The following is a 45,530-nucleotide window of genomic DNA, read 5'->3' on the forward strand; positions in this document are numbered from 1 at the left end:
CGCGGCCAGGACGGGGAACGCGAACAGGACCAGCACCGAGGTCAGCAGGATGTTCCAGGTGAAGATCGGCATCCGGAACATGGTCATGCCGGGCATGCGCATACAGATGATCGTGGTGACGAAGTTGACGGCGCCCAGAATGGTCCCGAAACCCGCGAACGCCAGCCCCATGATCCACATGTCGCCGCCGACGTAGGGCGTACGTTCGCCGCCGCTGAGCGGGGTGTACGCGGTCCAGCCGAAGTCGGCGGTTCCCTGGGTGGTGAACACGCTGCTCAGCACGATGATGCCGCCGAAGAGGAACAGCCAGAACGACAGCATGTTCAGCCGTGGGAAGGCCACGTCCGGGGCGCCGATCTGCAACGGCATGATCGCGTTGGCGAACCCCGCGAACGTCGGTGTCGCGAACAGCAGCAGCATGATCGTGCCGTGCAGGGTGAAGATCTGGTTGTACTGCTCGTTGGAGACGATCTGCAGACCGGGGCGGGCGAGCTCCGCCCGCAGAAGCAGCGCCAGGAGACCGCCGATGACGAAGAAGACGAACGACGAGATCAGGTACAGATGCCCGATCTTCTTGTGGTCGGTCGTCGTGATCCACGACACCACGACCTGCCCTGGTGTTCTGCCGGCTGCGGGCACGGGGGCGGTCGGTTCCTCGGTGACCATGGCCATACCCATCCCCTGATCGCAGCCGTGCAACTCGCCTGGTCCGCACGCACGGACCGCAGGTCGTGCACGCTCCCTCTCTGTCTACTGGCTTGACCCGCGGACCGGCCGCAGCACGGCTTGCGCATCCGGGTGAACAGGAAGTCAGTGCCCTGCCGGGTGCAGCCGCAGGCAGGGGCGGCGGCGCGGCAGGGCCCGCCGCTCGTCGGTGCCGCGGCCTGACGTCGCATGGTCGGTCGGCCCTCGCAGTAGGGAATGCCGGGCCGGTGCCGTGGTAGTCGCACGGTATGGGGACATCACGCAGAGGCTACGGGGTCGCCGCGACGGGGCAGTGGAAGGAGGACGAGGGTGAGGGACGGCGCAGACTTCCCGCCGGAGAGGTCCACGCGTGGGAGCCGGGGCGCAACGAGACCGTGTGCGGGCTCTCCCTTAGCCGATCCCAGCTGATCCGGTTCTCCCACGTGCCCTGGACGGACGTGATCCCCGAATCCGGAGGCGCGGCTGACCGCGTCCAGAGGCTGTGCCGCCGCTGCACTGCTGTCGCCGGACGCAGCGGCGCGGACACGCGGCCGCGATGGCAGCGGACCAACCCTCGACCCTGACCACGGGCCGGCCTCGCGACCGAGGAGGAGGCAGACGTGAGTGCCCACATCCACCACCCGGGAACCCAGCGGGACCATCGCCGTCAGGCGCTGCGCCAGGGGTTGCACGATCAGGTCGTGGGGCTGCTGATGCTGGTCACCGCGCTGGTCCTGTGCCTGATCCCGATGGTGCAGCAGGACGGCTCGAAGGACGGGCAGGTCAACGAGGCGGTCATCGGCACGATCGTCTTGCTCGCCGCAGCGTCACGGCTCTACCGGAGCTCCGGGATGCGGTCGGATCTGATCGTCGGGGCCGCCGGATCCTACCTGCTGGCATCCACCTTCTTCCTGAGCCTGCAGAAGACATCGATCTACCCGAGCAACCGAGTCCTCGACATCGTCCTCGGCAGCGCTCTGATCCTGCTGGCAGCCGTCGGAACGCTCCTGCAGCGGGCCGGCCACCGCCATCGGGCCGACAGTCAGGCAGGCGCCAGCGACCCCAGGGACACCTCTACCTAGAGAGGCGCCACTCCCACCGGCGGAGCCCGGCAATGACACCGCCGACGGGGCCACAGGCCGTACGTAGCCCACGATTCTCTCCCCCTGCCCACCCCCGTCCTGACGCTCCGATCCTCCAGATACTCGTACTCCTGAATGCCATTCAAGGCTGGTTTGTGGGTATATGCCCGTCACCAGCTCCTTCTACGGAGGTCATGATGACGTCCATCCACCGCGCACCCATCGAAGAGCACCCCGACCTGCTGGACCTGCACGCCCGGCACGACCGCGTGGCGGCCACGCCCCGGGCCCAGATGGTCGAGGCCCTGGCCCTGATCACGGGCCTCTACCTCGCCGCGTCTCCATGGATAGCCGGTTTCAGCGGTTTCACCACGCTGGCCGTCACCAACCTCATCGTGGGCATCGCCTACATGCTGTGCATGGGCGGCCTCGGCAACTCCTACGAGCGCACCCACTCCATGGCCTGGGCCGCCGCCGCCATCGGCATCTGGACCTGCATAGCCCCTTGGGTCGTCGCCGGTGACGTCGCGCACAGCCGCTCCATCGCCAGCAACCTCATCACCGGCGCCGTCGCCACCCTCCTCGCCCTCGCCGCCGCCTCCGCCGCCCGCGGCAGCGCAACCGGCCGGCACGGCCCCAGCACACGCCGCCCCATGCGCGGAACCCACTGAGCACCGCGACGCACGGCCGACACGCCAGAGGAAACCCAGCACTGACCGCCGCCGGTCCTGTACCCCAGGACCGGCGTGGCAGGGCCGTACGAGCCTCTGTGCCACGCGCTCGGCTGCGACCCCCACGCCCGGCACCGGCGGCGGCGCCCCGCCTGATCACTGGCCTGTGTCACCGGACCTTGAGCAAGCGCGTGGCACTGAGTGCTCGGCGACAGCCCCGGTCATGAGCCCGACAGCCGCGCCGCACGTTCGGTACCCTCGCCGAACTCACCAGCCTGCCGCTCCCAGGCGACAGCTGCCGCTGAACGTGGACGTTGCCTCTAGCACGCGTGTCCGTGTGCTGGGCATGGCGACAACTCACCTGCGGGGCTGGGAGGTTCCGGAAGTCCGCCAAGACCTGCTCCGGTGGGCCGACGAGAACGTGGTCCGCGGCCAGCGCGGCTCAGGAGCGGTACAGGTCCGCGGCTTCACCGACCCGTTCCTGATACAGACGACCGTCCGCGGAGCGGAGCAGTTCTTCGTCAACGACCAAATGACGTGGCTGGCCCGTACGACAGGCGAAGAGCTGCCAGTGTGCGCGTTCGACGCGGATGACTTTCCAGAGCCGCTCGGGTTCCTGTTGTGGTCGGAGGACCCCAGCACCCGCACGACAACGCTTGGCCCCTTCTCCAGGCCGCGCTGCTGGAGCAAACGCGGCGCAGCAGAATCTGCACACCCCCATGGTGTTCCACCAGCGGGTGGAGGAAACGGCCCGGAGGACGGGAACGCCCGGTGTACGCGTCGGTTCTGGGCTTTGATGCCGTTGGCCAACCGGTGGATCACCTTGCGCCGGTGGGTACCACTCCGGCGTGTAGACACGCTCGAGTCGTTTTGCGCCCGCCGATACTTTCAGCACTTGACCTTGACGCAACGGCAGCGTTTCTACTGGCGGCATGCGAATCGGAGAAATCGCCGCGCTCGTGGGGCTCACCACCCGGGCGATCCGGCACTACCACCATGTCGGGCTGCTTCCGGAAGCGGAGCGGCGCCCCAACGGCTACCGGGCCTACAGCGTCCGCGACGCCGTCCTGCTCGCCAGGGTGCGCAGGCTCACCGAACTCGGCCTCAGCCTCGATGAAGTGCGCGACGCCCTCGCCAACGATGCCGGGCGCGAGCTGACCGAGATATTGGAAGAACTCGATGCCGACCTGGCCCGCCAGGAAGCCGACATCAGGGAGCGCCGCCGCCGGCTCAGCGCCCTGCTCGCCGAGCCGCCCGGCGCGACCGGGCCCGTCTCACCCGCCCTCGCCGCACTGCTGGCACAGGCCCCCCGAACAGACTCGCCGAGCGCGGCCAAGGACCGCGAGTACCTCACGCTGATGGACGCCACCACCACCGGTAACCAAGAGATGCTGGGGCTGCTGGGGCCGCTGATCGCCGATCCCGCGGTCGTCGAACTGTATGAGCGCCTCGACGCTCTCGCCGGAGCCCCCACCGACGATCCGCGGATCGCACCCCTGGCAGCTGACCTGATGGCAGCCGTCCCCGCGGAGTTGTTCGCCGCGATCCCCGAGGACGGGGTGGTCGTGACCGGGTTCAAGGAGGCGCTGCTCGCCGAGTACACCCCAGCGCAGGCGGAAGTCGTGGGCCGGCTCATGGAGGCTTTCGTGGAAAGGGGCCGGGGATGAGCGGCCGGCCAAGGGGCGTACGGGCGGCGCGGGTCGCGGTAGCCGCCGTACTGCCTGGGGAACTGGCCCTGGCGGCCTGCCTGGTGGCCGGGGTCCGGCCGCCCGGGTGGGCGCTGGCGGGCGCCGAGGCGCTGGTGCTCTCGGTGCTGCTGCTGGAAGCCTGGGTGCTGCGCTCGCTGTATGTCGCCGCGCGCGCCCGTGGTGCGGACCGCAGGGCGGCGTGGCGGTCCGCCGTGCAGGAGGCGGTGCCGGTGACGGTCCGCCGCCTGGTCCTCCACGAGCTGCGCGCCCTCGCCTCCCTGGGGCGGTGGGTGCGGCGCGGCACGCACGGGGTGCGCCCCGGGGACTTCGCTGCCGCGTACACCGGGCCCCAGACCGCGATGATGTACGGGCTGCTCTTCGTGATGGTCATCGAGACGGTGGTCCTGGCCTTCCTCATCCCTTGGCCGGTGGTCCACCGGGTGATCCTGGTACTCGACCTGTACGGCGTCGTCCTCGTACTTGCCCTGCACGCCGCCTGTGTCACCCGGCCGCACGTCGTGCGTCCCGACGGCTCTCTGCGGATCCGCTACGGAGCCCTCTTCGATCTCGCCGTACCGCCGGACGCGGTCGCCTCGGTCCGCGTCGACCGGCGCTACCCCGAAGGCAGCCTGATCACCCTCTCCGAGGACGGGGTCCTCGACCTGATCGTGGGCAGCCAGACCTCGGTGACCCTGGAGCTCAACCGGCCGCTCCCCTTCACCCGCCCGCTCGGCGCAACGGAAAAGGCCCACACCATCCGCTTCCACGCCGACGACCCGCGCGCACTGGTCAGCGCCCTCCGTCAGCCCGCCTGAGCCTCCTCGGCATCCCGCCGCAACTGCGGCGGACGCTCACCTGGGATCGAGGGCGAGAGATAGCCGAGCACCAGGCCATCACCGCCGAGACGGGAGATGCCGATCTACCTCTGCAAGCCTCGGAGCCCGTGGCAGCGCGGCACCAACGAGAACACCAACCGGCTGCTTCGGCAATACCTGGCCACGGGCGCGGACCTCCGTACGTTCAGCCAGGCCGACCTGGATGCCATCGCCCATGAACTCAACCATCGGCCGCGCAAGACTCATGGCTACCGCACTCCGGCAGAGGTCTACGCTGGCCTCTTGAACCCGACAAGCGCGGTCGCGCGCGGCGTCCTGGAGCCTGTGAATCCGGATTGCGCGACGCCCTGCGCTCGCAACCCGGCGTCCCGTTCTGCCCGGTGCGTTCCGCACCGCCGACAGTGGTGCCCCCGCCGTCCTTGCCGTCAGCGCCCCTTTCCGAGAGGGCTGCCCACCCGGGGCACCAAGCCCTCGGGGGTAGCTCACCGCCCTCGCGACGGACCGGTGGAGGGGCCCACGGCGGGAACTCATCGTCGCGCGAATGGCTCCTTCTCCGCACCGCCCACGGCGCCCGGGCCGGACGGCTCCTCGGTTCCAGGACGCTTCGGCTCGTCTTCCGTGGTCCGGGCGGGCAGGGTCTGCTCGGCCCAGATCGTCTCGCCCGTGCGTGTGGTGACTGCCCCAGCGCTGGGTGAGCTGGGCGACGAGCAGCAGACCGCGGCCACCCTCATCGAGGCACCGCTTCTACTTCCGCGAGCGGATGGCCGTGACCGCCTTCAACTTCGGCAAGCCCCTCGACTGACGAGAGCCCCGCCGGACGGGCAGGACAGGCAGGCCACTTTCGCGGAATTGGCCTTCCTTTGGTGACGGTGGGCCTCGCTACGTTTCGTGGCATGCGCATCCAGATCGTAGACGCCTTCACCACCCGACCCTTCGCCGGAAACCCCGCCGGTGTCTGTCTGCTCCCGGCCGGCGAGTGGCCGGACGACACGCGGCTGCAGCAGATCGCCGCGGAACTGAACCACGCGGAGACGGCCTTCGCCCTGCCGCTGTCGGCCAGGGGCGAGGCCGATTGGGAGATCCGCTGGTTCACCCCGACCGTCGAGGTCGGCCTGTGCGGCCATGCCACTTTGGCCACGGCGCACTCGCTGGAACGGGACGGGCTGCTGCCGGCCAGCGGGTCGGTGCGGTTCCGCAGCCGCTTCCACGGCCTACTCATCGCGCATGCCGGGGAGGAGGGGGAGATCACCCTGGACTTCCCGGCCGCGCCGGCCATTGAGGTCCCCGTCCCCGGCGGCCTCGCCAAGGCGCTGGGGCTGCGGCCCGAGGCGACCTTCCGTACCGGCGCCCTGGGCCATCTCCTGACCGTGCTGCCCGACGAGGCAGCCGTACGGGGGCTGCGCCCCGACCTCGGGGCGATCGCGGCCCTGACCAGGCGTGAGGAATTGTGGGGGGTCATCGTCACCGCCGCTGCGGCCGCGCCGGGGTCCGGCTACGACTTCGTCTCCCGCTTCTTCGTGCCCGCCAACGGCATCCCCGAGGACCCGGTGACCGGCAGCGCCCACACGGCGCTCGCCCCCTACTGGTCGGCGCGGCTGGGCAGGTCCGGCGTCCTCACCGGATTCCAGGCGTCCGCCCGCACCGGCCTGGTCAGTACGGAGCTGCGGGCGGACCGTGTCCTGCTCACCGGGCACGCGGTCACCGTCCTGGAGGCGACCCTGCGCGTCTGACGGTCCGCCCGCGGCGACTGTGACCGCGGGACCCCTGCGGCGGCGTCTTCCCTGGCGCCCGCGTCCCCGTCGCCGTCCGCTTCGGCATCCGCGTCCGCGACCGTTCCCGCCTCCCCTTCTGGTACTCCGACGGCTGTCGGCTCCTCGGTGCCCTCATCGCCGCGCGAGTGGCTTTTCCCCACCACCGCCTACGGCGCCTCGGCTGGATCCTGTGTCGCTTACGGTGCCTGAGGCCCGTTCTCCGCGCGTCCGGTGGGCAGGGCCTGCTCGGCCCAGATCGTCTTGCCCGTGCGGGTGTGGCGGCTGCCCCAGCGCTGGGTGAGCTGGGCGACGAGCAGTAGACCGCGGCCTCCCTCGTCGAAGACGCGGGCCCGGCGCATGTGGGGGGCCGTGCTGCTGGAGTCCGAGACCTCGCAGATGAGCGCTGTGTCAAGGATCAGGCGCAGTTGGATGGGGGATCCGCCGTAACGGATGGCGTTGGTGACGAGTTCGCTGACGACGAGTTCGGTAACGAAGCCGAGGTCCTCCAGGTTCCAGGTGGCCAGTTGCTCGCAGGCCAGTGCACGGGCGCGGGCGACGGAGGAAGGGTCCGCGGGTACGTCCCAGCCGGCGACCCGGCTGGATTCGAGCGCACGGGTACGGACCACGAGGAGGGCGACGTCGTCGGCGGGCCGGTCGGGCACCAGACTTCGTAGGACTCCGTCACAGATCTCCTCCAGTGCACGGCCGGGGCCGCCGAGAGCCCGGCGGAGCATCGCGAGTCCGTCGTCGAGGTCGCGGTCGGGGGCGAGGACGAGGCCATCAGTGTAGAGGGCGAGGATGCTGCCCTCGGAGACGTCGAACTCCGCGGTTTCGAACGGCAGACCGCCCAGCCCCAAGGGGGGTCCTATCGGCAGGTCGAGGAAGGAGACCTTGCCGTCAGGGGTGACCATGGCCGGGACAGGGTGACCGGCGCGGGCCATGGTACAGCGGCGTGAGACGGGGTCGTAGACGGCGTAGAGGCAGGTGGCTCCGACCTCGCCCGGGCTCGGTGGTTCCTCTGCGGCATCCTGTGGCCGCTCGGAGTCCAGGCGCAGGACGATGTCGTCGAGCTGGGTGAGCAGTTCGTCGGGGGCGAGGTCGACGTCGGCGAGGGTGCGTACGGCGGTGCGGAGCCGACCCATGGTGGCGGACGCCTGCACCCCGTGGCCGACGACGTCGCCCACGACGAGGGCCACCCGGGCTCCGGATAGGGGGATGACATCGAACCAGTCGCCGCCGATGCCGGCGCGGGAGCTCGCTGGCAGGTAACGGGAGGCGACCTCTACGGCCGCCTGTCTGGGTGCGTGCTGCGGGAGCAGACTGCGCTGGAGGGCGAGTGCCGTGTCGCGTTCCCGTGTGTAGCGGCGGGCGTTGTCGACACACACCGCCGCGCGTGCTGCGAGTTCCTTGGCGAGCAGCAGATCGTCGTCGTCGAAGGGTTCCGGTGTCCGGTGGCGGCCGAGGATCGCCAGGCCGAGCGTGATGCCGCGGGCCCGCAGCGGCACCACCAACAGGGTATGGATGCCGTGGGTGTCGATGCTTCGGACACTGTCAGGGGAGTCCGCGGCCCACCATCGCCGCCCGGCTTCGTCGACGGCGTGGAACAGACCGCGGCCGTCCGTCAGCACGCGTCCCTGCGGCGAGTCCTTGCGGTAGCCGTGCGTGGCACCGACGGGGATCGTCACCTCGGGACAGCCCTCTAGCACGGACCGGCAGGCGGTGCGACGGAAGACGGGCGCGGCATCGGGCACGGCGCCCGTCTCGTCCCCGGCCAGCGCGGACTCCAGCAGGTCCACGAGAGCGAAGTCAGCGAAGTGCGCCGTGTACACCTCGGCCAGTTCCTCGGCGGTGCGGGCCACGTCGAGGGTGGTGCCGATCCTGACGCCGGACTCGTTGAGGACGCTCAGTCTGCGCCGGGCGAGGAACTGCTCTGTACTGTCCATGGCCGCCAGACACAAGCCTCGTATCCGGCCCGCATTGTCCTTCAGCGGGCTGAGGGACACCAGCCAGGCGTGTTCGCGGGGCTCGCCGGGGGCGTGTAGCCAAGCCTCGTACGGCATGGTCTCGCCCGTGCGCAGAACCCGCTGCACCGCGTCACCGAGGCCCTCGAAGCCGGGGAGGCGCCGCAGGCCGGCGACCGATTCGCCCACCCGACGGCCGAGCAGATCCCTGGAGGGCCTACCCATCACCCCCTCCATCGCGGAGTTGGTGGACACCGCGAGCCCGTCCTGGTCGAAGAGGGCCACCGGGACGGGGAACTGCTCCAGCGCCCACTTCTGCAGCTGCGCCGCCGGCTCTGGCACGGTGGCCGTGAGAAACCAGTGGACGGCACCGGCCCCGTCGAGCAGCGGGTGCGCGTCCAGCCGCACCTCGACGGGGTGGCCGTCCCGGTGCTGCACCACGACCGTACCGCTCCACTCGTCCGGCTCGGCCAGGCTGCGCAGGGCATCGACCGGCAGTGGTTCGGCCAGCAGATCCGCCACGGAGCAGCCGATCACGTCCCCGGGCTCGAAGCCGAGCAGGCGGCGGGCCGCGTCGCTCCACGCGGTGACCAGCCCTCCGGCGTCCGCCGCGGCTGCGGCGGGGCCCCGGTTCACCGATGCGGCCCTGCGCTCGTCCACGGGTTCGTCCTTCTCCACGGCACCAGTGTTAGTACTCATTGTGCGCCGGACCCGCCCGAGTACGCGCTGTCACTCCCGTGACCTGGACGGACGTCGAGGGCGCGCGGGCCCACGACAGCAGGTACTCCGCTCTACGGCAGGCGTTGCCGGCCGCCGACAGGGCCCGCTCCGGCGCGTGATCGTGTGTCGTGAGGGCTGGGAGACGGCTCCTGCCCTGCTGTGACTCCGCGGGCCTCGCCGGGGCCGCTCATCGATGGTCGAGGCCCCATGGGTTTGAGGTGGCGGAGGGGGCGGTCGTGGCACGTTGCGCCGCCCCGGTGTCCGCCTCACACCGCTCCCGGTCCGGCGGCGGAATCAGCCGGTAAGCAGCGAGCCGGTCGGTCCGGAACGTCACCTCCGGTGCCCCGTCGCCGCCTAGGCGGCCGATTTCTTCCGGCAGTTCATCGGCCGTCAGGGGGGTGCCGGCGTAGACGGCCATGAGGACGCCAGTGCAGGCGTCGCGTTCCGCAGCGGAGAGGCCCGGCGGGAACCCGAAGAGCCGCTTCTCGCTTCCGTCCGTGCCCAGTTGCACGCGAAGAGCCGGACTCAGTTCGTTGTCCGACGCCGTGGCGGTGAGCCGCCAGAACTGGACCTGTACGGTGACTGGTGCGCACAGCGGCCGGCCGTCGGCCGTGCCGCGCGGGCGGACCTCGACGACTGCCTCCTCGCCGGACGCATCCTCATCGAATGACACGGCGGAGCGCAGCCACTGCGCCTGTTGCTGCGCTGACCAGCCTCCGTCGTCCCGGCAGCCGCTGGCTTCCACGCCGTCGGCCCTTCCCGCACAGCCGGTCGCCAACAGTGCGGCAGCCGCGGCCAGCGACGTCAGCGAGGCGAGTGCGATGGGCGTTCTGGACATTGTTTCCCTCGATCGGAGTGGGCGCGGCCGGGCGCCTAGACGGGCGGGCGGGAAGCAGTCTCGCCCGCCAGCCGGGGTGGCGGGGGCGTCGGACGGGCATGTCGCCGTTCTGTGATCGCCGGACGTAGGCGGGTGTTCACGGGCCGTCGCGCAGTCCGTCTCGCCGAGAGGGGCGCCCTCTGGCCCAGCTCTGCAGGGTCAGCTGCTCAGCTTCCGACAGCACCAGTGGCAGCCTGTTATCGCCCATGCCATGAGGACACCGGACCCACATGATCTGAAACAGAACACGACTCATGGGGCGAGCCCTCACCTCAAAACCCGGTCACTAGGGCGCGTCACGGGCAGTGGGTCCTGGACCGGGATCAGGCGGGAGTGGCGTCCGCCGGTGTGGCGCCGGTGGGGGTGTTGCGGATGAACTCGCTGATGAGCAGGGCTGTCAGGTCGGGTTGGTCGCGCATCACCCAGGTGCGGCTGTCGGGAATGGTCTCCAGCTGGGCGCCGGGCACGATCGCGGCCAGTCGCTCGCCGTGCGCGTAGGGGAAGAGCCGGTCCTCGCGGGCGAAGGCGAGCAGGGTGGGCCGGTCGAAGGAGGCGAGCCGCCTTGCCGGTTCGAGCAGGGCCGTGGGGACGATCCCACGGGTGACCTTGACGCAGTCGCGCCGGACGCCGGGGTCGGCGAAGAAGGCCCCCAGCCAGTCGTCGATCAGATCATGGGGCAGTGCGCCCCTGGTCAGCAGGCCGAACCCGAAGGGCATGCGACGAACGGCACGCAGCCGCAGGGCCTGGAAAACCAGGGTAAGCAGACCGGGCACCCGGGAGGCGGGCTCAAGTGATCTGAACCAGGGTGACGGGCAGTTGTCGAAGCACTCGCCGTTGGTGAGGACGAGACGCCCGATCCGCTCGGGATGACGGGCGGCGACGAGTTGGGCGACGGCGGTGCCGAGATCGTTGCCGACCAGGGTCACCCGGGGCAGATCGAGCGCGACAATCAGATCCGCGACCAGCCGGGCGATTCCCGGGAGGCTGAGGTCCGTGCCGGGGTTCATCGGGGTGCGGTGGGCACCGAGGGGCAGGTCGGGGGTGATGCACCGGAAGTCCGGGGCGAGCCGGGCGACGACCGGTTCCCAGAGCCTGCTGTCCATGAGGTACCCGTGCAAAAGCAGCACAGGCTCGCCTTCTCCGGTGTCCCGGTAGTGGACGGTTCCCTGGTTGAGCGTGAGCTGTGGCATGGACGGGCACCCTTCGGGGCGAATTACATACAGACTGTATGCATGTAGAGTGACATACAGGCTGTACGGAACTCAAGGGGGCAGGATGGAAGCGACCGGCACCAAGCACACCCAGCGTTCCCGGGCGACCCGGGCGGCTCTCATCGCCGCCGCCCGGTCACTGTTCGCCGAGCGCGGGTACGCGGGGGTGGGGACCGAGGAGATCGTCCGGGCCGCCGGGGTGACCCGGGGGGCGCTCTACCACCAGTTCCGGGACAAGAACGATCTGTTCGACGCCACGGTGCAGACGGTCGAGGCGGAGCTGACCGAGCGGATCGCCGGGCAGGTCATGACAACCGCCACGGATCCGGTGCAGGCGCTGAAGGCGGGGGCGCGCGCGTTTCTCGACGCCTTCGCCGAGCCGGACGTGGAACGCGTTCTGCTGCTGGACGCCCCAGGGGTGCTGGGCTGGCGGCGGTGGCGGGAGATCGGCCAGGAGCACGGCCTCGGAGTGATCACGGCGGCCCTGGAGGCGGCGATGGCGGCCGGGGCGCTGGCCCCCCGGCCCGTACCGCCGCTGGCCCACATCCTTCTCGGCGCGCTGAACGAGGCGGCGCTGATGGTCGCGCACGCGGACGATCCCGGGACCACCCGCACGGAGATGGCGGAGGCACTGGAACACCTGGTGGACGGGCTGCTGGTGCGGAACGGGAATTGAGCGGGTGCCGTCCGCCGATCCTGTGCGCGGTTGCCCGATCCAACAGGTACCAGGCGACCTCGCGTTTCTCCGGCGGGCCGTACACCTTCGCCGTCGCACTGAAGGACAAGGGCGTCCCCGTCCCGGGCATCGCGAAGAAGCTCACCATCAAGACGGGGAAGAACGCAGGCAAGTCCCCATCCGTCGCCTCCCTCTACCGAGCACTCGCAGAAGCCGAACAGGCCGCCGCAGACCACGGCCTGCCGCTTCGGCCCAAGCCCGTCGGCATCCGCCGCCCCGGGGAGCCGCTTACCGCCGAAGAGATCGACCTCCGCGACCGGCTCCAGGCCCAGCCCCACCCAAACGCCGGAGCCACTCCCCCCTTGGATGACCTGGCGACCGGCGACCCCGGCGAACGCCTTCCCGCCGGGGCCCTGCTCTCGCAAGATCAAGTGCTTAGCGTTAATGGCTGTTCTGATGGTCCCCTTGGCCGATCTCCGTCTCCAGCGCCCGCCACATCGCGCCCGCATCCAGATCCGCGCCGCTCTCGGCAACCAGGTCCTGCTGCTCGCTCCACAGCCGGAACACCCCGTCGAGCATCCGTGACGCCTTCGCCACTCGGCCCCGGGCCGCCACCCAGTCCCGGTCGGGCGCGCGGCGCGCGGCGCTGATCAGCCTCACCTGCATCAGCAACACGAACAGGTCCAGCGCATCGTCGGTCGCCGCGGCCTCCATGTGCCGGCTTTGGGGCTTACGTCGGCGATACCCGTGGACGTGATCTTGCGGGCATGGTGCCGAGCGCGGCCGGCCCACGGCAGGCGCCGGTCCCGGTTTGGTCGTAAGGTGGGCGCTTCAGTCGTCGATCGTTTCGGATGCTACAGCTGGCGCGGCTTGTCTCCGGGGCCGGTAGGTGAGGGCGTCGGTCAGGCGGTCGGCGTCAAGGGTCAGACGGACGATGTGGTGGTCTGATATACCCGGTTCGACCTCGATCACGTCGACATCCCTCACCGCTCCGAGTAGGGCGGGCGTGGCGTAGATCCTGTCGATCCGCGTGTCCGGGCCGTGCGTCGGACTGGCGTTCATCGTGCGGGACGCCGCTGCCTTGTCGCCATCGCGGGTGTTCGCCCAATAGCGGGCCACGTCCTCCAGGCCGGCGGTGCGCAGAGCCTCGTCAGGGTAGGTGTCCAACAGCCGCTGCCCATCGGGGCCGATGTGGGAGCGGTGGAGCCGGTGCGGCCGGTCGGCGATCTGTTCCAAATCCGGCAGGGGGAGGTCCCCTTCCAGACCGGGCACCGGGTAGGAGTTGTTGTCACCGCCCATGAGGGCGGGCACCAGCATTCGCTCGCCGTCCGGCATCGTCCACTTGCGGTCGGCCCACTTCGTCAGCCGCTCCACCTCGGCCTGGCGGGTTGTGGCCGAGGCGTGGTTCAGGTGATAAGAAGCCACAACAAGGGGCAGGGACTGGCTGCCGCCTGGTGTGAAGCGGAAGACCGCAACCGTGGGTGGATGAACCCAAACAGGGCCGACGTCCTCACACTCCCTCAGCGGCTGGAACAGCGTCGGGTTCGCGAAGACGGCCGTGCAGGCTCGGGGGCCGAGCCAGCCGCGCAAGCCAAGGACAGCCTCAACCTCGTACATGATCCGGTTGCCGTCCGCCGCAGCACCATCCATCTCTTGGCGGAGGACGAGGTGAGGGTCGAGGGATGCCAGCAGCTCGTGGGCACGCCGCCGCTTGGTGGTGTCACCAGCACCGTTGCGTTTGAAGTTCCAGCACAGGACTGTCACATGCTGGCTCATGCGTGCACCTTTGAAGAGAGAAGAGAGTCGTCTTCGCGTCGCCCGTAGCCTCATCCCCGAATGGACGATTTGGGCACCGTCAACAACAGTGTTCCACAAGCCGCTCGCCGTCCAAGGCCAGGCGCCAGAGCCCCGCCCGAGCTTTGTGTGCTTGCCTACCCATCAGATGTCGTTCTGCCCAGGTCGGCCCTGCGGTTCCTGTCCGACCTGCTGGTCGTGCGACAACGCCAGCGGGGGACTCTCTCAGGAGCCCGTACCGCCGGTGAACTCGATGGCCTTCAGCACGTCCGGGGTGAACTGCCGCAGGTAGGAGTAGCAGTTCTCCAGCATCACCAGATGACCGTTGTCGCGCGGCAGCCTGCCGGTCACCTGGGCGAGCGCAGCCCGCAGCCGTTGCATGCCGATGGTGTTCCGCAGCAGAGCGTCGACCATCTCGTCCTCGATCCCGATGTCGACCAGGACCGGCAGGATCTGGTCCAGCAGGGCCTGCCGCCCCTCCCCGGCCGCGGCACGGGCGGCCAGCTCGTCCCGCATCTTGATGCGCGCCCGGCTCTCCCTCGCCGAGACGGCCTGGTCGAACAGGCTGATGACCTCGTCCAGCACATCGGCGGCCGACTGCGAGAGCACCGTCAACAGGATCGGGTGCCTGCGCTGCGGCTCGCGCCGGTCCAGCGACTGCGCGGTCAGCCGACGCCCGACCGCCGCCAGGAACCGACGCCGCTGCGCCGGCAGGCCCGTCAGGTCCAGGGAGTGGGGGCCGCGCAGGAAGCCCAGCTTGTCCAACTCGGCCTTCACTGCGTTCGCCGAGTCCCCGGTCGCGCCCTTGGACAGCCAGTTCAACCGCGTCGTGTCGCGTTCCAACACGGCAAAGCCAGCTGTGTCGAAAACGTCGCCGTCGTAATAGAAGACCCGGAGCCCCGCACGTTCGGACGAGCTCATATGCCGCGGCGTCGAGCCTGTCACTATCAAGATGGACGCACAGGCCGGTGGGCTCAGGCACCGCAGCAGGGGCGACAGCCCCGCATCCGCTGCCCAAACCGGGACCTGCTCGACGAAGACCCTCCGGTAACGTCAAGGTATGAGTCACCCGCATCCAGAATTGAAAGCCGCCCCGCCGTTGCCCGCAGGAGGGCTGAGGGTCACCGCCCTTGGCGGCCTGGGCGAAATCGGCCGCAACATGACCGTCTTCGAGCACGCTGGCAAGCTGCTCATCGTCGACTGCGGCGTGCTGTTTCCCGAGGAGCATCAGCCCGGGGTCGATGTCATCCTTCCCGACTTCACCTCCATCCGGGACCGACTGGACGACATCGTGGCCGTGGTGCTGACACACGGCCACGAAGACCACATCGGGGGCGTCCCGTACCTGCTGCGCGAGCGGGCCGACATTCCTGTCGTCGGCTCGAAGCTGACCCTGGCGTTCCTCGAGGCGAAGCTCAAGGAACACGGCATCAAGCCCCGCACGGCACGGGTCCGCGAGGGTGACCGCCGGAAATTCGGCCCCTTCGACTGCGAGTTCGTGGCGGTCAACCACTCCATCCCGGACGGCCTCGCGGTCGCCATCCGCACCGGCGCCGGGATGGTGCTCCACACGGGTGACTTCAAGATGGACCAGTTCCCCCTGGACGACCGCATCACCGATCTGCGCGCATTCGCCCGCCTCGGAGAGGAGGGCGTTGACCTCTTCCTCACCGACTCCACCAACGCCGAGGTCCCGGGCTTCACCACCTCCGAGCGCGAGCTGAACCCGGCGATCGAGCAGGTCATGCGTACCGCCCCGCGCCGGGTCATCGTCTCCAGCTTCGCCAGCCATGTGCACCGCATCCAGCAGGTACTGGACGCCGCCCACCAGCACGGACGCAAGGTCGCCTTCGTTGGCCGGTCCATGGTCCGCAACATGGGCATCGCCCGCGAACTCGGCTACCTCAAGGTCCCCTCCGGCCTGATCGTGAGCATGAGGGAACTGGAGCAACTCCCGGACAACAAGATCACCCTGGTCTGCACCGGCTCGCAGGGCGAGCCCATGGCGGCCCTGGCGCGCATGGCCAACCGCGACCACCAGATCCGTATCGGCCAAGGCGACACCGTTCTCCTCGCGAGCTCTCTGATCCCCGGCAACGAGAGCGCCATCTACCGGATCATCAACGGGCTGACCCGCTGGGGCGCGAAAGTCGTCCACAAGGGCAATGCCAAGGTGCACGTCTCCGGCCACGCCAGCGCTGGTGAGCTCGTGTACTGCTACAACATCGTCAAGCCCCGCAACGTGATGCCCGTGCACGGTGAGTGGAAGCACCTGCGCGCCAATGCCGACCTGGCCATCGCCACTGGAGTCGACCCCGACCGGGTCGTCATCGCCGAGGACGGAGTCGTCGTCGACCTCGTCGACGGACGCGTCTCCATCACCGGCAAGGTTCCGGCCGGAAACGTGTACGTGGACGGCATGACGGTCGGCGGCGCCACCGAAGCATCCCTCAAGGACCGAGTCACTCTCGCCCAGGAGGGCGTGGTCACCGTCGTGGCCATCGTCGACGCCAACACGGGCGCGCTGGCCGAGGCCCCCGACTTCCTGGCCCGCGGATTCGAACACGACGACACCACCTTCGCCCCAGTCATCCCGGTGATCGAAAAGGTCCTTGCCACCGCTGCGGCGGAAGGCGTCGGCGACGCGGTGCAGCTCGAACAGCTCATCGCGCGCGCCGTGGCGTCATGGGCGTTTCGCACCCACCGGCGCAAGCCCCTCATCATCCCGGTGATCATCGACGCATGACGCCTGCGGCGGGATACGGCCGGGCGGCACACAGCGCGCCGCCGGCGGCCGTATCCCTTCCTACGCTGCCTGAATGAGCATCAGACGGTCCCCAGCCTGCGAAGCGCCGGGCTCCTACGCCGCGCGGAGCGTCCGCTTGCGCCGGTGTACTCCTCGGCCCCCGCCTACGCCGACCATCGCAGCGAGTCAACAATCGCGCTTGCGGGCGATCTCCGCCATGAACGCCGATCGAGATGGGTGACGGCCGGCGGGGCCAGGTGAGTGTCAGCTGCCGTCACGCGTGGTTCCGGCTGCCGGATTGTCGGCATTCTCGGGCCAGTCCCAGATCGCCAGGGCCTGATTGAAGAAAAGCGTGTCCGGACACTTCTTCTCGTGAGCGACTCCCCAGGAACAGTGGAAGAAGACGGTCGGGTCGTCCCGGTCCGCCAGGAGGGCGCCGTGCGGTTCACAGGGCCCCCCGTCGACAAGATCAGCCGCCGGGTCGACTGAGACGGCCTGCGCGGATGCGACGTATGCGGGAAGACACAGGGCACCGAAGGCGAGGACGGCGGAGGCCGCCATCCGGGAAACCTTGAGCATTTTCGAATCCTTAACTCGTGACGCGGCAGAACACGCACAGCGCCTTTCGCTGCAACGGCGACCGACGCCAGGCCACTCCCGTCCACAACGCCACCACACCCTTCCTGGTGATGGCCACGCCCAGCACGTTTCCCCAACCCCGTCACCCGCTCGCACACTCCCCCAGGACGCGATGCGGGTGCGGCGGCGAAGAACGCCGCATCGGCCGGGCCGGCTCCATGCACGTCGTTCACCAGCCCAAGCTCAACCCTCGGCAGAGCACTGCAGTCCTGCGCGACGGCCACCTGGCGTTCCTGCAGCCACGACGTCGCAGTGCACGGTCTGGTCGGGGCCGTCAGCCGCGCCACCGCAAGGGGGGAGCGGTTATGCATCTGACGCGACGGTATGGATAAACGATTCAGCAGCCGCCCAGTTACGGCCGCAATCCACCAGCCCGCGCCATCGCGGCTGCGGCACGTCAGCCGCTGAAAGGCTATACGCCTTCCCCGAACACCGAATCCCGCATATCGGCATATCGGCACATCGGCACATCGGCCCCGGTGACGTCCAGACGCAGCCGTACGAAGCGTGGACGGCGCCATGTCCCGCGGTCGATCGCGGTGTCGGCACTGATCTCCACCACGAGCTCCGGCACCACGAGGACGGGGTCAAGGGGTTCGCGGCTGCCCAGGTGGGGGTGAAGGTACACCGATCCAGGGGTAGTCGGGGCCGGCGATAGCGAGATGGTCGGTGAGCTGTCCGGCGGCGTCCGGTTTCAGGTGCATGGCGTGGCTCGCTTTGTTCACGAAAACGAACAAACGTCCTCCGCCTGGGCAACCGCGACTCCGTCGCAGCTCGGTGGCAGCAGGCCAACCGGTTTCGGGCGCACCTCTACAAGTACCTGCTGCTGCAACGGTCGGTGCGAGGAATAGTCAATAGCTGTGGATCGGTCGAGGGTCATCGCTCAGTCGGGCCGCTTCTTTGCCCGGCCGGCCCTTCGCCAGACCGCGGTCATTCCAAGCGCCAGGATGCCTAGCGCCGCGACCACGATGGCGACCTTGATCGCACGGTCCAGCAACAGGTGGTGAAGGAGTTCCGAGGACTCCGCTCCGAGGCTGGTCATCGCCGGCTCTCCTGTCGCCGCGACCAGGAGGCCCCGTTCTTCCTGCCCTCAAACCGTTGGGCAGCGGCGCGAAGCCCGGCTCTCACCACGGGGTCCGCATACCGGCGTACCTCGTCGAGCCTGCCCCTGCGGTTGAGAGTCAGGGCGATGGCGAAGACCAGCAGCGCCAGCATTACGAGACCGCCCACTATCAGGCCGAACCTGATGAGCACAAGATTGAGGTACGTCTCCACGAAAATGCCTCCACCCGTTCTGTCACGTCTGTGATAAATCAGTTGTATCACAGACGTGATAGAAAGGTTCCGTGCCTAAGCATGTAGACCCGGTCGCTCGCCGTCGCCACGTCGTCGACGCGTTGTTTCGAGTCGTCGTCCGCGAGGGTCTACATCGCACCTCGCTTCGCGCCGTCGCCGACGAGGCCCGGCTCAACATCGGCTCCCTGCGCCACTATTTCGCCAGTCAGCAGGACCTGATGCGGTTTGCGATGCAGTCGATGCTCGACGGGGTCGGCGATCGATTGCTCGAACACCTCGAGCGGATCGGAGACCTGGGCAGCCGCCCCCGCCCCGAACAGTTCCAGCTCGCAGCCGCGCTCCTGGCCGAGCTTCTGCCGCTCGACGAACACCGCCGAGCCGAAGTCACCGTCTTCCTGGACTTCAACACCGCTGCCCGCACCAACCCTGCCTTCGGCGACCTGTCGCGCCAGGCCGCCGAAGGCACGAGAACGCTGATGCGCCGCGTACTCACCCGGCTCGACGCGACAGGCGCCCTGCGCCCCGGCCTCGACCTCGACATCGAGACCGAGCGGCTGACGGCGCTCCTTGACGGGCTCAGTCTCAGCGCCGTCCTGCACCCCGAGATCCTGTCCCCACAGGCATGTGCCGATGTGCTCGTCGCGCATCTGGGCGATCTGTCGCGGCCCATGGGGACTCCAGACTCGGCGCACTGACGGCAGTGCCCGGTGGATCAAGCTGCAGCCGAACATATTGGCCGACCAAGGGGTCGGGTGGGAGGATGGCAGATACCGGCCGTCGGCCGACGTGTTCACCGAGGAGGCTTTCCATGGGCGCAGCGCCGTCTGACCCCGTGCCGCATGACATGGCGCCGCAAGCCCCTGGGGCCCCGGTCAGTGAGGCACTGTTCAGGGCCGCGCGCCTGCACCGCGTGGCCGCCGGGCACCTGCTGCGCACCACCGGCCTCTTCCCCGGCCAGGAAATCCTCATGATGCAGCTGTGGGAACACGGTGAGCAGCGCCAGACCGACCTGATCAAGACGTTGGGCCTCGACGCCTCGACGGTCACCAAGACGTTGCAGCGCATGGAGCAGGCCGGCTTCGTCACCCGCCGGCGTGCGGAGCTGGACCGGCGCATCATCCTCGTCTCGGCCACCCGGGCCGGCCAGGCCCTGCGCGGCCAGGTCGAGCAGGCCTGGCGTGAGCTGGAAGCCCTGACCGTCGCCGGCATGAGCGACGAGGAGCAGTCCTCGGCGATGCGGATCCTGGAACGGTTCGAGGCCAACCTCGCAGCCCCGCAGTCCCACGCGCCCGGCCGCGCCCCGGGCCCCTGAGCAAGCCCCCGGGCTCTCCAGCTGGATTCGAGGCCGCGGCGGGCACGTCAGGTGTCGGCGCACACATGAACGTTGATGAGTACGCCGACATCAGGCTGCGTCAGGCGGTGCGCGGGCGCTTCGTACGTGCGCTGCGGATATCGCGCAGGTAGAGCAGGGCCACGCAGGCGAGGATCCACGCGGTCAGGATGGCCAGGCCGGAGCCGAGTCCATCGTTGTGGAAGTAGGACATGCCCTGCAGGGCGCGCACTCCGGCGCCGACGGGCAGCACGCTGGAGAGCGGGTGGAGCCAGTCGGGCAGGTAGAAGGAAGGCATGACTCCGCCGCTGGTGGCGTTGCCGAAGATCAGCAGGACCACCGAGGCGATGGCGGCGCCCGCGGATCCGGTCCATTTCACAATGGCCATGGTGGCGCCGCCCGCCGCCATGGCCATCAGGGCCGTCACCACTGCGGTGCCGGCGAAGGAAGCGGGGAGGGCGCCGAAACCGGTGCCGCCGGCGAGGAGAGCGACGATGATGCCGCCCAGGGCCCCGAAGAGGGTCAGGCTGGCGATGCGCTGGCGAAAGCGAAGAGCGGGCGCGGCCTGGTAGGTCATCATGCCGAAGAGGTAGCCGGCCAGGACCAGGCCGAAGGCTGCGTAGAAGACCGACAGGCCGCGGGTGTCGCCGGCGGACACCGGAAGGATGTCCTCGCCGGCCGGGGGCGGACCGTCCTGCAGTGCGGCTTGGGCGAAGGCTGCGGTCAGGGTGCCGGTGACCGACGGGCCGTTGGCGCCGGCGTAGAGCAGCTTGCCGCTGCCCTGGCCGTGGCCGGGGAGGTAGGCGGCGTAGACCTCGCGGTGCTCTACCGCCTCGCGGGCCGCGGCTTCGTCGCCGTAAGGCCGGACCTCGAAGCCGCCGGAGACGGCGCGCTCCAGGTCGGCTTCCAGGCGGTGCGCCTCGGCGGCGGTGCCGACGGCCGCGACGGGGAGGTCATGCGGGCGGGGAGCGTGGAATGCGGCGAGGTAGACGCTCACGAAGATCGTCCCGATGGCGAGCACCACGGCGACGGGCAGCAGGACGCCCTTCAGGCCGGAACGCGGATGCGGTTCGGGGGCGGGGTCGGGTATGTCCCCGTGGGCGGCCGGCAGGACGTCGGCGATCGGGAGGTAGGTGGGGGCTGGCATGAAGAAGGACCGTCCACAACTTGTAAGGTGCCTGATAACGGAAGCAGTAAAACATAAGTTGCCTTACAAGTGGGGTCCATGTGAGCGAGCAGCCCATCCACACCGGCTATCTGGCCTGGCACTTCGCCCAGGCCATGGCCACCCGCCTGGAGAGAGAACTGCGCACCCTCGAACTCAACCTCGCGCAGTACAACGCCCTCCAGCAGGCCCAGCGCCAGCCCGGCATTTCCAGCGCCGACGCCGCCCGCCACGCCGGCATCACCGCCCAGTCCATGGGCTCGGCGGTGGCCAGCCTCACCGACCGCGGGCTGCTCACACGCTCGCCCCACCCCACCAACCGCCGCATCCTGTGCCTGCACAGCACCCCCGACGGTTCCCGCCTCCTGGAGATGGCAAGAGATGTGGTCCGCCGGGTCAACGAAGAGGCACTGGCAGTGCTGGAACCCCAGGAGCAGGCCTCGGTGCACCACCTCCTCCACCGTCTGGTCGCCCATCTCAACCCCGGCGCCCTGCCCCCCACCGCCGGTCCCACAGCAACGCCCGACCCGTGAGACCAGCAAGCCGTACCCACCCGCAGCACCCGCGCGGCGGGGCTGGAGGGCTGCCTGCACGGAACCCCGCCTCCTCATACTTCAGAGCTACGCAGCAAAGCAGCTCTGCAGGGTGACGCCGACCACGGCCGCTCATCCCTAACGTCGGTAGAGACACCTTCCCGACACTTCAGACCACCACTCCCGGCCTGCCACCGCCGTACCCGGTGACGGCCGGCCTCACTCGAGGTGAACGTGAACGACGAGCTCCCCGCCGACCGGCCCGGGGAAGTGAACGCCCTCCAAATGGCGACGCACTCCTTGCTGCAGGATCTGCTGACGCTCAGGTCCGACCCGCTGCCGCCCCTGCGTGGGCCCCGTCGGCTCGGCCGACTGCCCCACGCATGCGTTGCCGCGGCCGCCGCCGTCGTGCTGATCGCCACCAGCGATCAGCTCGGCCACCGCAACCAGCTCGGCCTGGGCTACGGCATCCTCCTCGCGCTGCTCCAAGGCGGCGCGCTCCTGCTCGCTCTCGCCCACCCCGCTCCCGCCTGGTGGCTGTCCCTGACGGGGGCCGGCATCGCCGCCGCGGCCAGTACTCCTCATCTCCTGGAGAACACACCCTGGCCGTGGACCATCCCCGGCTTGTGCGCACATGCCGCGGTACTACTGCTGCTGTCCCTGCGCGTCCGCGCCCCCGCCGCATGCGCGGCCCTCGCCGCCTCCATCCTCATGCCCTTCCTGATCGAACTCGCTGCGGGCGCCGGCCGGTACGAGGGCAACAGCTTCCTCGCCTTGGTCCTGTTCTCCCTCGCCGTGGTGCTCGGCGCGACGATGCGCGGCCGGCGCGCGGCCCGGGCCCAGCTGGCCGAGCAGGCCGCGCTGACCACCGCAGAACGGGCACAGCGCACCCTGCTTGAGGAACGCGGGCGCATCGCCCGCGAACTGCACGACGTCGTAGCCCATCACATGTCGGTGATCTCCATCCAGGCCCAGGTCGCACCCCACCTCACCGAGAACCCGCCCGAGCTGGCTGAGAACCTGGCGGGCATCCGGCAAAACGCACTGGACGCCCTGACCGAACTGCGCCGGATGCTCGGAGTATTGCGCTCCGACGACACCGACAACCCCCACGACCCGCAGCCCACCCTCGACGACCTCGACGCGCTGGTGGCCAACGTGCGCGGGGCCGGCCTGACCGTGACCACCGAGATAACGGACCGTCCTGTCCAGCACCTCGACCCCGGCGCGCAGCTTGCCCTCTACCGCATCGCGCAAGAAGCGCTCAGCAACTGCCTGCGCCACGCCCCCGGCGCCGACGTCCACCTGCGCCTCGCCCACACCGACGACGTCCTCGAACTCGATATCACCAACACCGCCTCCACCACACCCGCTCCGCCCTCCCCCGGCTCCGGCCACGGACTCCTCGGCATGCGCGAGCGCACCACCATGCTCGGCGGCCACCTCACCGCCGGCCCCGATGACACCGGCGGCTACCGCGTCAGCGCGTGCATCCCGCTCAACGGACCCCTCGCCGCCCACCGCGACGACGACATGTGCACGGAGAAAAGCACCACATGACACCGGTTCGCGCGGCGACGTCCGACCGCGGGGGGGGCCGGGACGTCGCTACTACAGCACGCACTCGTCCCAGTGCAGTAACCCAATGAACAACGTCTGTTGCCAGAACAACGGACCCAACACGAATGAGGCCCCATGCCCGAGGACGCCCGCACACCGCTCCACACCCGCTACGGCACCGGTGATCCTCATGCCCTGCGCTAACGCATCCACGAGACGCTGCTCGCAGAGATCACCGGCGGTACGCTGCCGCCCGGCACGCCTCTCGACGAAGAGGACACCGCCCGCCGGCTGGAGGTCCCCCAGGTTCGGGTGCGGGAAGTCCTGCTGACGCTGGCCTCACAGCGCCTGGTCGAATACACGGGCCCGGACAGCGCATACGTCACCCACACCGGCACCACCGAAGCCCGGCACACCGCGACCGTCCTGCAAGGCCTCTACCGCACCGCCCTCCTCAGCGCCCCCTGGCCCATGAGCGACGACCGCGTCCAAGCCGTGCGCAACTGCGCCGCAGCACACACCCGCGCCGCTTCCATAGGCGATGGCGCCGAAGCCCTCGCCGGCGAACTGGCCCTGTGGGACACCATCCTCCACACCTGCGCCAACCCGCCCCTCCATGACGCCGTCAACCACCTCAAACCCGTATGGCAACGAGCCCACCGACTCCACCTGCCCACATCAGGTGTCAGCCACGCCGACTGGAACCCGTTCCTGACCGCCTGCGCCACCGGCGACCGCCCACAGGCCCTCCACCACCTCGACCAGCACTGGCAGTGCATCGACCGCCGCCTCACCCACCCCGGCACCTGAGACATCGGGCACCAACAGACGCCACGCGTCAGACGTCAGGCCTTCACGAGCCACACAGAGCGAATCCCGGCAAAGCGGTCAACGACGTGGCGTGGCGGCCTTGTCTCCCCCACCAGCTGAGGAGGAACGAGCACTACGGCCAGGACGTCACCGTTCCCCTACGCCGCACTGAGCCGCATTCCCGACCTGGGATACCCAGGTCGGCGGCCGCCAGGTGTCGCCTCCGGGCGCGGCGGGACCGCCAGACCCGGCCGAGTGCGACCTGCCCCGGGCCGACAACGCCGCCGTCACGAACACAGGCCCGGGCTGTCGGGCCACGGGTCGAGGTATCGGTCGCCGCTCTGCACCCCGGGCGCCGGCTACATGTGAGCGGCCTGACCCTCGGGTGGTGCCGCCGGGCCGCCGGTTTCCTGTTGCGCGTGCCGGGTCGCGGCGAGGGCCAGGCTCGCCTCAATCTGCTCCAAGATCTGGAGAGCCTCGGCCTGCCGTTCCTTGGGCAGTTGCCCGGCGGTGCATTCCTCCAGCTCTGCCCAGACCTCGTCGACCTGGTGGCGCAGGGCGAGGCTGGCCTCGGTGGGCTCGACGATGGTCACCCGCTTGTCGGTGGGGCTGGGGCGGCGGCGAACGAACCCGGCGTGTTCGAGCCGCTTGACGGTGCGGGTCATGGTGGCCGCGTCGGAGCCGAGCAGCCGGACCAGGTCGATCTGGCGCTGCGGCCCGAGGTCCCACAGCTGCATCATCACCAGTTCCTGGCCGGGGTGCAGGCCGACCCGGCGCAGGAGCTGCCCGGCGAGCATGCGGTGCAGCCGGGCCACCCGGAAGATCGCGTGGGCCATCGGCCCGGCCTGGACCGAGGGCGGCATCGGCATGCCGGCCGCCTCGGCAGCGTCGGGCCGGGAAGCCTCGCAGTCTGGGCCGTTCATGTGATGCTGCGCTCCTTCAGGTAACTGCTCGGACATCTATGTCCGAGTCTACCCCTCCATAGCGACCAGGAGCCGAGCGCTGACAGAGCACAAAATCGCCCGTTTCGTGTGGAGTCGCATGAGACGGGAATGCCCGGGAGCCCGTTACTTGTTCGAGCAGGTAACCTGAAAATGTCAGCGGCCCTGCGAGGGGCCCGTACGAACGAGGAACGAGACATGAACAAGGCTTTCGCCCCCTACGACCTGGCCGGCACCCGACTGGCCAACCGCATCGTGATGGCGCCGATGACACGCAGCCGCGCCTACGGGCCCGGCCAGTCAGCCACTGATTTGATGGCTACCTACTACGGGCAGCGCGCCAGCGCCGGCCTGATCGTCACCGAGGGCACCCAGCCGTCAGCGGTCGGTCAGGGCTACCCGAACACCCCGGGCGTCCACTCCGCCGAGCAGATCGAGGCGTGGAAGAAGGTCACCGGCGCCGTCCACGAGCGGGACGGGGTGATCTTCCTGCAGCTGATGCACACCGGGCGGGTCGGCCACCCGAGCCTGATGGGCCTGACCCCGGTCGGCCCCTCTGCGGTCAAGGCCGCAGGCCAGGTCTACACGAACGAGGGCCCCCAGGACTTCGTCACCCCGCACGCGCTGACCGAGGCCGAGATCGCCCAGACCATCGCCGGCTACGCCACCGCCGCCCGCAACGCGGTCGAGGCCGGCTTCGACGGCGTGGAACTGCACGGCGCCAACGGCTACCTGATCCACCAGTTCCTCGCCCCGAACTCCAACACGCGTACCGATGGATGGGGCGGCTCCCCGGAGCGCCGCATCCGGTTCGCGGTAGAGACGGCGAAGGCCGTCGCCGAGGCGATCGGCCCGGAACGGGTCGGCTTCCGCATGTCGCCCGGCAACCCCTTCAACGACATCGCCGAGACCGACCACGACGACATGGAGCTCACCTACTCCGCTCTCGTCGACGCCCTGGCCCCGCTGAACCTGGCCTACCTCCACCAGATGGAGTCCCCCGGGTCGCGCCAGCTGACGGTCCGGCTGCGCCGGCAGTGGCCGGGCACCTTCATCCTCAACCCGTTCACCGGCACCCAGCCCACCGGCCCCGAGGAGCTGGACCTGATCCAGGACGGCACCGCCGACCTGATCGCCTACGGCGCCCTGTTCCTGGCCAACCCCGACCTGCCCGAACGCCTCGAACGCGGCGGCCCCTTCAACACCCCCGACCGGGCCACCACCTACGGCGGTGACGAGCGCGGCTACACCGACTACCCCGCCCTGCCCTGACCCGACACACGCAACCGGACCAAGGAACGAAGGCACCCGCCATGAACCCAGACCCCACCAGCCCGGCAGCGCCAAAGAAGCCTGGGATGCGACTGAACGGCACCGTCGACCGCACGATCAACATCGACGCCCCCTCGCTTGAACAGCTGGATCTCACATCCAAGCGCGTGCTCGTCGTCGGCGGGACAGGCGGCCTGGGCCGGGCGGTGGCCCAGCAGGCCCTGGCTCTCGGCGCCCAGGTGACCGTCGTCGGACGGACCTTCCGCGACCACGCCACGGACCGGCTCACTTTCGTCCAGGCGGACCTGTCCTCGATGCGCGAGGCGGTCCGGCTGGGCAGGGAGCTTCCCGCCGAGACCTATGACGTCGCCTTCTTCTCGCTGGGGATCATGGCCGCCAAGACCCGCGAGGAAACCGCCGAGGGCATCGAGCGGGACCTGGCCGTCAGCTACCTCAGCCGCCTCGCGGTCCTGCAGGGCCTCAGTCCCAGGCTGGGAACCGGCCGCCCGGACAACGCGCCCCAGCCGCGCGTGTTCATCATGGGAGCACCCGGGACCGGCAACACCGGCCGGCTCGAGGACCTCAACTCCGAGCACGGCTACAAACCGATGGCCGCGCACATGAACACCGTCGCCGGCAACGAGATCCTCGTGCTCGCAGGGAACCGCAGACTGCCCGGGCCGGCGTACTTCGGCCTGAACCCTGGATTGATCAAGACCGACATCCGCTCCAACTACCTGGGGGAGGACAGCCTCCTGCACCGTCTGGCCGAAGCCGTCGTCGGACTGGCCGGACCCTCCCCCCAGACCTACGCGGCCAGAATCGTCCCCCTGCTGTTCACCGACGACCTCAACGGCCGCAACGCCCTGATGTTCAACAACAAGGCCCAAGCGATCCTGCCCAGCGCCGGACTCGGCACGCACTACAACGACCGCTTCCTGGACGCCTCCGAAACACTCCTGCACCGCGCCACCCGCTGACCCCAGGAACCGCCAACTTCACGGCCTTCTTTCGCGTCCCGAGGAGAGACCCCCATGCCGTTCACCGTCACCGATGTCCCGAGCCTGCCCGCCGGGTTCACCGACACCTTCGCCAGCCGCACCGTCACCACCCGGGAGGTGACCCTGCACGCGGTCGTCGGCGGCGACGGCCCGCCGCTGCTGCTCCTGCCCGGCTGGCCCCAGTTCTGGTACAGCTGGCGTCTGGCCATGCCCGCCCTCGCCGAGCACTTCACCGTCATCGCCCCCGACATGCGTGGCATGGGTGCCAGCGACAAGCCCGCCACCGGCTACGACGCCCTCACCCTCGCCGACGACATGGCCGAGTTGATGACCGCCCTGGGCCACGACCACTTCGCCGTCGTCGGTTACGACCTGGGAATGCTGGTCGCCTACGCCCTCGCCGCAACCCACCGCGACCGCGTCACCCGTTTCGTCGGCGCCGAGTCGATCCTCCCCGGCGTCACTCCGTTCCCGCCGATGCTGACGGACCCGGCCACCAACGAGTTGATGTCACACTTCGTCATCAACCGCCTCGCAGACCTCAACGAACGCCTGATCGCCGGCCGTGAGGAGATCTACTTCGGCCACCAGTTCGCCACCAAGACCGCCACCCCCGGCGCCATCCCGCAGCACGCCGTAGACCTGTACGTCGACCATCTGCGCGGCCCGGCCGCCCGGCGTGCCAGCTTCGAGTACTACCGCACCCTCGATACCACCGCCGAGCACGTCCAGCGCTGGCGCGACCAAGGACCGCTGACCATCCCGGTCCTGGCCATCGGCGGCCAGTACAGCACTGGCACCATCCCCGCGGAGACCATGCGCCTGGTGGCCACCGACGTCACCGAACTGGTCATCCCCGGAGCCGGTCACTTCCTGCCGGAAGAAGTTCCGCAGGAGCTGACGAAGCGGCTGCTGGAATTCCTGCACTGACCGACCGGTCAGCATCAGCTGCGAGGTGAGGGGCCCGGTGAACGCTCCCTCACGTGTTTCTTGACGGCGGACGCAGCCACCCAGGGAACGGAGCGGCGCCCGGAGGTCGGCCGTCGGCTTGTCCGGTATGCAGATCCCATGCCGAATCCGGCCATGGGAGCCATGCTGAAAGAAGGCCTGGACGGCGTGATGGAGGCCGTCGCCTCTCTGGCGGCAGTCGCGGAGGATCCTCCAGTTCTTCATGCGGGCGAAGGTGTATTCCACTGCCTTCCAGCGGGCCTCGTGGGGCTTGGTGCTGGGGCGAAGGGCTCCCCGAAGACCTTCGCCAACGGGCTCTGCCAGGGTGGAGGCACGACACGCACCCGTCCGAAAGGCCCGCCGATGCCACGACCCGCCTCCTCCCCCGCTGCCCGGCCCACCGCAGTGCTCGTCGTGGAGGACGACCCCGAGGTCCGGGCCGCCGTCGTGGACGCGCTGGCCGTCGAGGGGTACGGGGTGCGGGAGGCGGCGGACGGGCTGGCCGGTCTCAGCGCGGTGGCCGCCGAGCCGCCCGACGCCATCGTGCTGGACCTGGCCATGCCGGTGCTGGACGGGCTCGCCTTCTGCCGCGAGCTGCGCGGGCTCGGGGACCGTACCCCCGTCCTCGTCCTCACCGCCCGCGACGCCGTCAGCGACCGGGTGGCCGGGCTGGACGCGGGCGCCGACGACTACCTGGTCAAGCCGTTCGCCCTGGACGAGCTGCTGGCCCGGCTGCGGGCGCTGCTGCGCCGGGCCACGCCCGCCCTCGGCGCGGACCAGCCCGCCGCAGGCGCGCTGTCCTTCGCCGACCTGACCGTCGATCCGGCGACCCGCACCGGTGTCCGCGGCGGCCGGCGGCTGGAGTTCACCCGCACCGAGTTCGCGCTCCTGGAGCTGTTCCTGGGCCATCCCCACCAGGTGCTGCCGCGTGAGCTCATCATGGAGCGGGTGTGGGGCGCCGACTTCGGGCCCGAGTCCAACTCGCTGGCGGTATATGTCGGTTACCTGCGTCGCAAGCTGGAGGCCGGCGGCGCCCCGCGGCTCGTCCACACCGTGCACGGCGTCGGCTACGAACTGGCGGCACGATGACCGGGCGCAAGGCCCCCGCGCCGCTGCTCCGCCGCCTGGGAGTGCCCCGCCGCGCTCCCCTGCGCACCCGGCTCGCTGTGATCACATCGGCGGCCGTCGCCCTGGTCGCGCTCGGGGTGTGTGCCGCCGCGTACGTAGTCATCCGCCACGAGTTGGTGCGCCAGCTCGACCTCCAGCTCACCCAGCAGGCGAACCTGATCGCCCAGGAGAAGCGCGACCAGCCCGCCGGGCCGCTGTACGGCGAGTGCGTCTGGCTGTCCGCCCCGGCCTGCGCGCAGATTGTCGCCCCCGGCACCGGGCACCGCGCCGGGACGGGCGAGGAGCTGGTCCTGCCGGTCACCGGCGCCACCCGCGCGGTGGCCGAGGGCTCCCGACCGGCGTACTACAGCGGCATCACCCTGCGCGGCCACCGGATGCGGATGCTCACCACCCCGCTGCGCGGCCACCGCGCGCTCCAGCTCGCCATCCGCTCCGACACCGCCGACCAGGGCGTCGAGCAGGCGGGCCGACTGCTGGCCGGGGTCGGCGGCGCCGGGGTGCTGCTCGCCGCGGGCCTGGGCTATCTGGCGTCCCGTACGGCGCTGGCGCCCGTCACCCGGCTGACCGCCACCGCGGAACGGATCACCGCCACCCGCGATCCCGCCCACCGCATCGAGCTGTCGGCGGCCGAACGGCGACGCCCCGACGAGATCACGCGGCTGGCGGACAGCTTCAACACCATGCTCGGCGAACTGGAGCAGTCCGTCGCCGCCCAGCGCCGGCTGGTCGCCGATGCCTCCCACGAACTGCGTACCCCGCTGACGGCGCTGCGCACCAACGCCGAGCTGCTCGCCCGCGCCGACCGGCTCTCCGACCGCGCGCGTGACCGGGCCGCGGCCGCGCTCGGCCGCCAGCTGCGCGAGGTGACGGGGCTGGTCAACGATCTGATCGAGCTGGCGCGCGACGAGGAGCCGCAGCCGCTGGTGGAGCCGGTGCGGCTGGACCGGCTCGTGGCGCACGGCGTGGAGCAGGCGCGCGGCCACTGGCCCGGCACCCCGTTCACTGCGGAGCTGGCGCCATGCACGGTGCACGGCGTTCCGGCCCGGCTCGCCCGGCTGCTGTCCAACCTGCTCGACAACGCGGCGAAGTTCAGCCCGCCGGGCTCCCCGGTGGAGCTCCGGCTCACGGCCGCGGAGGACGCCACCGTGCTCACCGTCCGCGACCACGGTCCCGGTATCGCCGTCGAGGACCTCCCCCACGTCTTCGACCGCTTCTACCGGTCGCGCCAGGCGCGCGCCCTGCCGGGCTCCGGCCTCGGCCTGGCCATGGCCCGCCAGATCGCCCGCGCCCACGGGGCGGAGCTCACCGCCGAGCGCCCGGAGGGCGGCGGGGCCTGCTTCCGGCTGCGGTTCCCCCTCTCCTGACCGAACCAGTCACGCACGGACGTCAACTTCCTTTCTGGTAGCTCTCTTAGAACTCCTCTTATCTCGGCCCCGTATCAACTCCTCATGCGCAAAAAAATCAGCTCTCACCACACCACCCGCGCCGCCGCCGTGGCTCTGGTCGCCTCCCTGGCCTGCGTCGCGCTCGTCTCCCCCTCCGACGCGACCGTGCCGCCGGCGTCCCGACAGGCGGCCGGCGTCGTGCGCGGCCACTTCATCGACATCCCCGTGAACGGGGGCACGGCCACCGTCGACACCACCTCCCTGCGGGTCACGGCCCTCACCGCCCACGGGGCGGTGGAGCTGTCCGCGCCCGCCGCGACCGATCCCGGGGCTCCCGGGCCCGTGCGGAGGACGGCGGACGGCCTCCGCTGGAGCTATCCGGGCAGCGGGCTGTCCGTCACCGCGCGCGCTGCAAGCGGGCGGCTCGTCGTCTCGGTCGACTCGAGCGGCCCCGCCGACCGGACCCTGTCCTGGCCCGTCACGGGAGGCGACCGCGCCGCCTCCGCCCTTCAGCTGCCGCGCGGCGAGGGACTCTCCCTCCCCGTGGCCGACCGCTTCTGGAACTCCACCGAGGCCGAGCTGGTCGGCAGCGACCTCCCCATGGAGTCGGCCCTCTCGCTGCCGCTGTGGGGCTACACCCTCGGCCGGCAGGGCGTCAGCTATCTCGTTCCCACCGACATCGGCACCACCTTGCGCCCCATCTCCGAGCGGGGCCGGCTGCGCGCCACCGCCACCCATCGCTTCTCGCGGGCCGAGGGCACCACCGGCTACACGGTGGCCTTCTCCCTGACCGACGGCTCCCCGGTTGCCCCCGCCGCCGACTACCGCGCCTGGCTCGCCGAGCACGGGCAGCTCTCCAGCCTGCGCGAGAAGATCGAGGCCAACCCGGCCACGGGGAAGCTCCTGGGCGCCTTCCACGCCTATCTGTGGGGCGACGCCCGCACGGCGGAGGGCGTCCGGCGGCTGCGTGCGCTCGGCGTGGACCGCATGTGGCTCGGCTACGACGCCGACGGCCGGCCGATGGACGCCGCCGCCGTCACCGCGGCCAAGGACGCCGGCTACTTGGTCGGCCCGTACGACACGTTCGCCAATGGCCAGGACCCGAAGACCTCGGACGCCACCACCTCCGTCTGGCCGGACCGTGTCTACCCGGACTTCTGCGTGCAGGGCCCCGACGGCAAGCCGGTCCCCGGCTTCCACGACCGGGGGTGCTACCTCAGCTCCGAGGCGTTCGAGAAGGCCGAACCCACCCGCCACTACCTCGCCGACCGCACCCGGGCGATGACGGCCAACGGCGCCGACAGCTACTTCCTCGATGTCGACGCGGCCGGCGAGCTGTTCCGCGACCACCACCCCGCCCACCCCATGGACAAGGGGCGCGACCGCACCAACCGGCTCGCCCGGATGAGGCGGCTGGCCGACGGCGACCGGTTGGTGCTCGGATCGGAGTCCGCCGGGGCGTGGGCCAACCAGGTGCTCGCCTTCGACCACGGCTCCGGCACCCCCGTGGCCGACGGGCTCTGGGCGGCCCAGAAGGACAAGGTGAAGTGGGGCGGCTACGCCCCCGCCAAGGCGCCCGCGATCTTTTTCAAGCCCGCCGAGCTTCCCGAGGCCGTGGCCAAGACGATGTACGACCCGGCCTACCGCGTCCCGCTGTACGAGACGGCCCTGCACGACTCTCTGGTCAACACCGAGCGCTGGGAGCTGGCGTACGACAAGCTGCCGAAGCAGAAGACCACCCGCGCCCTGCTGGCGATGCTCTACAACACCCCGCTCAACTTCGTCCTCGACGGGGCGTCTCTTGAGGAGCGCGGCGGCGAGCTGGCCGCCCTCCAGAAGTACTTCGCGCCCCTGCACAAGGCGGCCGCCACGGAGCCCATGACCGGCTTCCGGACGCTGACCGCGGACCGCTCCGTCCAGCGCACCGTCTTCGGCGACGGCGCCCTCACCGTCACCGCCAACTTCGGCACCGGGGCCCACGACGGCTTGCCCGGCGGCTGCGTGGACGCCGCGCTCAAGGGCGACGACGAGCCACGCCGGCTGTGCCCCGGCGGAAAGGGCTAGTGTCCCGATTCCTTCATGTGGTCGGGTCGAAGGCGCATGCCCGTGTCGGTGAGGCCGGAAGATCGTTCGCTAGGACATGAGCTTTCCTGGCGGGGTGGTCTGCTTCACCCATGCGTCCGGCAGCATGAGGGACCAGGCCAGTCCCGCTCCCTGGATCAGTTCAGTCTCCACCGCCCGCCTCTGACGTGCCGCGATAGGCGTTGGCCGTGCAAACGGGTCGTCCTGTGGCCCGTTCTGACGGCCCGTATCGATATCACGGACGAGGCTCTTGAGTAGCAGGGGCTCCCGTACAGGCAGCGCGAGCCCGCGATCAAGGCGACCGTCAAGGGCGGCATCGGCAAGCTCCGCGAGCGCCCCCAGGGACGGCATTACCGGGACGGGGAGCGGTGGCCGGCGCTGGAGTGCCCGACCTGGCGGCCCGACATCCGCGCCGCGGTCATCTCCAAGGCCCGGGTCGACATGCATCGCAAGATGGCCAACACGGCGAAGGCCACCGGCCGGTACCCGCTCGGCGTGCTTTCGGACTGCGTCGTCTACGCGAGCCCCGGCCCTAGCCCGCTCGACTTCCTGCCCTGCACCACCTCCGGCAAGCCCCTCCCCCGAGCCTTCCGCCTCGGGACCACGCCCGGCCTCGCCAAGGTCGAAGGCGTCCAGGAGATGGCGTGGGCCGTCGACCTCATGGAGAAGGGCCTCAACCCGGCCCGTCACATCAAGGGCGGCGGCGCCGTCACCGACGAAGGAGAATAGGCCGTGGGGGACATTGATGACGCTCTGGAACGCGCCGACCGGGAAGCCTTCACCCGGGAGCCGCCCAAGACGCTCAAGGGCCGCATCAACTTCCTGATGGGCAAGCTGAAGACCACGAAGGCCGTCGCCCCGGAGCTGGGAGTCAGCCAGCGCTCTATCGAGCGATAAAAGGCCGATATCGACGCCACGCTGGACGGTGAGGCCCTGCAACATGACGACGGGCGGTCATGTGGTCTACGGCGTAAGCCGGGTAGGGCGCCGACAGGCAGGCCGGGTGGGCTCGAAGCCCGGCGATCAGAGGGGAAGAGTGCGCCAGCCCCGGGTGATCTCCTCGCGGACGGCGTCCAGCTGTCCCGGCTCGTGCTGCGGGCTCACCTGGGACGTGAGCAGGTCCACCAGTGCCGCGCCGTCCGCCGGGCGGCCTGCCGGGTTGGTGGTCAATGCCAGTTCGACGGCGGCCGCGAGCTCCGGGGCGAGAGCCTGCACCGCCGCCAGCGCGGCCGGCTCGGGGCCGGTGTCCACGATCCGGCGGAACACTGCGGCCGGACTGGTCGCCGCGAACGGGCTGGTGCCGTGGGCAGCGCAGACCACGCAGCAGGCCCATGCCCACACGTCGGCGGCCGGACCGGCACGTTCTTCACCGAACTGTTCCGGCGCCATGTACGTCAGGGTTCCCGGTCCGGCGCCGGTGCGGGTGAGCCTGGTGCCGTCAACCAGGTCGGCGATGCCGAAGTCGAGCAGGCGCGGGCCGGCTGTGGTCAGCATGATGTTGGCGGGCTTGAGGTCGCGGTGGACCAGGCCGAGCCGGTGGACTCCGGACAGGGCCACGGCCAGTGCGAGCGCCAGCGCCCGCAGCGCGTCGGGGGTGCGGATCGGCCCCTGCTCCCCCAGGTGTGCGTCGAGGGGGCGTCCGTCCAGCAACTCCATGGCCAGGTACGGCCGTCCGGCGTCGACGCCGGAGTCCAGGACGCGGGCCGTGTAGGCGCCGGGGACCATGGACAGCACCTCGGATTCGCGCTGGAACCGGCGTAACAGATCGGCGTTGTCGAGGAGTTCAGGGTGGATGGTCTTCAGCGCGACCTGTGTCACCGCCCCCTCCCGCCGGGCGAGGTAGACAGTGCCCATTCCGCCGGCGCCGATGCGACCGAGCAGTTGGTAGCCGCCGATCGCGCGCGGCTCGCCCGGGCGCAGTTGCTGGTGGGCGATGGGCGACACGGCGGCGGCGACCCCGTCGGGCTGCGTCGGCACGTACGAGGCGGGCCCAGCCGGCTGTGGAGGCTGGGCGAGCGGCCCCACGTGCGGGGCGGGAGTAGCGGACCTGGGCCCCACCGTCGGCGTGTCGGCGACGGCCTGCCCCGCCGGGGCCGGAGCGCCACCCGCTGGAACCCCCGCCCCGTTCTGGTACTTCCGGCTCGCCACGTACGCGACGACCTGGCACGCGGCGGCCGCCAACACCAGCCCCGTCGGCAGGAACAGTCCCATCGCGACCCGGAGGGCCACCAGGCCACCCAGCCGGAACCGCCCCTCGGGTGACGAGATCCACGACATCACGGGCACACCGGTGGTCAGCAGGGTGCGCTGCGTCCGGAACCAGAGGAGCGGCCAGACCACCGCTGCCAGGACGACGGTGACGACGTACAAGGTCCACGACATCGCCAGGGAGAGGCCGTAGTACCCCGACAGGAAGGTCCCGTCGAGCTGGACGACCGGGAGCAGCAGGAAGTAGTTCCGGGGAAGGAAGTCCAGGTTCATCAGGATCCACAGGCCGATGCCGCCTGCCACTCCCAGTGCAAGCTCTCCCGCGGCCGCTCCCGGGACAGTCCGGGGCGGCGTGGACGGGTCCGCCGATGCCTGCCTCCACATGGCCCGCTGCGCACGTGTCAGCAGAGGCAGCGTTGCTGCTCGCAGCGCCAGTGCGGGCCCGACCACGGCCAGGACATCCATCATCAGCGATGAATCCGCAGCTTCCGCCATGCTTCCCCCGTGTCTTCAGGCCCGGCCCGTCGGTAGAGCACAGGGAGTATAGAGCGGCGGACTCAATCCCCCTACCAGCGACCGGACTTGCGTTGGGCCCGAAGCCACTCATGACCACTTGGTCCAGCTCGCCATAGCGGCGGTCGAAGTCGATGGGCTTCATGGACATCGGACGGCCTCTACAAGTAGATCGGAACGGTGGTGTGCACGACGAAGCCGTGGGGCGCGCCGGGCTCCCGCCGAAGCACCACCCGCGCGGCCCATACGTCCACGGGCCCGCGCCCGGCGAAGGCCATGGCCTGGAGCAGGACACGGCCGACCGGATCGGGACGGGAAGGCCAGGCCGCTTCGAGAGTGATCCGGAGGCGGGTGCCCTGGGCGAGCCAGCGATGGATCGCCTGCTCGTTACGAGTGATGACCTCCTGGGTGGCCCATTGGGCGGTTTCCCGGTCGGGGTAGGTGGCGGTTCGCGTCAGCACGGGGTCCCCCGTTGGGTCAGGAAGGTCAGAATGATTCGAACGTCCAGATCAGTGCGACTTCGGTGTCGTTGACCGCGAGCAGGCCCGCATCCCAGCGGCTCCGGCTGAACGGACTGGTCGCGTTGACCGGCTGCTCGTAAAAATTCGGTGCCTCGCCGTCCCAGCCGATGTTGGAGTAGAAACGGGTGCCGACAGGAAAACGAGAGAGCAACAACTGTGCACGGCGTTCCATCTCCGGTTGCCGCTCGCCGAAATCCCATGTCTTCGACGCGTCCATGCCGACGATTGCAAGAAGGACCATCAGCGATATAGCCGAGGAACGTGGCAGCTCATTGACGGAGTGCCGGAACCGAGCCACGTCGGCCGGATGGGTGGGGGGCTCGATCCAGGCGAACGTCTCGACCTCGCGGTCGACCTCCTCCTCGTAGGGATCGAGCGACGCCCAACCCCGGGGATCAGCGGTTTCACCACGCATGATCACCGCAACGTCGAACCACCACTCGGCGTGATCGCGGCGAGCAACGGTCGCAAAGGCCCAGCGGTCCTCGTACAGCCCGAGTCCGTCTGCCCAGCCTTCCGCAGTGAGGTCGTGCATCATTCGCTCCATTATTCCGGCATCGACGTGAGGATGACGAAGGGTGGGTTGAGGTTCGGGTCGTACTTGATTCGAGTGCTCACGCCATGGGCATCGTGGACGGGGCCTGCATAAGACGCGCTCGCCTTCTCCGAGGTCCGGCCTGTTACCGCGTTTCCTTGAAGTGGGCCTTCCAGCGGTACCGACGACACCTGGAACGATCTCGAAGGGGGGCTGGGCGGCGGATTCTTCAGCCAGTCCTGGATCTCAGCCGTGTTCCGGCGGATGCAGTACTGGGTGTACTTCTGAGCCGATTCCACGTCGGGGAAGCTGGAAGTCGACATCAGCTGGAGCTTGCCCGACCCCTTGGCCTCATCCCGGTGCCGCTGAAGCAGCTGCTCATCGGTCTTGCCCACATGCTTCTCCAGGGTGTGCCCGCCCCCGAGGTCCTCGTTCGTCGCCAGGTCGAACGAGTACATGAACGGGGTGGGACTCTCGCCGCCGCGCTGCCAGCTGTGTTCCTGCTTGAACTCGTTGAGCGACCGCGCACCGAACCCCTGGGCGCGCACGATCTCGGACTGGTACGTCGGGGCGCTGAGGATCGCCTCTTCCAATTCCGGTGCGAGCTTGATCAGCTTGTCGGCCGCTGCGTCGAACTCGCTGTGGTAGTGGTCGACGGCTGCGTCCACGGTCGCCTGGTCCATGTGAGACCGGAAGGAGAGCATGACTTCGCCGACGATCGCGCCGACCGCGAGCTTGGTGACGTCCCTCAGGTCCAGGCCGTTCGTGAAGTCCTTGGCCGTGGCCCTGGCGGCCTCCTTGCCGCAGCGCTCGGTCGTCGCCCTGGTGGTGTCCATGACCTGAACCAGGTGGTCGAGGGTCTCCTGAATCGTGTCCGCCGTCTTCTTCAGTACGTCGACGATGGGACGCCGGCCCGTGGGCGGCAGATCCCGATTGGTCCGCCAACTGCGGCCTGACTCCGGCTATGCGGCTCCGGGGCGCGGTGACAGGTGCGACGTTCGGTGTGGAGAGGGCGTCCGCCTCCGCTGACACGTCAGCCCCCGCCTGTACCCGCCTGAACTGCTGCAGGACTTCGAGCTCCTGCGCCGTGAACCCGCCCTCGCTGAGGCGCATCGCCTCGGCGAGCAGCTTCATGGTCCCCCCTGATCGTTACGGCGTCCTCCGCTGCCGCGCGATGCCGGGCGCGGTACGCCTCCGCTGCCGGCCCCCGCCACCGCGCCTCGATGGCGTCCACGATCTCGTCCATGCGCAGCAGTTGTTTCGTCAGAACTTCCTGCATCCCGTCGAGGTCGCGGGCGAGGCTCTTGAGCCGCTCGGCCTCCACCGAGAGATCTGCGTTTCCCACGGTGCCTCCCTCCCCTGAGCTCCGGGTCGACAGATGATCAACATGTTTGACCTTAACAAAAGCGTTCGATCGGATTTAATTCGAATAGGGGGCACCGATCGGCACTCCGTGATCGCGGCAAGGACGACGGGAGCGTGTCAGCGGGCTGTCGGTGAGCTGTTCGGGTCCTGTCGGTGCGGCGCGTCATGGTGGCGTCGTCGTCAGGCAGGAACACCGAAACGAGGGCCCCCGATGAACACCACGATCGCCGCTCTCCAGATCCTGATCGCGCTCGCCTTCCTCGGCATCCCGCTCGTCCGCCACCGTTACCCAGGCCGCCGTCGAGGCGGAGTTGAGCTGCCAGGGCGTACGGACCACGGTCATTGCGGAGAACGGGATGCGCGTCGACGTCGGCGGGCAGGAGGCCTGGGCGCCGGTCGGGATCGCCCTGGCCCTGGCGGTGCCTGCCGTCGCCGGGCTCGCGTAGAGCGGATGGGCCAGGGCCGCCTCCTGGAGAGTCGCCGATCCCCCGTGCCTTGGTGCAGAGAAGGTCGAGGCAGTCGAGCCGTTCATGCCGAAGTCCGACAGGTTGAAGAAGTCCTTCTTCCCGGTGGCCTCGGCGAGCCGCTGAAGAAGGCCCTGGGGTCGGGGTAGATCGACGGACCGTCCGCGTTGGCTGGGACCGCAGCCAAGGAGGGCTCCGAGGGCAAGTGGAGGAGTCACCGTGCCGCGCAGGTCAGGTGTCTGCTGCCCGTCGAGACCAGAGGTCCGGCCAGGGCCTGCCTCCCTTTCGGGCACCCGATGACGAGGGCGGGGACGTTGGTGGGCGCAGTCCGAAGCCTTGGGCCGTCTGCTGTGTCCGGCTGTGCGCCAGTGCCACTGGGCTGCGTGCGTAACCGCGGGAGCAGACTTCCCGTTGAGACCCTGGCACCGTCTTCTGCCCCCGCACGGCTGACGGCCGCCCGCTCCCGGCGGCGGGCCCTCCGCCGGGACGCCCCGCCTGAGGCAACAGGAGTCGCCGCGTGAGCGAGGAAGCCACCCACAGCCCGGACGCAGACCTGCCCAAGGACAACGGCCTGGTCGCGCAGGCGCGCCGCCTGCTGCCCGACATCGTCAACCTGCGCAGGGCCCTGCACCGCGATCCGGAGCTGGGCCGGCACCTGCCCCGCACGCAGGAACGGGTGCTTGAGTCCCTTGAAGGTCTTCCCCTGCACGTCACCACCGGCACGCACCTCAGCTCGGTGACAGCCGTCCTGGAGGGTGACCACCCGGGCCCCACAACGCTGCTGCGGGCCGACATGGACGCCCTACCCCTGCATGAGGACACCGACCTGGACTTCGCCTCCCGCGCCCCCGGCGCCATGCATGCGTGCGGCCATGATCTGCACACCGCGATGCTCGTCGGCGCCGCCCGCCTCCTTGCAGCGCGACGGGCCGAGCTTGCGGGGCGGGTCGTGTTCATGTTTCAGCCCGCCGAGGAGAGTGGGGGCGGCGCGGCCGACATGATCGAGGAAGGCGTCCTGACTACTGCCGACGGGCACCACGTGGACTCGGCCTTCGCCCTTCACGTCACCACGCGCTTCGAATCTGGGACCCTTCACCTGCGGCCGGGCCCCATGTTCGCGGCCTCCGACCGGATCCATCTCACCGTGCGTGGCCAAGGGGGCCACGCTTCGGCGCCCCACCTGGCACTCGACCCCATTCCGGTGGCCTGTGAGATCGTTCAAGCCCTGCAGAGCTTCGTCACCCGGACGGTGAACATCTTCGATCCGGCAGTGGTCACCATCGCCCGGATCGAAGCGGGCACCACCGCCAACATCATCCCGGAGACCGCCGCGCTCCACGGCACCTTCCGCACCCTGACCCCCGATACCCGCCGCCAGGTTCGCGCGGGCATCGAACGCGTGGCCCGCCACATCTGCGCCGCGCATGGCGCCGAGGCCGATATCGAGCTGATCGAGAGCTACCCGCCGCTGCACAACGACCCGGCGTTCACCACCGCCGTGGAGCAGGCCGTTGCCACACGGCTTGGACAGCACCTCGTCCATGACCTCGCCGAGCCGGTCATGGGCTCCGAGGATTTCGCCTACGTCCTCGAACGTGTCCCTGGTGCCATGGCCTTCCTCGGCGCACGCCCGTCCGCCCCACCGGGCAAGAACATCCCGGACATGCACTCCAACCGAGCCGTCTTCGACGAGGACGCCATGGCCACCGGCGTTGCCGCACACGCAGCCGTCGCCCTCCACCACACCAGCACGTCGAGCGGCGCTTAAGACCTGACTCTCCAGGCCCGGCCATCGATACAGGCCGACCGGGGCGGGCGCACCCCCACGCGCCTGGACCTCCGAACCGCCACTGCTCCCCGACGTGGTCAGCGTGCGGATACGCCCACCCGGCTTGCTGCGGGACCTGGTGCGTGGGGCAGGTGGGGCATGACGTCGGCGGCCAGTCTTTCCAGATGCTCGGCGTGGCCGTACAACGGGTTCAGCTGGGGCAGATCGGCGCCGACGTCGGCGAGTTCGCGCAGGCCGGCGGCGCAGTCGTAGGGGGCTGACGATCAGGGCGCTATGGACGCCGGCGGGCGGTGGCCGTACGGGGGCGGGTTTGCACCAGCCCCTGTCCTCGGCCGCGCCCGCAACTCCGCTGCCTCGTTGGGTAGGACATGACGACCAGGACGGAGCAGATCGCCGGCGAAACGGCCGCCCAGACGGCGAGGCAGGAGCTCATCGCGGCCACACGGGAGGCACTGGGCACCAACGACCGGTAGGCAATGGGCGGCCTCCCAGCCCAGCGACAGCAAGCCGCCGGAACCCGTACCGCGAGGGGTTGGCACCGGCTGGCCGTCACACCGGCTGCCCGTCCGCGTCGGTCACGTAGTCCTCACGCGGTGAGTCGACCCTGCGGGTCGCCTCGGGTTGCTCCACACCGTCGTCGAAGACGGTGACGTGCACCTCAGGCCCCTGCTTCGACAGCCTCACGACCCGAGTTCCACGGGACAGCCGGCGTAGCACCTCCGGGCGGCCGAACTGGGCGTCGCCGCCCTCCTGGGTGGCGTACGACCACCCGTCGCCGCACCACCCGGCCCGGGCCATCGGACGGCACGCCGCCCAGGGTGCGGCGGCCGACAGCCGCATCTGCTTCCGACTGCGCGACCGGACGGTCGCGGGCACGGCGCCCAGCCTGCCCAAGAGCTCCTCGGGCGGAATGCCGGCCACGAACACGACGTCCGGCTGACGTGGCGGTGCCTGCGCGGCCGGCGCTGCGAAAGTGATGACGGCATAGGCCCCGTCGGGCCGCGGGGCGGACGGCACCGGCTCGGGCGCGAGCGGGATCAGCGGTTCGGTGGCCTCGGCGGCGAGGCCGAGCGGGGAGAGCGGATCTGGGACGACCGTCGCGGCGTCGTCCCAGATCAGCCGGCCCTCGACAGCGAGCGGTATCCGTCCGTTGAAGGGTGTGCCGTTCTCGAGAGCCGTGGCGAACTCGGTAAGGACGTGGCGCAGCCCCAGCCATGGAGTGAAGGACGGGATGTCCTCGTCGAAGTACCGGCCGACACGCCCGTGGTGCGGGCCGGGGCGCGAGACCAGGAAGAGTCCGTCGGAGGACTGCCAGCCGATGCCCAGGGTGATCAGCAGCCGTTCGTGGGGCCAGTACGCGTGCTGGTCGCGTTCCTCCTCGTCGAGTTCGGCCTCGTCCTCGTCGAGGTCCGCGCCGATGTCCCGCAGGAACTCGGTGCTCCGGACGATGTCCTCGACCCCGGACAGCGGTCCGTAGTAGGCCAGCGTCGGTGTTCCGTCCTGGAGCTGTACGCCGTCGCGGCGCAGCAGCGAGTACTTAAGGTCGGGCGGGAACGTCACGCCGAGACGGAGTTCGGCCGCCGCAATGTGCTCCGGAAGGGCTGGCGGTCGGAGCAGCCCGTGGCTGACGGCCGCGTGCTGCGCGAGCCAGGTCTCGATGCGGGCCCATGATTGATCGACGGTGAGCGTGGTCATGTCGGTGACCCTAGGCGCGGGCACTGACACTCCCACCACCTGCAACAACGGCTGTTGCCGACCGGCAGAGACGGCCACGGCCGCCCCATCAGTTCCATGACCGGCCGGACGAGTTCAAGTCGTACACGGGAGCGGCGAGCGCCACGTCAAGGCGCCGGCGCTTTCACATCCTCGCAGCTGTTGTTCACGGCGGCCTCGGGCGGACTGGCGATCGCCTTCTGCCAGTGCTCCCGTTCACCCGAGAGGCCCCGCTGGACCGGCTCGGCGTACCAGGCCCAGGCCTCGGTGCCCGTGGTGCCGGCCGTCGATCCGGACTGGACAACGCGGTGCAGGTCATGGACGGCCTGCCGGTGGTCGACGTCTGGAATGGGACGACAGCGTCACACCCGCCCGCCCGACGCCGGTGCAGACCGCGCTGATCAGCGCCGACTACGACGCTTCGATGCACGGCTGGCGCGCCCCACGCCGACCCCCGCACGTGCCGTGTCGCCTGGACCGCGATCGACGGCCTCGACGACGGCCAGGGCATTGGACTTCGCCGCGGAACACCCGCTACCGGGAGGACGGAGGCAGCGCCTACCTGACCACCCGGGTGAAGACCCTGGAAACCCTCAAGGGCGAGTTCGGCGCTGTGGACGTCACCCAGGGAGTGAAGAACGGCGGGAACCCGGGGCCGGTACGCCACGGAGGACCCGGACCGCTACGCGGTGCTGGAGCCCGGCCGCCAGTACGTCATCGCGGCACTGCGTCGCTCGTCATGCCCTGGGGCGAACGCTCCAATCCAGCGGCCCGTTCTCGAACCGCGCCTTCTTCGCCGCCGGGCGGCGCGACGCCGACGACGTTCTGGTGGTGCTCGCCGGGCGGGTCTCGGCGGCCGGAGCAGCGGCGACGGGAGCAGGAGCGGGGGTCTGGGTGTTCTCGGTTTCAGTCATGGCCGCAGCCTCGGGGGCCGGGCCCTACGCCGCCGCAGCCCAGTACTTCGCCCGGGCGGGCAACAGGTTCTTCAGCTGGCCAGGATCACGGAGGCGACTGTTCGCCAGCCCGCGTCGGTCCGGGCGACGAGGTAGAGCACGCGGACGCGCTGGAACTCCCGCCCCTGGCTGTCCTGGCGTGCCCAGGTGACTTTGATCTCTGCGGCCCGCTCGTTGAGGGCGCGCACCACCGGGTCGAGGGCCTTGCTGCCCCCGTAGTCGGCGTCGCGCAGTCCGCGCAGTTCGTGTGCGAGTCCTTGGGAGAGCGCCTCGGCGGAGGTGAGCACGGTGTGGGCCGTCCCGGTGGTCATGCTGATCGGCACGGAGAAGTAGTCGAGGAGCGGCGCGGGGTCGATGCTCCCCTTCGCCGCCAGTCCGATGAACGTCTCAACGTATCCGTCGAACCATGCCTGCGCTTCGTTCGCGACGACGGCCAGATCGGTGTGCGTCATGATTTCGTGACCTCTCTTGCAGAGATTTCAGGTTGGGTTTCTTGAAGGGGAGTGCGCTTTGCCGTCGTGTTACGGGTCGGCTGCGAGTGCGGGCCACAGCGGTTGTTGGTGAGCGAGTAGTGGCCTAGGTGGTGGGTGGCAAACTGCGCCTCCCAGCCGGGTCCGAGGCGGTCTCGGGCAAGGCCATCCCGCCGGCGTTGTAGATGAGGATGTCGATGCCGCGGCCGGTTGCCAGGGACCCGTCCGTGAAAGTGTGCACGCCGGCCTGGCCGCCCAGGGCGAGGCGGCGTGCCTCGACCGGGTCCAGTGCGGCGAAGGCTTCCACGGCCGCCTCCGGGCGGCGGACGGCGACGACGACAGTCGGGCCGCAGGGCGCGCGTGGCCTCCAGCCCCGGCCCGGAGCTGCCGCCGGTCACGACGGCGAGCCTTCCGGTGAGGCCAGGATCTCGGCTGCGGTGCTGTGCACCCCGAAGCCGGAACCGATGGGCTGCTGTGCTGTCATGACCGCCCATTTCCTTGCGCGTGGAGCGTAAATGACAACGCCATAAACGGGGAGTTCCCCGGTTATCCCCAAAACGTAACCGGGGAACTCCCCGGTTGTCCAGATAGACTGGTCCCATGACGAAGGAACAGCCTTGACCGCCAAGCCGAGCGTGTTGCGCGCTGATGCCCGCCGCAACCGGGAGCGCATCCTCGAAGCGGCCGTTCGCGCCTTCTCCGAGAAGGGCCCGGACGTTGCGATCGACGCGATCGCCAAGGCCGCGGGCGTCGGCTCGGCCACGCTCTACCGCCACTTCCCCACGCGCGAGGCGCTCATCGAGGCGGCCTACCGCAACGAGCTGGCCCGTGTCTGCGACAGCGCCGCGACGCTGCTCGACGGCCATGCCCCGGACCGGGCGCTCCGCCAGTGGATGGACGACTTCATCGACTACCTGGCTGCCAAGCAGGGCATGGCGGACGCGCTGCGGGCCGCAGCGGCATCCGGTGCGGACCCCTTCGCCGAGACCCTCGACAGGCTCGCCACCGCGATCGGCACGCTGCTGCACGCCGGCGCCGACGCCGGTCTCCTGCGCCCGGACCTCGACCCCGTCGATGTCGGCTTCAGCCTGGCCGGCATCGGGCTGATCACCAGCGCTCCCGCCCAACGCGAACGAGCCGGCCGCCTCCTCGACCTACTCCTCGACGGCCTCCGGTACGGAGCGGACGGTCCAGCGTCCAGCTCGTGTGTCCGCGGCAGTGTTCGCGACGGGCTCCTCGACCGGTGCGGAATCGGTCTCGCTGAGCGGGGCAGTGCTGCGGGCAGGCAGCCGCGGTGGGCGGAGGCGATGCCCTGAACTCGGCGGGAGAGGCCCTGCCAGAAGTGCAAGCGGTCGCTGGACCTGCACGGAAATCCGGGTTCTGCGACTTCTCCGGCCTTAACACCCCGCTCCGGCCACGCCGTAGCGGCCTGCGGCAGCTTCGCTCTCGCCGCCGTACCCGCCCCGCCATGCGACTGCTGTGCGTCACCGGCGCGGACGCCGTCTTCCCTCCACGTCGGCGGCGTTTCGCTGCCGGAACGCTGGCGGCATAGCCGACCTAGGGTGGTTGTGGTGCGAATGTCGTTACCGGTCGGGGGCAGGGGGCACCCATAGGCCGGGTCCTGTCCGCGTCGGCGGGCGTGGCCCGCACCCGTGCAGACAAGGACGAAGGAGTACGACGGATGACGAAGGCTCGCGACATCATGACGGCGGACGTGACGTGCATCGGCGCGAACGAGACGGTGCTCGAGGCCGCGAAGAAGATGGCTCAGCTGAAGGTCGGCTCGCTGCCGATCTGCGGTACGGACGAGAAGCTCAAGGGCGTGCTCACCGACCGGGACATCGTGGTGAAGGTCCTCGCGGCGGGCAAGGACCCGGCCGCGGTGAAGGCCGGCGATCTCGCCCAGGGCGAGGCAGTCACCATCGGCGCTGACGACGACGCCGCGGAGATCCTGCGCACGATGGGCGCACACCAGGTCCGCCGACTTCCGGTCATCGACGGGCACACGCTGGTCGGCATCGTCGCCTTGGCCGACGTCGCCCGCGCCCTGCCGGACACGAAGGTCGGCGACCTGCTTGAGGCGATTTCGCAGGACTAACCGGTCCGCACTCGATGGCGCCTCGGTGCGCACATGGTGCGGGGGGGGGGCGGGGGGGGGGGGGGGGCCACCTGTCTATTCCTTTCCTTCCCGTGGTGCCCTTTTTCGTTCCTT

At 69.9% G+C, this 45,530-nt stretch carries 41 protein-coding genes and 6 pseudogenes (1 of these 47 running past the window's edge); 25 read left to right on the forward strand and 22 right to left on the reverse strand.

Annotated elements, in window-relative coordinates:
- On the reverse strand, positions 1 to 666 hold the beginning of the coding sequence (gene ctaD, locus AC07DU_RS28020; RefSeq protein ID WP_479038126.1) for an aa3-type cytochrome oxidase subunit I. 1,068 nt of this gene lie to the left of the window's left edge; the window shows 666 of its 1,734 coding nt (coding positions 1–666); it begins with the start codon at positions 664 to 666; its stop codon lies beyond the left edge, outside the window.
- A 287-nt stretch (positions 667 to 953) separates the two neighbouring features.
- On the opposite strand from ctaD, the gene AC07DU_RS28025 reads away from it, so the two are divergent.
- From AC07DU_RS28025 to AC07DU_RS28050, 6 genes and pseudogenes are all read left to right on the forward strand, one after another.
- Positions 954 to 1,268 carry a hypothetical protein gene (locus tag AC07DU_RS28025; RefSeq protein WP_479038015.1) on the forward strand — a complete coding sequence of 105 codons (315 nt, stop codon included), beginning with the start codon at positions 954 to 956 and terminating at the stop codon, positions 1,266 to 1,268.
- Between the two features lie 36 nt (positions 1,269 to 1,304).
- Entirely contained in the window at positions 1,305 to 1,766 is a 462-nt protein-coding gene (locus AC07DU_RS28030; RefSeq protein ID WP_479114377.1) for a hypothetical protein, read from the forward strand.
- A gap of 197 nt (positions 1,767 to 1,963) precedes the next feature.
- Entirely contained in the window at positions 1,964 to 2,437 is a 474-nt protein-coding gene (locus tag AC07DU_RS28035; protein ID WP_479114490.1) for an SPW repeat protein, read from the forward strand.
- 932 nt (positions 2,438 to 3,369) lie between these two features.
- Positions 3,370 to 4,104: a MerR family transcriptional regulator gene (locus tag AC07DU_RS28040; RefSeq protein ID WP_479114379.1), complete on the forward strand. Its 735-nt coding sequence runs from the start codon at positions 3,370 to 3,372 to the stop codon at positions 4,102 to 4,104.
- Positions 4,101 to 4,940 (forward strand): hypothetical protein, encoded by an 840-nt coding sequence (locus AC07DU_RS28045; protein WP_479114381.1) that lies wholly within the window; start codon positions 4,101 to 4,103, stop codon positions 4,938 to 4,940. Before AC07DU_RS28040 ends, AC07DU_RS28045 begins: the two co-directional genes overlap by 4 nt.
- A pseudogene (locus tag AC07DU_RS28050) lies at positions 4,934 to 5,264 on the forward strand (IS30 family transposase); the annotation flags it as partial. The gene AC07DU_RS28045 and the pseudogene AC07DU_RS28050, both read left to right, overlap by 7 nt.
- Before the next feature lie 224 nt (positions 5,265 to 5,488).
- Here the strand turns inward: AC07DU_RS28050 and AC07DU_RS28055 are convergent.
- A pseudogene (locus AC07DU_RS28055) lies at positions 5,489 to 5,702 on the reverse strand (ATP-binding protein); the annotation flags it as partial.
- 152 nt (positions 5,703 to 5,854) lie between these two features.
- Here AC07DU_RS28055 and AC07DU_RS28060 point away from each other — a divergent pair.
- On the forward strand, positions 5,855 to 6,691 hold the full coding sequence (locus AC07DU_RS28060) for a PhzF family phenazine biosynthesis protein (RefSeq protein ID WP_479114383.1): 837 nt from the start codon (positions 5,855 to 5,857) through the stop codon (positions 6,689 to 6,691).
- 218 nt (positions 6,692 to 6,909) lie between these two features.
- Here AC07DU_RS28060 and AC07DU_RS28065 read toward each other — a convergent pair whose 3' ends face one another.
- The 3 genes from AC07DU_RS28065 to AC07DU_RS28075 form a co-directional block, all read right to left on the reverse strand.
- Positions 6,910 to 9,372 (reverse strand): ATP-binding SpoIIE family protein phosphatase, encoded by a 2,463-nt coding sequence (locus tag AC07DU_RS28065; RefSeq protein ID WP_479114386.1) that lies wholly within the window; start codon positions 9,370 to 9,372, stop codon positions 6,910 to 6,912.
- A 208-nt stretch (positions 9,373 to 9,580) separates the two neighbouring features.
- Complete coding sequence (locus AC07DU_RS28070) at positions 9,581 to 10,231, reverse strand: hypothetical protein (protein ID WP_479114388.1); 651 nt, start codon at positions 10,229 to 10,231, stop codon at positions 9,581 to 9,583.
- Between the two features lie 362 nt (positions 10,232 to 10,593).
- Positions 10,594 to 11,460, reverse strand: coding sequence for an alpha/beta fold hydrolase (locus AC07DU_RS28075; protein ID WP_479114390.1), 867 nt, complete (start codon positions 11,458 to 11,460; stop codon positions 10,594 to 10,596).
- Between the two features lie 85 nt (positions 11,461 to 11,545).
- Here AC07DU_RS28075 and AC07DU_RS28080 point away from each other — a divergent pair, with 85 nt between their 5' ends.
- Positions 11,546 to 12,157, forward strand: a complete 612-nt coding sequence (locus AC07DU_RS28080) for a TetR/AcrR family transcriptional regulator (RefSeq protein WP_479114392.1) — start codon at positions 11,546 to 11,548, stop codon at positions 12,155 to 12,157.
- 441 nt (positions 12,158 to 12,598) lie between these two features.
- On the opposite strand, the gene AC07DU_RS28085 is transcribed toward AC07DU_RS28080, so the two are convergent.
- The 3 genes from AC07DU_RS28085 to AC07DU_RS28095 form a co-directional block, all read right to left on the reverse strand.
- Complete coding sequence (locus tag AC07DU_RS28085; RefSeq protein ID WP_479114394.1) at positions 12,599 to 12,871, reverse strand: hypothetical protein; 273 nt, start codon at positions 12,869 to 12,871, stop codon at positions 12,599 to 12,601.
- Between the two features lie 117 nt (positions 12,872 to 12,988).
- Positions 12,989 to 13,933, reverse strand: a complete 945-nt coding sequence (locus tag AC07DU_RS28090) for an endonuclease/exonuclease/phosphatase family protein (protein WP_479114396.1) — start codon at positions 13,931 to 13,933, stop codon at positions 12,989 to 12,991.
- A 243-nt stretch (positions 13,934 to 14,176) separates the two neighbouring features.
- A complete protein-coding gene (locus AC07DU_RS28095) occupies positions 14,177 to 14,794 on the reverse strand; it encodes a hypothetical protein (protein ID WP_479114398.1) in 618 nt (205 codons plus the stop codon).
- Between the two features lie 217 nt (positions 14,795 to 15,011).
- Between AC07DU_RS28095 and AC07DU_RS28100 the strand changes: the two genes are divergently transcribed.
- Entirely contained in the window at positions 15,012 to 16,697 is a 1,686-nt protein-coding gene (locus AC07DU_RS28100; RefSeq protein ID WP_479037977.1) for a ribonuclease J, read from the forward strand.
- Between the two features lie 264 nt (positions 16,698 to 16,961).
- Here AC07DU_RS28100 and AC07DU_RS28105 read toward each other — a convergent pair whose 3' ends face one another.
- The 3 genes from AC07DU_RS28105 to AC07DU_RS28115 all read right to left on the reverse strand — a co-directional run bounded on the left by AC07DU_RS28105 (position 16,962) and on the right by AC07DU_RS28115 (position 18,611).
- On the reverse strand, positions 16,962 to 17,276 hold the full coding sequence (locus tag AC07DU_RS28105; protein WP_479114400.1) for a chitin binding peritrophin-A domain-containing protein: 315 nt from the start codon (positions 17,274 to 17,276) through the stop codon (positions 16,962 to 16,964).
- A gap of 943 nt (positions 17,277 to 18,219) precedes the next feature.
- Positions 18,220 to 18,378, reverse strand: coding sequence for a hypothetical protein (locus AC07DU_RS28110; RefSeq protein WP_479114402.1), 159 nt, complete (start codon positions 18,376 to 18,378; stop codon positions 18,220 to 18,222).
- Positions 18,375 to 18,611 carry a hypothetical protein gene (locus AC07DU_RS28115; RefSeq protein WP_479114404.1) on the reverse strand — a complete coding sequence of 79 codons (237 nt, stop codon included), beginning with the start codon at positions 18,609 to 18,611 and terminating at the stop codon, positions 18,375 to 18,377. Before AC07DU_RS28115 ends, AC07DU_RS28110 begins: the two co-directional genes overlap by 4 nt.
- 71 nt (positions 18,612 to 18,682) lie before the next feature.
- Here AC07DU_RS28115 and AC07DU_RS28120 point away from each other — a divergent pair, with 71 nt between their 5' ends.
- A complete protein-coding gene (locus AC07DU_RS28120; RefSeq protein WP_479114406.1) occupies positions 18,683 to 19,327 on the forward strand; it encodes a TetR/AcrR family transcriptional regulator in 645 nt (214 codons plus the stop codon).
- A 113-nt stretch (positions 19,328 to 19,440) separates the two neighbouring features.
- Entirely contained in the window at positions 19,441 to 19,944 is a 504-nt protein-coding gene (locus tag AC07DU_RS28125) for a MarR family winged helix-turn-helix transcriptional regulator (protein WP_360905437.1), read from the forward strand.
- Between the two features lie 100 nt (positions 19,945 to 20,044).
- Here the strand turns inward: AC07DU_RS28125 and AC07DU_RS28130 are convergent, their stop codons facing one another.
- Entirely contained in the window at positions 20,045 to 21,109 is a 1,065-nt protein-coding gene (locus tag AC07DU_RS28130; RefSeq protein WP_479114408.1) for an ABC-2 transporter permease, read from the reverse strand.
- An 80-nt stretch (positions 21,110 to 21,189) separates the two neighbouring features.
- Between AC07DU_RS28130 and AC07DU_RS28135 the strand changes: the two genes are divergently transcribed.
- From AC07DU_RS28135 to AC07DU_RS28145, 3 genes are all read left to right on the forward strand, one after another.
- Positions 21,190 to 21,660: a MarR family winged helix-turn-helix transcriptional regulator gene (locus AC07DU_RS28135; RefSeq protein ID WP_479114410.1), complete on the forward strand. Its 471-nt coding sequence runs from the start codon at positions 21,190 to 21,192 to the stop codon at positions 21,658 to 21,660.
- 234 nt (positions 21,661 to 21,894) lie between these two features.
- Entirely contained in the window at positions 21,895 to 23,220 is a 1,326-nt protein-coding gene (locus tag AC07DU_RS28140; RefSeq protein ID WP_479114412.1) for a sensor histidine kinase, read from the forward strand.
- Positions 23,221 to 23,532: 312 nt separating this feature from the next.
- Positions 23,533 to 24,030: an FCD domain-containing protein gene (locus tag AC07DU_RS28145; protein WP_479114414.1), complete on the forward strand. Its 498-nt coding sequence runs from the start codon at positions 23,533 to 23,535 to the stop codon at positions 24,028 to 24,030.
- A gap of 359 nt (positions 24,031 to 24,389) precedes the next feature.
- Here the strand turns inward: AC07DU_RS28145 and AC07DU_RS28150 are convergent, their stop codons facing one another.
- Positions 24,390 to 24,953 carry a MarR family winged helix-turn-helix transcriptional regulator gene (locus AC07DU_RS28150; RefSeq protein WP_479114416.1) on the reverse strand — a complete coding sequence of 188 codons (564 nt, stop codon included), beginning with the start codon at positions 24,951 to 24,953 and terminating at the stop codon, positions 24,390 to 24,392.
- 216 nt (positions 24,954 to 25,169) lie between these two features.
- On the opposite strand from AC07DU_RS28150, the gene AC07DU_RS28155 reads away from it, so the two are divergent.
- The 3 genes from AC07DU_RS28155 (at position 25,170) to AC07DU_RS28165 (ending at position 28,174) form a co-directional block, all read left to right on the forward strand.
- Positions 25,170 to 26,243, forward strand: coding sequence for an alkene reductase (locus AC07DU_RS28155; protein WP_479114418.1), 1,074 nt, complete (start codon positions 25,170 to 25,172; stop codon positions 26,241 to 26,243).
- 86 nt (positions 26,244 to 26,329) lie between these two features.
- Positions 26,330 to 27,223 carry an NAD-dependent epimerase/dehydratase family protein gene (locus AC07DU_RS28160; protein WP_479114421.1) on the forward strand — a complete coding sequence of 298 codons (894 nt, stop codon included), beginning with the start codon at positions 26,330 to 26,332 and terminating at the stop codon, positions 27,221 to 27,223.
- Positions 27,224 to 27,277: 54 nt separating this feature from the next.
- On the forward strand, positions 27,278 to 28,174 hold the full coding sequence (locus AC07DU_RS28165; protein ID WP_479037912.1) for an alpha/beta fold hydrolase: 897 nt from the start codon (positions 27,278 to 27,280) through the stop codon (positions 28,172 to 28,174).
- A gap of 180 nt (positions 28,175 to 28,354) precedes the next feature.
- On the opposite strand, the pseudogene AC07DU_RS28170 reads toward AC07DU_RS28165, so the two are convergent.
- Positions 28,355 to 28,438 (reverse strand): annotated as a pseudogene (locus tag AC07DU_RS28170) (IS5/IS1182 family transposase); the annotation flags it as partial.
- A 117-nt stretch (positions 28,439 to 28,555) separates the two neighbouring features.
- Between AC07DU_RS28170 and AC07DU_RS28175 the strand changes: the two are divergent.
- The 5 genes and pseudogenes from AC07DU_RS28175 to AC07DU_RS28195 form a co-directional block, all read left to right on the forward strand.
- Positions 28,556 to 29,281 carry a response regulator transcription factor gene (locus AC07DU_RS28175; protein ID WP_479114423.1) on the forward strand — a complete coding sequence of 242 codons (726 nt, stop codon included), beginning with the start codon at positions 28,556 to 28,558 and terminating at the stop codon, positions 29,279 to 29,281.
- Positions 29,278 to 30,684, forward strand: a complete 1,407-nt coding sequence (locus AC07DU_RS28180) for a sensor histidine kinase (protein WP_479114425.1) — start codon at positions 29,278 to 29,280, stop codon at positions 30,682 to 30,684. Before AC07DU_RS28175 ends, AC07DU_RS28180 begins: the two co-directional genes overlap by 4 nt.
- A gap of 84 nt (positions 30,685 to 30,768) precedes the next feature.
- The gene (locus AC07DU_RS28185; protein ID WP_479114427.1) at positions 30,769 to 32,769 is read left to right on the forward strand and encodes a glycoside hydrolase; all 2,001 of its coding nucleotides are present in this window, start codon (positions 30,769 to 30,771) and stop codon (positions 32,767 to 32,769) included.
- Positions 32,770 to 33,075: 306 nt separating this feature from the next.
- Positions 33,076 to 33,516, forward strand: a pseudogene (locus AC07DU_RS28190) (telomere-associated protein Tap); the annotation flags it as partial.
- Positions 33,517 to 33,519: 3 nt separating this feature from the next.
- Positions 33,520 to 33,681, forward strand: a pseudogene (locus AC07DU_RS28195) (telomere-protecting terminal protein Tpg); the annotation flags it as partial.
- A gap of 129 nt (positions 33,682 to 33,810) precedes the next feature.
- Here the strand turns inward: AC07DU_RS28195 and AC07DU_RS28200 are convergent.
- From AC07DU_RS28200 to AC07DU_RS28215, 4 genes are all read right to left on the reverse strand, one after another.
- The gene (locus tag AC07DU_RS28200; protein WP_479114429.1) at positions 33,811 to 35,298 is read right to left on the reverse strand and encodes a serine/threonine-protein kinase; all 1,488 of its coding nucleotides are present in this window, start codon (positions 35,296 to 35,298) and stop codon (positions 33,811 to 33,813) included.
- Between the two features lie 371 nt (positions 35,299 to 35,669).
- Complete coding sequence (locus AC07DU_RS28205) at positions 35,670 to 35,969, reverse strand: RNase A-like domain-containing protein (protein WP_266974455.1); 300 nt, start codon at positions 35,967 to 35,969, stop codon at positions 35,670 to 35,672.
- 25 nt (positions 35,970 to 35,994) lie between these two features.
- Entirely contained in the window at positions 35,995 to 36,567 is a 573-nt protein-coding gene (locus AC07DU_RS28210; RefSeq protein ID WP_479114431.1) for a hypothetical protein, read from the reverse strand.
- 8 nt (positions 36,568 to 36,575) lie between these two features.
- Complete coding sequence (locus AC07DU_RS28215) at positions 36,576 to 37,400, reverse strand: RNase A-like domain-containing protein (protein ID WP_479114433.1); 825 nt, start codon at positions 37,398 to 37,400, stop codon at positions 36,576 to 36,578.
- A gap of 1,510 nt (positions 37,401 to 38,910) precedes the next feature.
- On the opposite strand from AC07DU_RS28215, the gene AC07DU_RS28220 reads away from it, so the two are divergent.
- The gene (locus AC07DU_RS28220) at positions 38,911 to 40,161 is read left to right on the forward strand and encodes a M20 metallopeptidase family protein (RefSeq protein WP_479114435.1); all 1,251 of its coding nucleotides are present in this window, start codon (positions 38,911 to 38,913) and stop codon (positions 40,159 to 40,161) included.
- Positions 40,162 to 40,731: 570 nt separating this feature from the next.
- Here AC07DU_RS28220 and AC07DU_RS28225 read toward each other — a convergent pair.
- From AC07DU_RS28225 to AC07DU_RS28240, 4 genes and pseudogenes are all read right to left on the reverse strand, one after another.
- Positions 40,732 to 41,877: an SMI1/KNR4 family protein gene (locus AC07DU_RS28225; protein WP_479114438.1), complete on the reverse strand. Its 1,146-nt coding sequence runs from the start codon at positions 41,875 to 41,877 to the stop codon at positions 40,732 to 40,734.
- Between the two features lie 755 nt (positions 41,878 to 42,632).
- Positions 42,633 to 42,809 (reverse strand): hypothetical protein, encoded by a 177-nt coding sequence (locus AC07DU_RS28230; protein WP_479114440.1) that lies wholly within the window; start codon positions 42,807 to 42,809, stop codon positions 42,633 to 42,635.
- A 71-nt stretch (positions 42,810 to 42,880) separates the two neighbouring features.
- Positions 42,881 to 43,300: a DUF6841 family protein gene (locus tag AC07DU_RS28235; protein WP_479114442.1), complete on the reverse strand. Its 420-nt coding sequence runs from the start codon at positions 43,298 to 43,300 to the stop codon at positions 42,881 to 42,883.
- 104 nt (positions 43,301 to 43,404) lie between these two features.
- A pseudogene (locus AC07DU_RS28240) lies at positions 43,405 to 43,802 on the reverse strand (SDR family NAD(P)-dependent oxidoreductase); the annotation flags it as partial.
- Positions 43,803 to 43,935: 133 nt separating this feature from the next.
- Between AC07DU_RS28240 and AC07DU_RS28245 the strand changes: the two are divergent.
- Positions 43,936 to 44,634 (forward strand): TetR/AcrR family transcriptional regulator, encoded by a 699-nt coding sequence (locus AC07DU_RS28245; protein WP_479037877.1) that lies wholly within the window; start codon positions 43,936 to 43,938, stop codon positions 44,632 to 44,634.
- 365 nt (positions 44,635 to 44,999) lie between these two features.
- A complete protein-coding gene (locus AC07DU_RS28250; protein WP_360901974.1) occupies positions 45,000 to 45,416 on the forward strand; it encodes a CBS domain-containing protein in 417 nt (138 codons plus the stop codon).
- Positions 45,417 to 45,530: the final 114 nt, after the last annotated feature.

The sequence above is a fragment of the Streptomyces sp. NPDC045695 genome (assembly GCF_056432025.1).

What these genes read in the sequence shown, in the direction of transcription:
- AC07DU_RS28125 (WP_360905437.1), top strand. Translation starts at nt 19,441, where the DNA reads ATGGGCGCAGCGCCGTCTGACCCCGTGCCGCATGACATGGCGCCGCAA.
- AC07DU_RS28075 (WP_479114390.1), bottom strand. Translation starts at nt 11,460, where the DNA reads ATGCCACAGCTCACGCTCAACCAGGGAACCGTCCACTACCGGGACACC.
- AC07DU_RS28040 (WP_479114379.1), top strand. Translation starts at nt 3,370, where the DNA reads ATGCGAATCGGAGAAATCGCCGCGCTCGTGGGGCTCACCACCCGGGCG.
- AC07DU_RS28080 (WP_479114392.1), top strand. Translation starts at nt 11,546, where the DNA reads ATGGAAGCGACCGGCACCAAGCACACCCAGCGTTCCCGGGCGACCCGG.
- AC07DU_RS28165 (WP_479037912.1), top strand. Translation starts at nt 27,278, where the DNA reads ATGCCGTTCACCGTCACCGATGTCCCGAGCCTGCCCGCCGGGTTCACC.
- AC07DU_RS28225 (WP_479114438.1), bottom strand. Translation starts at nt 41,877, where the DNA reads ATGACCACGCTCACCGTCGATCAATCATGGGCCCGCATCGAGACCTGG.
- AC07DU_RS28155 (WP_479114418.1), top strand. Translation starts at nt 25,170, where the DNA reads ATGAACAAGGCTTTCGCCCCCTACGACCTGGCCGGCACCCGACTGGCC.
- AC07DU_RS28060 (WP_479114383.1), top strand. Translation starts at nt 5,855, where the DNA reads ATGCGCATCCAGATCGTAGACGCCTTCACCACCCGACCCTTCGCCGGA.
- AC07DU_RS28130 (WP_479114408.1), bottom strand. Translation starts at nt 21,109, where the DNA reads ATGCCAGCCCCCACCTACCTCCCGATCGCCGACGTCCTGCCGGCCGCC.
- AC07DU_RS28210 (WP_479114431.1), bottom strand. Translation starts at nt 36,567, where the DNA reads ATGATGCACGACCTCACTGCGGAAGGCTGGGCAGACGGACTCGGGCTG.
- AC07DU_RS28100 (WP_479037977.1), top strand. Translation starts at nt 15,012, where the DNA reads ATGAGTCACCCGCATCCAGAATTGAAAGCCGCCCCGCCGTTGCCCGCA.
- AC07DU_RS28045 (WP_479114381.1), top strand. Translation starts at nt 4,101, where the DNA reads ATGAGCGGCCGGCCAAGGGGCGTACGGGCGGCGCGGGTCGCGGTAGCC.
- AC07DU_RS28105 (WP_479114400.1), bottom strand. Translation starts at nt 17,276, where the DNA reads ATGCTCAAGGTTTCCCGGATGGCGGCCTCCGCCGTCCTCGCCTTCGGT.
- AC07DU_RS28180 (WP_479114425.1), top strand. Translation starts at nt 29,278, where the DNA reads ATGACCGGGCGCAAGGCCCCCGCGCCGCTGCTCCGCCGCCTGGGAGTG.
- AC07DU_RS28025 (WP_479038015.1), top strand. Translation starts at nt 954, where the DNA reads ATGGGGACATCACGCAGAGGCTACGGGGTCGCCGCGACGGGGCAGTGG.
- AC07DU_RS28065 (WP_479114386.1), bottom strand. Translation starts at nt 9,372, where the DNA reads ATGAGTACTAACACTGGTGCCGTGGAGAAGGACGAACCCGTGGACGAG.
- AC07DU_RS28150 (WP_479114416.1), bottom strand. Translation starts at nt 24,953, where the DNA reads ATGAACGGCCCAGACTGCGAGGCTTCCCGGCCCGACGCTGCCGAGGCG.
- AC07DU_RS28160 (WP_479114421.1), top strand. Translation starts at nt 26,330, where the DNA reads ATGCGACTGAACGGCACCGTCGACCGCACGATCAACATCGACGCCCCC.
- AC07DU_RS28035 (WP_479114490.1), top strand. Translation starts at nt 1,964, where the DNA reads ATGACGTCCATCCACCGCGCACCCATCGAAGAGCACCCCGACCTGCTG.
- AC07DU_RS28250 (WP_360901974.1), top strand. Translation starts at nt 45,000, where the DNA reads ATGACGAAGGCTCGCGACATCATGACGGCGGACGTGACGTGCATCGGC.
- AC07DU_RS28175 (WP_479114423.1), top strand. Translation starts at nt 28,556, where the DNA reads ATGCCACGACCCGCCTCCTCCCCCGCTGCCCGGCCCACCGCAGTGCTC.
- AC07DU_RS28215 (WP_479114433.1), bottom strand. Translation starts at nt 37,400, where the DNA reads ATGGACACCACCAGGGCGACGACCGAGCGCTGCGGCAAGGAGGCCGCC.
- AC07DU_RS28085 (WP_479114394.1), bottom strand. Translation starts at nt 12,871, where the DNA reads ATGGAGGCCGCGGCGACCGACGATGCGCTGGACCTGTTCGTGTTGCTG.
- AC07DU_RS28235 (WP_479114442.1), bottom strand. Translation starts at nt 43,300, where the DNA reads ATGACGCACACCGATCTGGCCGTCGTCGCGAACGAAGCGCAGGCATGG.
- AC07DU_RS28185 (WP_479114427.1), top strand. Translation starts at nt 30,769, where the DNA reads ATGCGCAAAAAAATCAGCTCTCACCACACCACCCGCGCCGCCGCCGTG.
- AC07DU_RS28110 (WP_479114402.1), bottom strand. Translation starts at nt 18,378, where the DNA reads ATGACCAGCCTCGGAGCGGAGTCCTCGGAACTCCTTCACCACCTGTTG.
- AC07DU_RS28230 (WP_479114440.1), bottom strand. Translation starts at nt 42,809, where the DNA reads ATGACTGAAACCGAGAACACCCAGACCCCCGCTCCTGCTCCCGTCGCC.
- AC07DU_RS28090 (WP_479114396.1), bottom strand. Translation starts at nt 13,933, where the DNA reads ATGAGCCAGCATGTGACAGTCCTGTGCTGGAACTTCAAACGCAACGGT.
- AC07DU_RS28070 (WP_479114388.1), bottom strand. Translation starts at nt 10,231, where the DNA reads ATGTCCAGAACGCCCATCGCACTCGCCTCGCTGACGTCGCTGGCCGCG.